Below are 57671 nucleotides of genomic sequence, written 5' to 3' on the forward strand. Positions count from 1 at the left end.
GGCCGGGTGGCGCCGCACCGTCTCCATCACCCGGTCGCCGGCCACCCCGGCCGGCTCCGGGCGGTCAGGCTTGATCCCTGCGCCGGCCGGGCTCCCCCGAAAACCCTGACGGCCCGAGGCCGTCCTGGACTTGGGGTCTTCAGGCGGTGGTGACGGTGACCTGGGTCTTCAGGCGGTGGTGGTGACGGTGGTCGGCGGTGGTGCCGGACGGTGCACCGTGTGGCGGGCGGCGAGCCAGGGGGCGTCGGGGGCGCCGTCGAGGAGGCCGCCGTCCGGATCGTCGGCGTAGGTGCGCCGCACCACGTCGCGTTCGGGGTGCAGGATGTCCCGGATCACCAGCACGCAGAGCAGCACGACCGTGCCCAGCCGGAGCGTCGAGGCCAGCACGAACACGCCCTCGGGGAAGACTGGCCGGCTGGTCGCCGCGCCGAGCAGCTCGCCGTAGAAGGCGGCGAAGTAGCAGACCTCGGCGAGCTGCCAGGCGAGGAAGGCGCCCCAGCGGGGGCGGGCCAGCACCGCCAGCGGCAGCAGCCAGAGCACGAACTGCTGCGACCAGACCTTGCTGAAGATCAGGAACGCGGCGACCACCAGGAAGGCGAGCTGGGCCAGTCGGGGCCGGCGGGGGGCCAGCAGCGCCAGCGCGGCCACGCCGAGGCAGGCCAGGATGAACAGGGCGTATGACAGGGTGTTGAGCGTCGGGATGTGCGTGTTCAACCACTGGAACGGCCCCTGGTCGCCGGCCACGCCGGTGTTCACCTTGCCGTCGAAGTACCGCCCGATGTACCAGAGCGTGCCCCAGTCGATAGGCCGGGTGTCGTTCAGCTCGAAGAAGCGGTACCAGTTCTTCTGGTACGGGATCGCCACCGGCAGGTTGACCGCCAACAGCACCACCACCGCGGTGCCGATGGCGGTCAGCGCGGCGCGTACCCGGGCGGCCCGCAGCGCGAGCAGCAGGATGGGCCAGAACAGGAACAGCGGCCACAGCTTGGCGGCGCCGCCGAGGCCGAGCAGCAGCCCGGCGAGCGCCGGTCGGCGTCGGGCCCACGCGGCCAGGCCGAAGGCGGCCAGCCCGATGGCGAGGAAGTCCCAGTTGACCGTGGCGGTGAGCAGCAGCGCCGGGGCCAGCGCGAAGAGCGCGGCGTCCCAGGGTCGTCGGCGGCGCAGGGCGAGGATCACCGCGACGGTGGCGACCGCCAGCGCGCCGAGCGTCAGCGCGTTGAGGTTGTAGAACCACTGACCCTGGTTGAGCTGCGGGTCGTCGGCGCCCAGGCTGTGCACCGGCAGGCCGAGCGCGCCCATGAAGTAGCCGGTGAGCACCGGGTACTCGACCGGGTGGTCCCGGTAGGGGACCTTGCCCTCGTTGAGCCCCTCCGCGTAGTAGAGGGCCAGCACGTCGGTGTAGCAGAGCCGGGTGTACTGCACGTTGTTCTGCCAGGCGCCGTCCTGGCAGGGCGACTTCTGCACCCAGTGCAGCGCCAGGGTGAGGCAGGCCAGTGCGAGGACGATCCGCGCGGCCGTCCAGAAGCGCCCTTCCCGGCCGGCGGGCCGGTCCAGCGCGACCGCGTGGTCGCCGAGGGGGCCGCCGATCAGCTCGGAGGCGCCTCGGACGAAACCGTCGGACCGGGACGGGTGGTCGCTGGTCCCGGCGTCGTCGAGGCCGGCCGTCGACTGGGTGCTCATGAAGAGGCATCCTGCCGTACGTCCGGGGTCGCCGTCCCGTCCCGCGGTGCCACAACCGGAAAATGAGCTCGTGGAAAGGCGACGGCGGCCGGACCCGAGGTCCGGCCGCCGTCGACGGTGTCAGGGGTGGTTACTCCCGGAGACGGGGTGACAGGGTCGGCAGGAGACCGCCACCGCCACCGCCGCCGTTGCCGTCGTTGCCGCCACCGGGTCCGCGGGGATCGGTCGGCGCGTCCGGGTCCTGGTTGCCGCCGCCGTTGGGGTTCTGCGGGCAGAACAGGCCGAGCGGTCCGCAGTCCTGCGGCTGGCCGGGGATGGGCGGCGGAGGAGGCGGCGGGGTGCCGTTGCCCGCTTCCTTGTCGCCGAAGTTCGCGGCCGGCGGGAAGTCCAGCTTCTCCTCGCCCTTGAGCGAGTCGTCCATCACCCGCTCCCAGATGTCACCGGGCATGAGGGAGCCGCTGATGTTGCGGCCGTCCTTCATCTTGATGGCTTCCCGCTTGCCCTTGTTGCCCACCCAGACGGCGGTGGCGAGCTGCGGGGTGTAGCCGACCATCCAGGCGTCACCGTTCTCTTTGGTGCCCTCCTTGAGCTCCCACGTACCGGTCTTGGCGGTCGCCTTCCGGCCACCGTCGAGCACGTGGTTGACCTTGGCCGGGTAGTCCTCCAGCACGTTGGTGACGTCGGCGACCACATCGGGGTTGATCCGCTTCTGCGGCTTGAGCTGCTCGCCGCCGAGCTTCTCCCACTTGCCGGTGTCCTTGTTCTGCTTCTCGGCGGAGAGCAGGAAGTGGGCCTTGTTGTAGACGCCCTTGTTGGCGAAGGTGGCGATGCCGTTGGCGTGGTCGAGCACGGTGATCGGGTACTGACCGTAGGCGACCACGTGGTAGAAGGGGTCGGGCGCCAGGTCCTTGGCGTCCGCCTTGGTGAGGTCGTGCCCCTTCGGCGGATTGGTGTTGGTCTGCCACATCATGCTGACGCCGGCCCGCTTGGCCATGTCGACGATCTTGTCCGGCCCGATGTCGAGGCTGACGTGGTAGAAGGGCACGTTCAGCGACTTCAAGGTCGATTCCCGCAGGGTGCAGGAGTCACCGCAGCTGGGGTTGTCGGTGCCGGCGTTGCTGACCCGGAACTGCACGCCGTCGGGCTTGAAGGCCTTGCCCTTCCAGCGCGAGTCGATGGCCTTGCCCGCGTCGATCGCCGCCGCCAAGGTGTAGATCTTGAAGCTCGATCCGGGCGAGTGGCCACCGGTGACGTTGCCGCTCGCGTCGGTGTTCTTGCCGGCATAGTCGGTGCCCGTGCCGTCGTCACCGCCGTAGTAGCCGAGCACCCGGCCGTTGCGCGGGTCGATCGACACCGCGGCCGCCATCAGGTTCTTCTTGGTACCTTCCAGCTCCGAGCCCTTGGTGCTGCGCTGGGCGGCGCCGGTGATCGCACTCTGGACCTTCATGTCGATCGTGGTCCGGATCCGGTACCCGCCCTGCTTGAGCATGGTCGAGCAGAGCGGCTTGCGATCCGTCGCCTCGGCCTCGTTGTCGGTGCAGAGCTTCTTCTCCCGCATCTCGGGCACGAGGTAGTTGATGACGTTGCCGATCGGGTTGTTGACCCCGAACTTGATGCCGGCGCTCGACTGCTTCGGGCTCTTCAACGTCTTGGTCGGGTAACCGGCAGGACGCGGCGGGTGGTTCGGCGAGTCGATCCAGCCCTCGCTGGCCATGTTGTTGATGACGTAGTCCCACCGGATCTTGGCGTCGGTCGGGTTGATCGCCGGGTCGTACCCCTTGTGGGTGGGGCTGGGCTCCGGCTGCTTGATCAACGCCGCCAGCACCGCGGCCTCCGCCACGTCGACCTTGGAGACCGGCTTGCCGAAGTAGGCGTACGAGGCTGCCTCGATGCCGTACGCGTTCCGGCCGAAGTAGATGGTGTTCAGGTAATGCTCCATGATCTGTTCCTTGGTGAACTGATCATTGAGCTTGGAGGCGACGATCGCCTCCTTCACCTTCCGGGCGTACGAGTCGTCCTGGAGGTTCTCGTAGGCGTTGCGGGCGTACTGCTGGGTGATCGTCGAGGCACCCTGCTTGTCACCGCCGCTGAGGTTGTTCCAGGCGGCCCGGGCGATGCCCTTGTAGTCCACACCCGAGTGGCGGTAGAAGTTCTTGTCCTCGGCGGCGGCCACCGCGTCCCGCATGTGCGGCGGGATCTGGTTGATCGACACGAAGGTCCGGTTCTGCTCACCCACCTTGGCGATGGGCGTCTTGTTGTCGGCGGCGTAGATCGTGGTGGCCAACGGCAGGTTGATCTGGTTGGGCAGCACCACGTTCGTGGAGTAGTAGGTGAACCCGATCACGCCGATGCCGGCGAGCATGATGAAGACCGCGAAGCCCGCGATCAGCATGTTGACCCGCCTGCGCTTCTTCGCCCGGGCCACCGCGTCCGGATCGCCGGGGCCGGGTCCGCCACCGCGGCCGCCGCGTCCCGGGCCGTTGGGGCCGCCCGGTCCGCCGGGGCCACCGCCGGAGACGGGCGCCACGCCCGCGCGGGCCACCGCCGCCCGACCGCCGACGGCGGCCGATCCGACGCTCGCCCGCCCGGCGGAGCCGACGCCCACCGGGGCGCGGCCAGCCTGGCCGGGGGCTGGGGACACCGGAACGGACGCCCGTCCCGCGCCGGCCCGGCCACCGGGGGCCGGGGAGACCGGCACGGAGGCCCGTCCCGCGCCCGCGCGGCCCACCGAGGCCGAACCGGCCGCTCCCGTCGCGCGTGGCGGCACCGACGCCGAGGCCCGGCCGGCGGGCGCGCCGCCGACCGAGGCCCGGCCGGCCGGAGCCGCGCCGGGGTCACCGTTCGAGCCCGGTACCTGGGCCCGCGCACGCGGGGAACTGGGATCGCCGTACGAGTTCATTCCTCACACCCTGCCGGTCGCGGTGGGACGCGGGGGCGCCACCACCGGGTTGCCGTGAGTTGACACACGTGACGCCGGCTCGCGGTGCGACCGGAGCGACGCCGTCAGATGCGTACTATTCGGACCAATCGGGCCGTTGAGCTGCCGGGCGGGGTGTCCGTCGTCGACGGCACCGGTAGCGACCGGTCCAGCCAGGTTCACCGTTGCGCCTCTCGCCTTCGCTCTCGTGCCGGACCGGCCCCGGAGGCGGTCACGCCGCCGACCGCGCCCTGCTCCGACCCGCCCTCGGCCAGCCCGTCCCGGCCGAGCAGGTACTGCTCGACGAGATGGTTCCAGTCACAGCCGAGGCACACCTCCACCACGAAGACCTGGAACTCACGCAGCGTCATCGCCAGCACGGGCAACTCGGCCAACGTGCGCGCCTGGCCGGCGGAGTGCTTGAGTTCGTCCCCGTAAATGTAGTGGACGTGGGTGAGGTTCTCGCTCCGACAGATCGGGCAGCGCTCCTCGGTCGGTTCGCCGTGGAACCGGGCGGCGTTCTTCAGGTACGGCGAGGCGTCGCAGACGTCGTACGTGCCGACCCGACCGGCGAGGAGCTCACGCAGCACCGCCCGCTTCTTCAGCGAGTAGTCCACCACCTGGCGCTGCGTACGCATGCGGTGAAGGGTACGCGGTCCAGCCGGGTGAGGCGACCGCCGTCACGATGAGTGACAAGAACATCCCGGAACGGGGGTTTGCCCTGATCGCTGGTGAGGTACTAACGTGCGATGTATCGGTCCGATACATCGAGGCGGTTAACGGCCCTGCGCCGGGGTAGGAAGGATGGCCCGTGCTCGAGCTCGCCATCCTCGGCCTTCTGCAGGAGGCTCCGATGCACGGCTACGAGCTCCGCAAGGAGCTCGCCGCCAAGCTGGGAGCCATCCGGGCAGCGATCAGCTACGGCTCGCTCTACCCGACCCTGCGCCGGCTACAGGCGGCGGGCTGGATCACCGAAGCCGCCGAGACACCCGCGACCGCCGAGGAGGTTCCCGCGCTGACCAGCCGACGAGGTCGGGTGGTCTACAAAATCACCGCGGAGGGCAAGGAACGGTTCGCCCAGCTGATCGCGCAGGCCGGGCCCGAGACGTACGACGACACGGGCTTCGGTGTGCACTTCGCGTTCTTCGCCCGGACCGACCAGGCGACCCGACTCCGGATTCTGGAGGGTCGCCGACGCACGATCGAGGAGCGTCGCGAAGGTCTTCGTGACGTGCTGGGCCGGGCGGCCGAGCGCCTCGACGCGTACACCCTGGAACTGCAACGCCATGGGCTCGACGCCTGTGAGCGCGAGGTCCGCTGGCTGGAGGAGCTCATCGCCAACGAGCGCTCCGGCCGTGCCCCGACGGTCCCGCAACCCGGGACGGCCGGCGGCCGACGAGACAACAACAGCCCGCCCCCGCCTGGAGAGTCCAGGAAAGAGCGGCCGTGATGAAGAAGAAGGAGGCAGACGCTATGGGCTCCGTCCGCGTCGCCATCGTCGGTGTGGGTAACTGCGCCTCGTCCCTCGTACAGGGCGTGGAGTACTACCGGAACGCCGACCCGAACGACCGCGTCCCGGGTCTCATGCACGTCACCTTCGGCGACTACCACGTCTCGGACGTGGAGTTTGTCGCGGCGTTCGACGTGGACGCCAAGAAGGTGGGCATGGACCTCGCGGAGGCGATCGTCGCCAGCGAGAACAACACCATCAAGCTGTGCGACGTGCCGCCGACCGGCGTCACCGTGCAGCGCGGCCCGACCTTCGACGGCCTGGGCCAGTACTACCGCGAGATCGTCGAGGAGTCCGACGCCGAGCCGGTCGACGTGGCCCAGGCGCTGCGGGACGCGCAGGTCGACGTGGTCGTCTCCTACCTGCCGGTGGGCTCGGAGCAGGCCGACAAGTTCTACGCCCAGGCCGCGATCGACGCCGGTTGCGCGTTCGTCAACGCCCTGCCGGTCTTCATCGCCTCCGACCCCGAGTGGGCCAAGAAGTTCGAGGACGCGGGCCTGCCGATCGTCGGTGACGACATCAAGAGCCAGGTCGGCGCGACCATCGTGCACCGGGCGCTGGCGAAGCTGTTCGAGGACCGCGGGGTGGAGCTGCTGCGCACGTACCAGCTCAACTTCGGCGGGAACATGGACTTCATGAACATGCTGGAGCGCAACCGCCTGGTGTCGAAGAAGATCTCCAAGACCCAGTCGGTCACCTCCCAGATCCCGCACGAGATGAGCAAGAGCGACGTGCACATCGGCCCGTCGGACCACGTGCCGTGGCTCGACGACCGCAAGTGGGCCTACATCCGCCTGGAGGGCCGATCCTTCGGTGACACCCCGCTCAACGCCGAGCTCAAGCTCGAGGTGTGGGACTCGCCGAACTCCGCCGGTGTGATCATCGACGCCGTCCGCGCCGCGAAGATCGCCCTGGACCGCAAGATCGGCGGCCCGATCCTGTCGGCCTCGTCGTACTTCATGAAGTCCCCGCCGGTGCAGTACGCCGACCACGACGCGCACGCCGCCGTCGAGTCCTTCATCAAGGGCGAGGTCGAGCGCTGACGCGCTGACGTGCAGCATGGCCGAGGGCCGGGTCCATTCGGACCCGGCCCTCGGTGTGTTCGGGACGCGCTACCCGCCGACTGTCACTACTCCCACGCGGCCTTGCCGCCGACGTCGATGCGATTCGCGCGGACCGGCATGGCGGAGCGGGGGTTGACCCGGCCGGCGCCGACGACAGCCGCGGTGATGTCGAGGATGACGTGCGTGGTCCGGTTGGTGTAGATGCTGATCACATCGCTGGCATAGCTGCCGGTCTCATGGTCGCGACCGACTCCGCAGACGAAGGCGTTGGAGATGATCTGGTTCGGCGCGAAGTTGATCGACGAGAAGTCGGTCGGCCGGGTCGTTCCGAACGGATAGACCTGAGCGAAGCCGCCGAGCGTCGGCTGCACCACGGTCAGCGTCCCGAAGACCGCGTCCGCGCAGTACAGGTGATCGGTCAACCGGAGGCTGATCGACCGACCGGCCAGCAGCCGGCCGCTGGAGTCGAGGTACCCGGTCTCGCGGACCAGCCCGCGGGAGCTGGCGTACCGGGTGTCGAGCACCCGCTGCGGCACGAGCGGCACGATCCGGTTGCTGTTGGCGGTGGTGTGGACGACGTGCCGATCGTTGCTGCCGTTACCGGAACTGGTGACGATCCAGATGTTGCCCTCGACGTCCATGCCGATCGAGCCGGCCTCGGCGAGGTTGGAGAGAGTGGTCCCGCTCGGCATGAGTTGCAGCGCCGGTTCGGCCCACACCTCACCGCCGGGGCCACTGTCGTAGGTCCGGACGTTCTGCAGCCGAAGGGTCGCCCTGGCGCCGGTGTTCCGCAGGGTGGTAGCGGCGTCGACCACGTTGGTCGCACCCTGGAGCACCGGGTCCCCGGCGGCGGCCTGGGCCGGGGTGGCGCCGGCGACACCCACCACGCCCGCGCCGGCCACCCCGGCGGAGCAGACCCCGACGGCCGATGCTGTCCTGCTCGTGCTGCGTTTCTGACATACCGAGATCCCCGTATCGGTAGGAAGAAATGGCCAGGCGATCCTTCCAAATCGGAACCCCGCTGACAACGACCGAGGGCCGGGTCCGCGTGGACCCGGCCCTCGTCGCGTACGGGGCGCCTACTTCGCCCAGGACGGCTTGGTCCGCGGGGCCAGCTGCGTCCGCCGGTCCTCCGCCGCCAGTTGGTCGTCGGTGGGCAGGATCGCCGGGTTGACCCGGCCGGCCGCGACGACGAACGCCACCACGTCGAGGATCACGTGGGTGGTCTGCTGCGCGTGCACGGAGATGTAATCGATCACCGGGCTGATCCCGGTCAGGAAGAAGTTCGACAGCGTCTGGCCGGCCTGAAAGTTGATCGTCGAGAACGCCGTCGGACGCTGAGCCGAGTGCGGGTAGACCTGCAGGAACCCGGCGGCGAGCGCGCCGGTGACGGTCACGTTGCCGTACACGGCCTGACCGGAGTAGACGAATTCATCCAGGTTGACCTGGATCGTGCGGCCGCGCAGCAGCCGGCCCGAGCTGTCCAGGTTGCCGGCCGGGTTCACGATGCGGGCCCGACCGGCGGCGGTCCGGGTGTCGATCACCCGCTGCGGCACGACCGGCACCAGCTGGTTGGTGTTCGTCTCCGTCCGGATGTACTCGACGAAGTTGCCCGTCTCGGACGGCATGGCCTCGCTGGTGACCGCCCAGATCGTCCCGGAACGATCCATCGCGATCGAGCCCATCTCGGACTTCTGGTTGATGCTCTCCCCGTTCGGGGTCAGCCGCAGGGCCGGGCTGGCGACCTCGACACCCTCCATGTTGGTGATGGTGGGGTTCTCCAGTCGGAGGGTGGCCGAGGTGGCCGAGCCGCCGCGCAGCGTGGTGGGCCTGCCCGCCTCGTTGACCTGCCCCTGGAGTACCGGCTGACCCGGTGCGGCCTGGGCCGGGCCGGCGGCGGCGGCGCCCACCGCGGCGGTGCCGGCGAGGCCGGCGGCGACAGTGCCCGCCCGACGCAGCAGGTGGCGACGGCCGATGGCGCTGTCCTGGTCCTTGCTCACGATGAATCCCCCATGAGGTGGTGGCGAGTGGCGCCTCGGTCGTACCGGTGATCGAGATGCCTTATGCCGGGGGAACGCCTGATCGGACGATCAGGTTGCAGTCGGGCGCAGCAATCTTTCGGACTCAGGACCAGGCGCGGCGCAGGGCGACCCCGGCCTCCAGCTCCAACAGCCGCACCTTGCGCGGCAGCCCACCACCGAAGCCGACCAGCTTGCCGCCCGCGCCGACGATCCGGTGGCACGGCACGAGCACGGGGACCGGGTTGCGGTTGCAGGCCACCCCGACCGCCCGGGCGGCGCCGGGGTCTCCCACCAGCCGGGCCACCTCGCCGTAGGTGAGCGTCTCCCCGTACGGGATGCGGGTCATCTCCCGCCACACCGCGCGCTCGAACTCGGTGCCGCGCCGCGCCGCCACCGGCACGCCGAAGTCGGTCAGCTCCCCGGCGAAGTACGCCCGCAGCTCCGCCACCGCCCGCCGGGCCAGCTCGTCACCGGGCTCGTCGACCGCCGACTCCACCCGGCCGAAGTGCGCGCCGCACACCGCCTCGTCGTCGGTGGCCACGGAGAACTCCCCGATCGGCGAGTCGAGCACGGTCCAGCGCATGCCGCCATTCTTCCCCGCCGGTACGACGGCCGAGCCTTCGGGCATGGCGACCTGGAGGGAGTCGACGAAGCCGCCCGACGGACCGACGCGTGACTGAGGCAAACTTTTCCGCCCCACCGGCGTCTGAGTTACGGAGGTGGGCGGTGACCGAGGGGACCGACGGGGAGTTCACCGCGTTCGTGAACGAGCGCGGTGACGCGTTGCTGCGCGTCGCGTACGCGCTCGCCGGCAACCAGCACGCCGCCGAGGACCTGCTGCAGAACGCGCTGGCCAAGGCGTACGCCCGCTGGCCCCGGATCCGCGGCAACGCCGAGCCGTACGTGCGGCGGATCCTGTACCACGACCAGGTCTCCGGCTGGCGGCGGTTGTCGCGCCGCCGGGAGGTGCCGGTGGCCGAGCTGCCGGAGCGGGCCGGCGGCCGGGACAGCGGTCACGACAGCGACCTGCGGCGGCTGCTGCGCGACGCGCTGCGGGAGCTGCCACCCCGGCAGCGTGCGGTGCTGACGCTGCGCTACCTGGAGGATCTGAGCGTCGAGCAGACCGCCGCGGTGCTCGGCTGCCGGACGGGCACCGTGGCCAGTCAGGCGTCCCGCGCGCTGGCCCGGCTCCGGGAACTGGTGCCGGCCTTCGACGACCTCGCCACCCGTTCGGAGGTGCACCGATGAGCAGGCCGGCGGAGGACGTGCTGCGGGCGGCCGTACAGGATCTCGTCGGCCAGGCGCGGCCGGCGCCCGACCTGGCAGCGGTGGCGATCGCCCGGGGTCGCCGGCTGCGGGCCCGGCGGCGGGCCACGGCCGGCGCCGCCGTGCTGGTCGCGGTGCTCGCGGTGACCGTGCCGTTCGTGCTGCTCCGGCCGGCGCCGCCGACCCGTCCCGCCGTGCCGGAACCGCAGCCCACGCCGTCCGTGCACCCGACACCGGGCACCGGCTGGAAGGACTCGCCACTGGCCCTGCCGGGCGGCTGGCGGGTCACCGGCGGCGTCCGTGGCGGCAGTGGCTACCTGCTCGACCGCAGCCGCGACCGCTACGTCCGGACCCAGGGGTACGACGAGGTGTGGCCGGCCCCGACCGGCACCGTCACCGCCGTCGCGGACGAGGACCGACCCGGGCAGATCGGCCTCGTCGACAGCCGGAAGGCGACCGTGCGCTGGTACCGCGCGCCGGGGGCGGACCCCCAGTGGTCGCCGGACGGGCGCCGACTCGTCCTGACCCGGTTCCGCCAGGGCGCCCACCACATCGGCATCCTCGCCCTGGACGGGACGTTCCGGGAGTACGCGGTGGACCGGACCCGGTACTTCTGCACCGACCGCTGCCTCTTCACCTGGGCGCGGAACGGGCGGGAGGTGGCGCTGCCGCTGACCGACGCGTTCAAGCCCCGGTCGGAGAGCGAACGGCATCCGCGCTGGGGGGTGCAGTTCTTCTCCGCCGACGACGGCAGGCCCACCCGGTTCGTGACGATTCCCGGAGACCCCGCCGGACCGTGGGCGTTCTCGCCGGACGGGCAGTGGGCGGTCGTGCAGGGCCAGCGGGATCCGTTGCTGGTCGACGCGGTGACCGGGAACGTCGTCCGGACCCTGCCGTCGGCCGAGGTCGCCTGGGTCTCGAACGACCGGCTGCTCTACCGCCGGCCGTCCGGCAGTGGCGACTTCGTGCTCGCCGACACCGAGGGCCGGGAGCTGGAACGGCAGCCGCTGCCCCGGGAACTGGTCGACCGGGACGTGACCGTGGCCCCGAAATGATCAGGCGGGAATGTTGCACGACGTCGATACCGTGCAGGTCGTGGCCACGGGGACCTTCATCTTTCTGATCATCGGTGGGGCGGGCGTCGCCGTGCTGGCGCTCTCCCTGCTCGGCGCCGAGTTGCTCCACTTCGGTCACGCCGATGTCGACGGTCCGGTCTCGGTCGAGGCGGTCGCCGGGTTCCTCGGCGCGTTCGGCTTCGGCGCCGCGATCGTCAACGAGCTGGTCGGCGGCCGTACCCCGGGGATGGTCGCGGCGGCGGCGGCCGGTGGCGCGCTCGCCGCCGTGCCCACCGCGTGGCTCGCGGCCCGGCTGAGCCGGGCGGCGCGGGACATGCGGACCGATCCCACCCCGACCCGGGACGACCTGGTCGGCGCGCTCGGCCTGGTGGTCACCCCGGTGCCCGCCGTCGGTTACGGCGAGGTCCGGGTACGCGTCGCCGGCCAGCCGGTGAAGCTCAACGCCCGTGCCGACCACCCGATCCCGGTCGGCGCGCAGATCTTCGTGGTGCAGGCGCTGAGCGAAACCAGCGTCCACGTCGAGACCTACTGACCACCCCCTCCTCACCCCCCTTTCGCAGAGACGGAACTGCCCATGCCCCTTGTCATCGCCGTCGGCGGCGCGGTCCTGCTGGCGCTCGTCCTGGTGCTCTTCGTGCTCTCCCGGATCAAGGTCGCCGGCCCCAACGAGGCGTTCATCGTCACCGGCCGCAAGGGCCGGACCACGCAGACCGCCGACGGTGGCCGCTCCACCGACATGTCCGGCCAGAAGGTGGTGCTCGGCGCCTCGGTCTTCGTGCTGCCGGTGGTGCAGAAGCTCCAGTCGCTCGACCTGTCCAGCCGCCGCATCGACGTGGGCATCCGGGGCGCGGTGAGCAAGCAGGGCATCCGCACCGACCTGCACGGTGTGGCGATCGTCAAGGTCGGCGGCACCGAGGACGCCATCCGCGCCGCCGCTCAGCGCTTCCTGCACCAGCAGGACGAGATCGACAACTTCACCCGCGAGGTGCTGGCCGGCGCGCTGCGCTCGATCGTCGGCCGGCTCACCGTCGAGGAGGTCATCCGGGACCGGGCGGCGTTCGCCAGCGCGGTGGCCGAGGAGGCCGAGCACTCGATGACCAACCAGGGTCTGGTGCTGGACACCTTCCAGCTCCAGGACATCCTCGCCGAGGGCTCCTACCTGCAGGACCTGGGCCGGCCGGAGGCCGCCCGGGTGCTCAAGGACGCGGCCATCGCCGAGGCGCGCGCCCGCCAGCAGGCCGAGCAGGAGCGGCTGCTGGCCGAGGAGGCGATCGCCGAGGCGAACCGGAACCTATCCCTCAAGCAGGCCGGGATCCAGGCCGAGATCGACGCGGCCAAGGCCCGGTCCGCGGCCGCCGGCCCGCTCGCCCAGGCGGAACGGGACCAGGCGATCCTCTCCGAGCAGCAGAAGGTGGCCGAGCGCAACGCCGAGCTGAAGCAGCGCCAGCTCGACACCGAGGTGCGCAAGCCCGCCGACGCGGCGCGCTACAAGGTGGAGCAGGAGGCGGAGGCGGCCCGCAACGCGGCGGTGCTCCACGCCGACGCGCAGCGGCAGGCGACCATCGCCGCCGCCCAGGCCGCTGCCGAGCAGTCCCGGCTGACCGGTGAGGGCGAGCGGGCCCGCCGGGCCGCGCTCGCCGAGGCCAACGCGATCGAGGGCGCCAAGGAGGGTGAGGCGGAGCAGCGCCGGCGCTCCGCGATCGCCGAGGCGGTCGAGCGGGAGGGCCAGGCCGAGGCCGCGGCCATCCTGGCCCGGGGTCAGGCCGAGGCCGACGCGATGGCCCGCAAGGCGGAGGCGTTCGCCGCGTACGGCGAGGCCGCCGTGCTGGACCTGTTGGTCAAGGTGCTGCCGCAGGTGGTCGAGGCGGCCAGCGCCCCGATCGGGGCGATCGACAAGATGACCGTCATCTCCACCGACGGGGCGTCGTCGCTGACGAAGTCGGTGGCCGGCAACGTGGCGCAGGGTCTCCAGCTCGGCTCCGACCTCACCGGCATCGACCTGCCCGGCCTGCTCGCCAGGCTGGGTTCGGCGTCCGCCGGCGGGTCCGGGTCGGCGGGCAACGGCAAGACCGCGGTCGACGGCAGCGCGGTCGAAACCCGCTGACCGGCCGACGAGGGCGCCGTCCACTCCGACGGCGCCCTCGTCGTCAGCTCTGGTCGATGACGCCCTGCTCGCGGGCCCAGCGCAGCAGCTCCGCCTCGGCCTCGTCGCGCTCCAGCGGACCGCGTTCCAGACGCAGCTCCTTGAGGTACTGCCAGGCCCGCCCGACGAGCGGCCCCGGCGGTACGCCGAGCAGCTCCATGATTGCGTTGCCGTCCAGGTCGGGGCGGACCCGGGCGAGGTCCTCCTCGGCGGCGATCCGGGCGATCCGCTCCTCCAACGCGTCGTAGTCGGCCGCGAGCTGGGCCGCCTTGCGCCGGTTGCGGGTGGTGCAGTCCGATCGGGTCAGCTTGTGCAGCCGGGGCAGCAGGTCCCCGGCGTCGGTGACGTACCGGCGCACCGCCGAGTCGGTCCACTCGCCCCGGCCGTACCCGTAGAACCGCAGGTGCAGGGCGACCAGGGCGACCACCTGCGCGGTCACGTCCTTGGGGTAGCGCAGCGCCTTCATCCGGGCCTTGGTCAGCCGGGCGCCGACCACCTCGTGGTGGTGGAAGCTGACCCGGCCGTCCGGCCCGACCGACTTGGTGGCCGGCTTGCCCACGTCGTGCATGAGCGCGGCCATCCGGAGCACGAAGTCGCAGCCGTCGGTCTCGTACGAGACCGCGTTGCTGACCACCGTCAGGGTGTGCTCGTAGACGTCCTTGTGCTGGGCGTGCTCGTCGATCTCCAGCTTGAGCCCGGTCAGCTCGGGCAGGAAGCGCTCGGCCAGCCCGGTGTCGACCAGCAGTCGTAGCCCGGTGATCGGGTCGGCGCCGCAGAGCAGCTTGCTGAACTCGTCCCGGATCCGCTCGGCGGTGATCCGGTCCAGGTCGGCGGCCATCCGGGTCATCGCCTCGTGCACGTGGGGGTGCACGGCGAAGCGCAGCTGGGCGGCGAAGCGGGCCGCCCGCAGCATCCGCAGCGGGTCGTCGCCGAAGGACTCCCGGGGCGTGCCGGGGGTACGGATCACCTTGGCCGCGAGGTCGTCCAGGCCGCCGTGCGGGTCGGTGAACCGGTGGTCGGGGAGGCTGACCGCCATCGCGTTGATGGTGAAGTCCCGCCGCCGCAGGTCCTCGGTGAGGCTGGTCCCGTACTCGACGATCGGGTTGCGGCTGACCTGGTCGTACGCCTCGGCGCGGAAGGTGGTGATCTCTATCCGGAGCCCGTCGCGCTGAAGCCCGATGGTGCCGAACTCGCGGCCGGTCTCCCAGATCGACTCGGCCCAGCCCTTGATGATCCGCACCGTCTGGTCCGGGTGGGCGTCGGTGCAGAAGTCCAGATCCTCGCCGAGCCGGCCGAGCAGGGCGTCGCGGACGGAACCACCCACCAGGTGCAACTCGTGCCCGGCGCGCGCGAAGCGGCGACCGAGCTCGTCGGCGACCGGGGACACGCGGAGCAGTTCGGCGACGGCGTTGCGCTGCGCGGCGGTGAGCTCGCGGCGGTCGGCGGCGTGGGGTGCGGAGGCAGCTTCGGACATGGGATCGCCAGCCTATCGGGCCGGGGCGGGATCTGATCCGCCGGGCGCGGGTATGAGGGCGGCGTTGACTAAGGTCTTGGGCGTGCGGGCCGGTCGTCCGGCTCCGACGTACCCCTTGGAGGCAGGAGATGAGCGGCGGGCTCTACCGCAGCGCGAACGCCACGCCGGACGGTGCGATCCCGCCGACCGACGAGGCGACCTTCATCTCCGCCGAGCCGCTGAACCAGCCGGCGGTGGAGGCCACCGCGCCGCCGCCGGAGCAGGTGGGGGAGGCCAGCGCCGCGGCGAACAGCGCGGTGATGGCGGTCGGCAGCCTGATCAGTCGGGGTACGGGCTTCATCCGCAACCTGATGATCGGCGCGGCGCTGGGCAACCTGGTCGGCAACGCGTACACCACCGCCCAGTTCCTGCCGAACCAGGTGTACGAGTTCCTGCTCGGCGGCGTGCTCACCAGCGTGCTGATCCCGGTGCTGGTCCGCCGCAGCAAGACCGACGCCGACCGGGGCGAGGCGTACGCGCAGCGGCTGCTCAGCCTGGCGGTGATCACGCTGGCCGCCGCCGCGCTGATCGCGGTGACGTCGGCGTCGGTGCTGACCGCCATCTACGCCAGCGGCAAGGACCAGGACTACACGGATCTCGTCACCAACCTGTCGTACCTGATGCTGCCGATGCTGTTCTTCACCGGCGTCAGCGCGCTGGTCGCCGCGGTGCTGAACACCCGGGGCCACTTCGCCGCCCCGATGTGGGCGCCGATCCTCAACAACCTGGTGGTCATCGGCGTCTTCGGCCTCTACATCCTGGTCTACGGGGCCGAGGCGCTGAAGCCCGGCGACCTGGGTGTGGGCCAGATCCTGCTGGTCGGCGGCGGCACCCTGCTCGGCGTGGCGGTGCAGGCCGCCGGGCTGCTGCCGGCGCTGCGCAAGGTCGGCTTCCGGTGGAAGTGGCGGTTCGACTTCCGCGAGCTGGGGCTGCGCGAGCTGGCCCAGCTCGGCGCCTGGATGTTCTGCTACGTCGCGGTCAACCAGCTCGGCCTCTTCGTGGTGGTCAACCTGCTCACCCGGGCGGCGGGCGAGGACAGCGCCGGCATCCTGATCTACAACAACGTCTTCCTGCTGCTGATGATGGCGCACGGCATCATCGCCGTCTCGATCATCACGGCGCTGATGCCGCGGATGAGCGCCGCCGCCGCGGACGGGCGCTTCCGCGACGTCACCGCCGACCTGTCCCGGGGCACCCGGATGGTGACGGCGGTGCTCGCTCCGATCGCGGTCTGTTACGCGGTCCTGGCCGACCCGATCTCCCGGGTGGTCTTCCAGTACGGCGCCTTCGACGCCGACAACGCCCGTGCCACGGCCACCGTGCTGCTGGTCGCGGCCGTGGGCCTGGTGCCCTTCGCGGTCAGCCAGCTCTTCACCTTCGCCTTCTACGCGCTGCCGGACACCCGCACCCCGGCGCTGGTCAACATCCCGGTGGTGGCGCTGCGGGTGCTGCTCCAGGTGGGCCTCTTCGTCGTCTTCTCGCCCGCCTTCGCGGCGGCCGGGATGATGCTCGGCAACGCGATCTCGTACGTCGCGGCGGCGGTCGTCTCGGCGATGCTGCTGCGGCCGCGGGTCGGCCGGATCGGGCTCGGCGGGATCATGCGCACCATGGGCAAGGTGATCGTCGCTTCGCTGGGTGCGGCGCTGGTCGGCCTGCTGGTGGTCAACCTGCTCCCCGGCGACCCGGCCGACCTGGGCTGGCTCGCGGCGGCGGTCCAGCTGGTGATCGGCGGCGCGGTGATCGGCGCGACCTACCTCGGGCTGGCCATGGTGCTGCGGATCGGCGAGATCACCGAGGTCGTCGGGATGGTCCGCCGGCGGCTCGGCCGCTGAGCCGGCCGCCCGGCACCGAGGGTGAACGAGGATCACCAGCCTGGGGACGTGGCTGTGGATAACTCCGTGTTTCCCCGGTCAGCTACCGGATCGACCTGTGGACAACCAACCGTACGGCTGAGTATGGAGGGCCGTTCGGAGGGAACCTGACAGGACGTCGGCGGACCGCCACACGAGGGCCGGCCCCTGCTGCGATCACTTGCGGTCAACCTCTAGATTGGCTAGTACATGTGCCAGCAACGTGGCTGACAACGGTCGTAACCGGGCGAGGTCGTCCACATCCGGCACCTCGCCGGGCACGGCGGGAAGATGACATGTCGGGATGACGGGCAGTCCAGGTAAGGTCGCTCTCGACGGATACGGCAGGTGGCCGACGTACGCGTCGAGACGCCGGCCGGTTCCTTCGAAGGCAGAGCGGGAAGCCACATGCCCAGCAGCGCGGGTCCATCGATCGACACGATCACCGAGGGAGGACGGGTGACCCAGGTCGGCGAGGGTCAGGAGGCGGAGGAGACTGCTCCGCCCGTCATGACCTTCGGTGCTCCCACGGCCGGTGAGATCCTCGCCGAGCGGTACGAGCTGGTCGAGCACATCAACAACGACAGCGCCGGGCGGCTGGTCTGGCGGGGGGTCGACGTGGTGCTGCGCCGGCCGGTCGCGGTCGTGCTGCGCTACCCCGGCGGCGACTCCGCCACCGAGATGCTCCAGGCGGCGGTGGCCGCGAGCCGCGTCATCCACCCCAACCTGGTCGGCGTCTACGACGCGATCGACGAGGACGTGCGGGCGTACGTCGTCCGCGAGTGGGTCGACGGCAACTCCCTGCGCGAGATGGTCGGCGACGGGCCGATGGACCCGGCCCGGGCCACGGCCATCGGCAACGCCGTCGCCAGCGCGCTGGCCGCCGTGCACGCCACCGGCATGGTGCACGGCAACGTGCACCCGGGCACCGTGATGATCAGCGACGACGGCCGGGTGGTCCTGGCCGACGCGCGCACCGACGGCGCGGACAGCCAGGAGAACGACATCCGGGCGGTCGGCGGCATCCTCTACTTCGCCCTCACCGGGCACTGGCCGCACGCCGAGGCCCCGCTGCGCGGCGCGACCGCCGGGCACGGTCGGGCCGCCATCCCGGACGCGGTCCGGGACGCCAGCGGCGCGATCGCCGCGCCCCGGCAGGTCCGGGCCGGCGTGCCGGCGTACCTCGACGACCTGACCATGGACCTGCTCGACGCCGAGATCGCCCCGCCCTCGTCGGACGTGCTCGCCGCTGAGCTGGCCCGGCTCGACGTCCCGGCCGAGGACCACTTCCTCGACCAGACCGGCACCATCCGGTTCACCGCGGACCCGGGCGACGACCCGTCCCCGCTGGCCGCCGCCGGTGGGCGGAAGGTCGCCGTGGGCATCGCCGGTCTGCTGGCGGTCGCCCTGGTCGGCCTGCTCATCGGGATCAGCGCGCTGGGCGGCGACGACAAGTCGCCCGACACCGAGCCGGTCGCCCGGCCGTCGAACAGCGCCCCGTCCAGCCAGGCCAGCGCACCCGCGCCCGTGCGCAAGCTCGCCGTCGAGGATGTCCGGATCATCGACCCGGACAGCAAGCTCCGCGACGAGCTCGACGACGCCGAGAAGGTCATCGACGGCAAGGAAGAAGAGGGCTGGGGCACCGACACCTACACCACCGCGAACTTCGGCAACCGCAAGAAGGGCATGGGGGTCTGGATCGACCTCGGCGCCCCGCACACGGTCAAGTCGGTGCAGGCGATCCTCTCCTCCACCGGCGCGTCCGCCGAGCTGTTCTGGGGCGAGGCCGACTTCCCGTCCACCTCCGCCGGCGACAAGCAGCTGGTGGCGAGCTACAAGAACCACGTCATTGGTCAGCCGTTCGAGGAGCACGACGGCACGACGATGACCTTCAACGGGTTCAACCCGGAGCAGAAGTACCAGTACCTGCTCTTCTGGATCACCAAGCTGCCGGCGAGCGACCTCAAGATCGACGTGCAGGAAATCAAGGTCCAGGGGTCGTGAGCCGCCCGCCGCGCGCCCGGCACCGCATCCGACGGACGTGGTGATGGCCGGTCGCGGCGGGCGTACGCCCGATCCGGCGACCGGCGAGGCGGTGCCGGTCGTACCGCCGCGCGCGGTCCCGCCCGCCGAGGCGAGCGACGTCGAACTGCTCCGCGCCCACGTGGCCGGTGACCGGGACGCGTTCACCGAACTGTTCCACCGGCACCGCGACCGCCTCTGGGCGGTGGCCCTGCGGACGCTCGGCGACCGCGAGGAGGCCGCCGACGCCCTCCAGGACGCGCTGCTCTCCGCCCACCGGGGCGCCGCCCGGTTCCGGGGCGACTCGGCCGTCACGACCTGGCTGCACCGGATCGTGGTGAACGCCTGCCTGGACCGGATCCGCCGCCGCCAGGCGCACCCGACCGTCCCGCTGCCCGACGGCACCCGGGTCGACGAGGGTGGCTCCGGCGGCGTCGAGCCGGCCGCCCCGGCCGCGGACCACGACACCGCGCTGGTCGTTCGACAGGCCCTGGCCACGCTGCCGCTCGAGCAGCGATCCGCCCTCGTGCTGGTCGACGTGCAGGGCTACCCGGTCGCCGAGGTGGCCCGGATCCTCGGCGTCGCCGAGGGCACGGTGAAGAGCCGCTGCGCCCGCGGCCGCGCCCGGCTGGCGGTCCAGCTCGGGCACCTGCGGACCGGCTCCGACGACGCCGGGCCGGATGCGGTCGCCGGCCGGGGCGTGCCCGGCGTCACCCTCGGGAACCCCCGGGCCTCCGAGGGCGTCGGATCGGGGTCGGGGCACTCCCGACGGGACGCCAACCAGGAGGACGCGTGACGGCCGGGAAGTTCAGCGGGGTCGACCACGACCTGCTCGCCGACTACCTCGGCGGGGCGCTGGATGGCACCTCGGAGGAGGCCTCCGTCGCGCGACTGGTCGAGCAGGACCCCGCCTGGGCCGAGGCGTACGCCGCGCTGGCGCCGGCCGTCGCCCGGGTCCGCGCCGACCTGGCCGGTTGGGCCGAACCGGCCCCACAGATGCCGCTCGCGGTCACCGAACGACTCACCGCCGCGCTGGCCGGCGCCGGGCCCGCCCCGGCCGACCCACCGGCGCTCACCACCCCGGTGGATGCCGGCACGCCGGCCGGCGAGCGGCAGCAGCCGGTGCCGGCGCAGTCTGCGCGGAGGCCGGGGCGTACCGCCGGGACCGGACGGGACGACGCGACCGGGCCGGGCCGTCGGCGCCGGCGCTGGGCGCGGCTCGCCGCCCCCGTCGCGCTGGCCGCGGCCTCGCTCGCGGCCGTCGGGCTCGGCGCCGATTACCTGCTCGACACCTCGGGGGGCGGTGGCACGGCCGACTCGACGGTCGCCGGGGGCGATGCCGCCTCGGCGACGGCGCCCTTCCGGGTCACCGGCGCACCGCAGACCAGCGGCACCGACTGGACGCCGCAGACCCTGGCCGGTGGCGCGACCTCGACCGTGCTGCCCCAGCTGGCCACCGACGGCCCCGGGCTGGCACCGGGCGGGTCGACCGAGAAGGCCCCCGAGGCTGACCGGCGCCCGTCCCCCGGCGGGCTCCTCCGGCTCGCCGCTCCGGACGCGCTGGACACCTGTCTCACCGAGGTCGCCGCCGAGCACGGACGCGGGGCGATCACCGTGGAACTGCTCGACTACGCCAGCTTCCAGGGGGAACCGGCGCTCGTTCTCCGGTTCGCCGATCCGTCGGGAGAGCGCTGGGCCTGGGCGAGCGGCGCGGAGTGTGGCGTGCCGGGATCCGGCGCGGACACCCGCTACCGGGCGCGGGTAGGGTGAGGTCAGGTCGCCGGCCGTCCGTCGCCGCGTGACGTGACCCACCGGATGACCGGTTCGGGAATCCCCGGTTCGTACGATGACGTTCTGCAAGTCAGCCGCCGGCGTCGCTGAGCCGTCGGCACTCGGATCGGCGTCGTCCCGGCGGTGGGTCAGCCGGGGGCGGATGTCGAACACACACATCGGGAGACGGCAGTGGACGAGGTCCGCAACCTGATCATCATCGGCTCCGGGCCGGCCGGTTACACGGCGGCGGTCTACGCCGCGCGCGCCAACCTCAAGCCGCTCGTCATCGAGGGTGTGCAGTCCGGCGGTGCCCTGATGACGACCACCGAGGTGGAGAACTTCCCCGGCTTCGCCGACGGCATCCTCGGCCCCGAGCTGATGGACAACATGCGCAAGCAGGCCGAGCGGTTCGGCGCGGAGTTCCTCACCGACGACGTCACCCGGGTCGAGCTGCAGGACACCGGGATGATCGGGTCGGACGCGGTCAGCACCGTGTGGGTCGGCGAGACCGCCCACCGGGCCAGGGCCGTCATCCTCTCCACCGGTTCGGCCTGGCGTCCGCTGGGCGTGCCGGGCGAGCAGGAGTACCTGGGCCACGGCGTGTCGTCCTGCGCCACCTGTGACGGTTTCTTCTTCCGCGGCCAGCACATCGTCGTCGTCGGCGGTGGCGATTCCGCGATGGAGGAGGCGAGCTTCCTCACCCGGTTCGCCGACTCGGTCACCATCATCCACCGGCGCGACTCGTTCCGCGCCAGCAAGATCATGGCCGACCGCGCCCTCGGCAACGACAAGATCAAGGTTGAGTGGAACAGCACCGTCGAGGAGATCCTCGGCGAGGACGGCAAGGTCAGCGGCGTACGAGTCCGCAACGTGCACACCGGCGACACCAAGGTGCTCGACGTGACCGGCGTGTTCGTGGCGATCGGCCACGACCCGCGCAGCGAGCTCTTCCGGGGGCAGGTGGAGCTGGACGACGAGGGGTACGTGAAGGTCGAGGCGCCGAGCACCCGGACCAGCGTGCCGGGTGTCTTCGCCGCCGGCGACGTGGTCGACCACACCTACCGGCAGGCCATCACGGCGGCCGGCACCGGCTGCGCCGCCGCCCTCGACGCCGAGCGCTTCATCGCCACGATCAGCGGCTGAACAACCGAAGAACGAAAGTCCCGGAGGAGGGTCATAGTGGGAGCAACAAAGGTCGTCACCGACGCGAACTTCGCCACTGACGTGCTGAAGTCCGACAAGCCGGTACTGGTGGACTTCTGGGCCGAGTGGTGCGGGCCGTGCCGCAAGGTCTCCCCGCTGCTGGAGGAGATCGCGGGCGAGATGGGCGACCAGGTCACCATCGTCAAGCTCAACATCGACGAGAACCCGGAGACCGCCCGCGCCTACCGGGTGATGTCCGTACCGACCCTCACCATCTTCAAGAACGGCGAGCCGGTGCAGTCGATCGCCGGCGCCAAGCCCAAGGGCGAGCTGGTCCGGCTCATCGAGTCGGCGCTCTGACGTTCGCAGCACCGGAACCCCCGTACCCTCCACGGGTGCGGGGGTTCCGTCGTTCCCGGCCCTGAGCTGGGCGAACGCCGGGTGGACGGCCACCGGGCACGGTACGCTCCGTAGGCATCCGCTACGCGCCAGAGCACTCCGGTCGCGCGACCGTGGCGCCCGCCCAGCCAGCATCCGTGCAGAGGGGGTCGTGCGTGCGTCCGATCCGACCCGGTGACCGTGGGCCTGCGGTGACGGAGATCCGCACGGTCCTGACCGGCCTCGAACTGCTTCCGCCCGCCATCGGCGACGAGTTCGACGTCGCCACGGAACGCGCCGTCCGCGCCTTCCAGCAGTCCCGGGGGCTCAGCGTCGACGGTCGGGTGGGTGCCGAGACCTGGCGCGCCCTGGACGCCGCCCGCTGGCGGCTCGGCGCCCGCACCCTCTACCACGCGGTGCCCGAACCCCTCACCGGCGAGGACGTCCGGTCGCTCCAGGAGCGGCTGCTGGAGATGGGGTACGACGTCGGCCGCGCCGACGCCATCTACGGCGTGCGCACCGCCCGCGCGGTGGCCCAGTTCCAACGCGAGGTGGGCCTGAAACCGGATGGCTCCTGCGGCCCGCACACCATGGGTGCGCTGCGCCGCCTCGGTCGCAAGGTGGTCGGCGGCCGCCCGCAGTGGCTGCGCGAGTCCGACGCGATCCGGCAGTCCGGGCCGACCCTGGTGGGGCGGACGGTGGTGATCGACCCCGGCCACGGCGGCACCGACCCGGGTGTGGTGGTGCCGGACGGCCCGCTGCGCTGGAGCGAGGCGGATCTGGTGCACGACCTGGCCAGCCGCCTGGAGGGGCGGCTGGCCGCGGCGGGCGTACGGGTGCAGCTGACCCGTGGCCCGACGCCGGCGACGTGCCTGCCGGACCCCGACCGGGCGCAGCTGGCCAACTCGCTCGGCGCGGACGTGTTCATCTCGCTGCACACCGACGGGCACGCCAATCCCGAGGCCGACGGGGTGGCCACCTACCACTACGGCACCGACAACGGCGTCACCTCGGCGACCGGGGAGCGGCTGGCCGGGCTGGTGCAGCGGGAGATCGTGGCGCGTACCGGACTGCGGGACTGCCGTACCCACGCCAAGGCGTGGGACCTGCTGCGGCTGACCCGGATGCCGGCGGTACGCGTCGAGGTCGGCTACCTCACCTCGCCGCAGGACCGGAACCGGCTGGTGGACCCCCGGTTCCGGGACAAGGTGGTCGAGGCGATCGTGGCCGCCGTGCAGCGGATGTTCTTCCCGATCGAGCGGGACGTGCCGACGGGCTCGATCGACGTCAGCGAGCTGCGCAAGGTGGTGGCCGCCGGCGCGGTGATGGACTGAGCCCCCATCGCAGGGGCGCTCCCCCTTCCGGCGGCCTTCCGGCGGCCTTCCGGCGTCAGCCGGTGGTGGCGCGGGTGGCCGGGGCGGGGCGTACCGGGCGGAGCAGGGTCTCCGGACTCATCGAGCCGAGCAGCTTCTCCAGCGCGTACTCGACGTCGGACTTCCAGCTCAGCGCCGTGCGCAACTCCAGGCGCAGCCGGGGGTAGCGCGGGTGCGGCCGGACGGTCTTGAAGCCCACCGAGAGGAAGAAGTCGGCGGGGGCGACGCAGGCCCGGGTCGCGTCGTCGCCGTCGCCGAACTTGGCGTCGCCGAACGCCTCGATCGCCTTGATGCCGCGCTTGGTGAGGTCCCGTGCGACGCCCTGGACGAGCATCCGGCCCAGCCCGCCGCCGGCGAACGAGGGCACCACGTTGGCGGTCATCAGCAGCGCCGCGTCGGCGGAGACCGGCGAGGTGGGGAAGGCCATCGACCGGGGGACGTAGGCGGGTGGGGCGTACATGACGAAGCCGGCGGGCATGCCGTCGACGTAGGCCAGCTTGCCGCAGGAGCCCCACTCCAGCAGGGTCTGGGAGACCCAGGCCTCCTTCTCCAGGCCGGGGTCACCGGCGGCGCAGGCCCGATCGGCGGAGACCGGGTCGAGCTCCCAGTAGACGCACTGCCGGCACGGGCGGGGCAGGTCTTCCAGGGTGTCGAGGGTCAGACTGACCAGACGTCGCGACATTGGCGCATCCCCACAATAGGCTCGGAGGTGAAACCGCGCGGAGGAGACGGCGCCGCCTTCCTGCCCCCCGACGAGCGATCGTACGCCGCCAGCCGACCGTACGGGAGGGGACGCGCGAACGACCACCCGAGCCGGGGACTGCGGTCCGGGATGTGGACGCGGCCCACGTCAGGGGTTCCGCGGTGGCGGCCGCGGACTAGGATCGACCAACCGGCGTCCCGCGCCGCCATTGTCGCCGGCTCCGCGGGTACCACACGGGGCGGGAGCCCGACCGACACCCGATCGAGGTGATGTCATGACCGGCACGACGCTCGACGACTACACCGACCGGTACGCCCGGCGCGTACGCGGGATGACCGCCTCGGAGATCCGGGCGCTCTTCGCGGTGGCCAGCCGTCCGGAGGTCGTCTCGCTCGCCGGTGGGGCACCCTACATCGCCGCGCTGCCGCTCGACGCGGTCGGCGAGATGCTGGGCCGGCTCGGCTCCGAGCACGGGGTGACCACCCTCCAGTACGGCATCGGCCAGGGCACCCTGGAGCTGCGCGAGCGGATCTGCGAGGTGATGACCCTCTCCGGCATCGACGCGTCCTGCGGCGCCTCCCCCGAGGACGTGGTGGTGACCGTCGGCGGCCAGCAGGCCCTCGACCTGGTGGCCCGGCTCTTCCTCGACCCGGGGGACGTGGTGCTCGCCGAGGGCCCGACGTACGTCGGCGCGCTCGGGGTGTTCCAGGCCGCCCAGGCCCAGGTGGCGCACGTGCCGATGGACGACGAGGGGCTGATCCCCGAGGCGCTGGAGGTGGCCATCGCCGACCTGGCCCGCGCCGGTCGCCGGGTGAAGTTCCTCTACACCATCCCGACCTACCAGAACCCCACCGGCGTGACGCTGAGCGAGGAGCGCCGCGAGCGGGTCCTGGACATCTGCGAGCGCGCCGGCCTGCTGGTGGTGGAGGACGACCCCTACGGTCAGCTCGGTTTCGAGGGCGAGGCGCCCCTGCCGCTGCGGGCCCGCCGCCGCGACGGGGTCTTCTACCTGAGCACCTTCTCCAAGACCTTCGCCCCCGGCCTGCGGGTCGGCTGGATCCTCGCCCCGCACGCGGTCCGCGACAAGCTGGTGATCGCCAGCGAGGCGCAGATCCTCTGCCCCAGCGGCTACGCCCAGGCGGCCGTGGCGACGTACCTGTCGACGATGCCGTGGCGGCAGCAGCTGAAGGTCTACCGGGAGGTCTACCGGGAGCGGCGGGACGCGATGCTCACCGCGCTGGAGGACCTGATGCCGGACGGCACCACCTGGACCACCCCGGCCGGTGGCCTCTTCGTCTGGACGAACCTGCCGGACGGGCTGGACGCCAAGGCGATGATGCCCCGCGCCATCGCCGCCCGGGTCGCCTACGTGCCGGGCACCGGCTTCTACGCGGACGGCTCCGGCACCGGCAACATGCGGCTCAACTTCTCCTTTCCGTCGCCGGAGCGGATCCGGGAGGGCGTCCGCCGCCTCGCCGGCGTGATGGAGCAGGACATCGCCATGCGCCGGGTCTTCGGCACGGTGACCCCGGCCGGGCGCCGGCGGCAGGGCGGCGCGGACGCGCCCGGACCCGACTTGGCATGATTCCGGCATGGCCGTGACCTCTGCCGGGGCATCCCCCGTGACCGATCCCGCCGTCACCGCCGACCTGCACGTGCTGGTGCTCGCCGGTGGCCTCTCCTACGAGCGGGACGTCTCGCTGCGTTCCGGCCGCCGGGTGCTCGACGCGCTGCGCACGGTCGGCCTGGAGGCGGAGCTGCGGGACGCCGACGTGGCGCTGCTGCCCGCCCTGGCCGCCGACCCGCCGGACGCGGTGGTGATCGCGCTGCACGGCGCGACCGGCGAGGACGGTTCGCTGCGCGGCGTGCTGGACCTCTGCGGCGTGCCGTACGTCGGCTGCGACGCCCGCGCCTCCCGGCTCGCCTGGGACAAGCCGTCGGCGAAGGCCGTGCTGCGGGAGAACGGCATCCCCACCCCCGACTGGGTGGCGCTGCCCCACGACCGCTTCTCCGAGCTGGGCGCGGTGGCGGTGCTCGACCGGATCGTGGAGCGGTTGGGGCTGCCGCTGATGGTGAAGCCGACCCAGGGCGGTTCCGGCCTGGGCGCCGCCGTGGTCCGGGACGCCGCGGCGCTGCCCGCTGCGATGGTGGGTTGTTTCGCGTACGACTCGACGGCGCTGGTCGAGCGGTACGTGCCCGGCATGGACGTGGCCGTCTCCGTGGTGGACCTCGGTGACGGCCCGCGCGCCCTCCCGCCGGTGGAGATCGTGCCCCGCAACGGCGTGTACGACTACGCGGCCCGCTACACCGCCGGCCGGACCACCTGGCACGCCCCGGCCCGGCTGGACAGCGCCGTCGCCGACACGGTCACCGAGGTGGCGCTGGCCGCGCACACCGCCCTGGGCCTGCGCGACCTGTCCCGGGTCGACCTGATCGTCGATGCCGACGGCCGACCGCACGTGCTGGAGGTGAACGTCTCGCCGGGCATGACCGAGACGTCGCTGCTGCCGCTGGCGATCCAGGCGGCCGGGCTGGACTTCGGGCGGGTGCTGGGATCGCTGGTGAGCCGCGCCGCCGCCCGGCGCGGCTGACCGCTTCCCGCGCATGCCGCGCTGCCGATGCGGCGGCCGCTTCGCACCACCCGCCGGCTGTGTTGAACCAGCGCGTCGGTGAACGACCGCCGAGCCGGCCCGGGCAGCGGCGACTCGCTCTTCTCGGGAGCAGGACGACGACCGCGGCCAGTGGGTCGACGTTCCCCGGCTACTACTCCACGACGGGTGTTCGCCCGCCGTGCGCTCCCGGTAGCTCCCTCACCTCGCGCTCGTTTCCGCGGCGTGGGCTACGCAGCGGACTGGCCGCCGCCGTTCCAGTCCCGTTGACTGCCTGGCGTCACCAGAGCGATCAGCGTCGCGGGATCTGTCAGCGTCGCGGGATCTTTCACCGTCCCGGAGGCGTCGCCGTTCCCGGGCTCGTCGCTGTCCCCGGGCTCGTCGCTGTTCCAGAGGTCGTCGCCGGGGCGGAGGTCGTCGCCGGGGCGGGAGCGTCATCGTGCTGGGGGCGTCCGCCCTGCCGGGGAGCGTTGTCCTCCTGGCCGCCGTTGCTGTCCTCCGCGTCGGCGCTGTCCGCGTCGGCCGTCACCTCGGTGTCGGCGGCTACCGTGGGGCCGGCGGTCACCTCGGTGTCGTCGCCCGCGGTGCCATCGTCGCCCGCTCTGACATCGCCCGTGTCAGCTTCTGCGGCGACGGCGGCGTCGTCCGGGTCGTCCGCCGGTACGGGCGTCTCCTCGTCCGACTCGATCACCGACACCGGCTCCTCCTGCTGCTCTGCGGCCTCCTGCTTCCGGGAGGCCTGCGCGGACAGGCTGGACGGCGCCTGCCACTGGATGCGCGGTGGCTCGGCCAGTGGGCGTCCGCCGAACTCGGCCAGCCAGGCGGCCACCATGGCGAGGTTCTCCCGCCACTGGGACTCGGGGATGGGCGGCAGGATCGAGTCCCACAGCGACAGGAAGGTGCCCCGGAGCTGGAGCCGCCCGTACGGCCGGGCCAGGAACCACATGTGCAGGTGCGCCGACCCGTCGCCCCAGCGGTTGACGTGCACGCGGGCGACGCCGTCCAGCGACCGGATGGCGCGTTCCAGTCGTACCGTCATGACCCCCAGCTCGGCGGCGAGCAGGTTGGGCAGGTCGCCGAGGTCGAGGTGGGAGCGGGACTCCAGGATCAGCACCATCGGCAGGCCGGTGGGCCGGTCCATGGCGCGTACCCGCCAGCGCTCGCCCACCCAGATGTAGGCGTCGTCGGGGGCGTTGCAGGCCGTGCATTCCCGGTGCCCTTCGCCCTTGCGGGGCGGCTCGACCGGGACCGGATCCTCGAGTTGCTTGACGCGGAGGTCCCCCTCGAAGGGGAAGGAGGGCCACTGGGTGAAATCCGGGGCTGCGGGAGGGGTGTCGTGCACGACGCTGACCCTAACCGAGTCGGAGACCGCTGTCCCTACCCGAACGACGGCGATCGTGAGTCCGTCTCGTGGGTGGCAGGGTGCCGACCGGGGGCGTGCGGAGGCCGCCGGAGAGCAGTTGTCCACAGGCTGGTGAGATCACCACCACAGCACGTCATCCACAGGCCAGGACGCCATCTGACACCGTGTTTCACGTGAAACGAGGGGTGCCTGTGGAAAACCGCTGTGGATAACCGAGGAGTCCAATCCACAGCCCTGACCACAGGCAGGGCGGGCCCGTGTCTCCCAACGAGCGAAGCGCCGGTTGGCTGCTGCCGGAAGCGGCGTTTCTGCCGAGCAACGCGCGCCGAGAGGGCACCGGGATAGTCGACGACGGCACCTCATCTTCGATCTGCCGCAGTTGGTGCTCCGGCGTCAGCGGGCCTGCGCCGCAGGGGGCATCCTCGGTCCGGATCACTTCCACGTCGGTCGCGGGCGTCGGAGACTGGAGCGGAGCGATCCGTGGGTGGGCCCGAACGACCCGCTCGCTCGTTTCACGTGGAACCTCCCCGGTTTCACGTGGAACGCCGGGAGGCGGCCTCCCCCTGTGGCGATCGGACGCGGCGATTGCGGACCCGGCCGGGCGGCGTCCCGCAGATGCGCACCGGCCACCGTGGGCCGTCCAGCCGGTTCCGGTGGCAATCGGCCGGCTTGCTGGAGCGAAGCGCTGACGCGGGCCGCTTGGCGTCCATCGGGTTCGACCGGGGATGGCTCAGCCGGGCTGGCGTGGCTCACCCTCGGCGTGATCCATGAGCCCACGATCGCTACGCAGGCGGGGTGGATCGGCCCCCCGTCATTGGGTGCATCTGACGAACTGCCAGCAAGCTCCGCCGGCATTGGTGACTGCCGCCAGGAGGTGTGGGCGGCGTACCTGCGCATCAAGAAGGCCGCCGAGAACGGCCTGACCCCGCCGAGGCCTCCGCCACCGTGGCGGGGGGGCCACACCAGGGCTCGGCTACAGGTTCCTTCGATGACGATCCGAATCTGCCCGGCGAGCGGGGACGAGGCAGCCAACGTCACGAGCTGACATCGGTGAACTCGGCAGCTCGGGCAGCGCGCCAATCGCCTATGGCGCGTTCCAGCCGCGCCCAACCGAAGGCGGCACCCAGGCAGTGAGATCGATCCCGCGGGGCGCGCCTGAGTCATGGGCATGTCACGAGAGTGCTTTCCCAGCACCTCGTTTCACGTGAAACGGGGTGCTGCGGTACCGGTCCGGCCGGGCATGTGTCACCTCCGCCCCGACACAAGCAACCGCCGAAGCCCCCTCAGGCGCCCCAGGCGGGACGAGGCCCGTCACTGCGACCCCGTTTGCCTCAGGGGCGCCTCGAAGGCTCAGGCGGCGCTACAGGGCCTCCCATGGCCGACCTGAAAGAGCCAGCGTCGGAGCCTCGCCCACGTCGGCCGCCACTGAGCCGGCGACGGGGCGACAGGGTGACGGGGCGACGGGCGACGGGCGACGGGCGATGGCGAGATACGGCTACCGACGAGCAGCCGGTCCGCCGAGTACGGGTTCACTCCCGAGAACGATGGCGGCGACGTTCCTCGCGCTGTGTTCGGCGCCCGCGTTGGTAGCGGAGCCACCCTCCCGCGCGTCTGTCCCGTGAGCCAGGCCGGTGATGGAAGCTGCCGATCCCTGGCGAGTCCGGTGGGAACCCGAGCCCCGCCACCCCAGCACGAACCGATCGGTCTGTCGGTTCGCGACGCATCGGCTGCCCGCCATCGGTCCCTCCCGCCGGACACCGCATCGCCGCACTACCGACAAGCACGGTGTCCCGGGTCGAGCCGGTCTCGGTGAAGTGCTCAGCGACGCAGCCCTCCGAGGAAGCCGCCGCGAAGGCCCCGGCGCCGCTCGCCGTCCTCCAGCCGCCGCCCAGCCCAGCGCCGGGCACCGGTTTCACGTGAAACACGTCGCGGCCGCCATCTCGCACCCAAGCCACCGACGCCGGCAGCGACAGCAGGAAACAAACCGGCCGCACACCCTCAGGGGCGACGCGGCCGGTGATAGAACCAGGGCAGGGTCAGTCCTCCGGCTCCTGCTCGCCGACGCCGATGATGCCCACGATCCGCTCCAGGTCGTCCACCGTCGCGAACTCGATGGTGATCTTGCCCTTGCTCCGGCCGATGTCGACCTTCACCCGGGTGTCGAAGCGGTCGGAGAGCCGATCGGCCAGATCGGTGAGCGCCGGGGCGTGCGGCTTGGTGCGCCGCTTCGCCGCCGGCGTCTTCGCCGGCCCGTCGTTGAGCGCGAGCGCCACGATCTCCTCGGTCGCGCGTACGGACAGGCCCTCGGCGACGATCCGGAGGGCGAGCTGTTCCTGCGCCTCCGCCTCGTCGAGGCTCAGCAGCGCCCGGGCGTGGCCCGCCGAGAGCACGCCCGCGGCGACCCGGCGCTGCACCTGCGCCGGGAGGTTCAGCAGGCGGATGGTGTTGGAGATCTGTGGCCGGCTGCGGCCGATCCGCCGCGCCAACTCCTCGTGGGTGGCGCCGAACTCCTCCAGCAACTGCTGGTACGCCGCGGCCTCTTCCAGCGGGTTGAGGTTCGCCCGGTGGATGTTCTCCAGGAGGGCGTCCCGGAGCATCGCGTCGTCCTTGGTGTCCCGGACGATCGCCGGAATGCTTTCCCGGCCCACCGCCTGGGCGGCCCGCCATCGGCGCTCGCCCATGACGAGTTCGTACTTCTCGGCGTCGAGCTGGCGGACGACGATCGGCTGGAGGAAGCCGACCTCCTGGATGGAGGTCTTCAGCTCCTCCAGCGCCTCCTCGTCGAAGACGTGCCGGGGCTGCTTCGGGTTCGGCACGATCGCGTCGACCGGGATTTCGGCGAAGCGGGCACCCGGCACCGGGCTCAGCTGCGGCTCAGGCGGCGCGGACGGGGTGGCGACCGGCGCGGTCACCGCCTCGACGGGAGGGGCGCTCGCCGTACCCCCGGTGTCGGCTTCGACCGGCGCGATGAGGGTGGTGCCCGGCGCCTCCGGTGCCGGCCCGGTCGGGATCAGCGCCCCGAGCCCTCGACCCAGACCGCCACGGGGACGGTTCTTCATGCGACGCCTCCCAGCGACTCGTGCGCACTACGCATTCCGGCTCACCGGCTCCTTGACACCGCGCTCGGCGATCTCCTGGGCGGCCTCGAAGTAGCTCGTCGCCCCCCGCGAACCGGGATCGTAGGTCATCACGGACTGCCCGTAGCTGGGTGCCTCGGACACCCGCACGTTGCGCGGGATGACCGCCTGGAGGACCTTGTCGCCGAAGTGGTTCCGGACGTCCTGCTCGACCGCGTCGGCCAGTCGGGTACGCCGGTCGTACATGGTGAGCAGGATCGTGGAGACCTCGAGCTTGGGGTTGAGGTGCTGCCGTACCAGGTTGATGTTGTTGATCAGCTGGTTGAGGCCCTCCAGCGCGTAGTACTCGCACTGGATGGGGATCAGCACCTCCTGCGCGGCGACCAGCGCGTTGACCGTCAGCAGGCCGAGCGAGGGCGGGCAGTCGATGAAGACGTAGTCGAAATGCCCCGGGTACGCGTCGATGGCCCGGGACAACCGGGACTCTCGGGCGACCACGGACACCAGCTCGATCTCCGCGCCCGCCAGGTCGATGGTGGCCGGCACGCACCACAGGTTGGGGATGCCCTCGACCTCCTGGGCGACCTCCTCCAGCGGCACGCTGTTGATCAGGCAGTCGTAGACGTCCGGCACGCCGGTGTGGTGCGGCACGTTGAGCCCGGTCGAGGCGTTGCCCTGCGGGTCGAGGTCGACCACCAGGACCCGGTTGCCGTGCAGGGCGAGCGCCACCGCCAGGTTCACCGTGGTCGTGGTCTTACCCACGCCACCCTTCTGGTTCGCGACGCACATGACCCGGGTCCGGTCGGGCCGAGGCATGGTCACCTCGCCACTCGGATTCAGGATCTGCACGGCGCGCATCGCCTCCATAGCCAACGGTGGGTCATCCTCTTCGCGCGTCGGGGTTTCACGTGAAACGTACGCGGCGGCGGCCGGGTCGACGGTCACGCCCCCGGCCGCCGGCCCCGGCGTGTTCGCGGCGACGGACTCGGAGTCCGCCACCCCGCCCGGGTGCGGCTGCTGGGGTACGGCGGGCGGCACGTTGCCACCGACCGGTGTCTCAAAGCGGGACGGCGCGCCGGAGTTGCGTTGGACCGGGGCGGTGCGGTCGCTGGGCGCGTTGACCGGCCGACCCGCGTCGTCCGCGATGGGCGGCGGCGGAATGTACGACTCGGGAGAGGGGGGCGCGGCGCCGACCGCGGGTACGTCCCGACGGACCACCGGATCGCAGTCCGGCGGGCCGGCGGAACCCGGCTGGCCGTCGGCGGGCCGGAGGTCGTGGTCGGTTTCACGTGAAACAGGGTCCACTCCGGAGGGAAGGCCCTCCGGGCGTCTCACCCGTGGATCGTCGTACCTGTCGTCGTCATGCACCTGTCATCCCTGCCCGCTCCGGATGGTCGGTCCGCACCCCGTCAATCAGGCCACACGCGCACTCGCACCGCAGCGCGTACGGTCCCGGCGGGAGCGGTCGGGACCCGGTGCGCCCGACGCCCGCCCGCCCCACACTATCGACGCGCGGCCAGCCTACGGGGGACGGGCGCGGCGGGTCCATCTCGGTTGTCCGCCGGCCGGTGCGACACGCCGGAACCCGAGCGGGGATCACCGAGCCCGCTTGCGTCCGCCCCGTGAGCGCTTGGGTGCCTTCTTGGCGGACGGCGGTCGGACCACCCGCTCGCGCACGATCTCCACCACGGTGGTCGGCGGGTCGATGACGCCGACCCCGCACAGGTGCACGCTCGGCTCGCCGCCACCGAGCCGGTCGACGGTCTCGGCGTGCTCCGCGACCTCGTCCGCGGCGGAGGAGCCCTTCAGGGCGATCAGCCGGCCGCCGGGTACGGCGAGTGGCAGGCACCAGCCGGAGAGCCGGTCGAGCGGCGCGACCGCTCGCGAGGTCACCACGTCGGCGCTGAACGGACCGGTGCCCGTCGCGTCGGTGGCCGCCTCGTCGGCCCGGCCCCGGAACACCCGGACCGTCTTGGCCAGCCCGAGCTGCTGCACCGCCTCGATCAGGAAGGAGGTACGCCGGGCCAGCGGCTCGACCAGGATCACCTGGAGGTCGGGGCGGGCGATCGCCAGCACCAGCCCGGGCAGCCCGGCGCCGGAGCCGACGTCGATGACGCTGGCCCCTTCCGGGATGCGTTCGGCTACGGCGGCACAGTTGAGCAGGTGCCGGTCCCAGATCCGGGGCGCCTCCCGCGGGCCGATCAGGCCGCGTACCACCCCGTCGGTGGCGAGCAGCTCGGCGTACGCGGCCGCCAGGTCCAGCCGGTCACCGAAGAGCGTCCGGGCCGCCGGGGCCAGCTCGGCCGGCAGCGCGGCGTCCTCCGGCGAGGGAACGGGGCGGACAGGCGGCGGCCCGGGCGGCGTACCACCCGGGCCGGTCACGGCGTCGGCCGTGGCGTCGTCGTGGGTCACCCGGTCAGTCCGCCGGCCGGACGATGATGCGGCGGCTCGGCTCGACGCCCTCGGACTCACTCTCCACACCGCTCATGGCGTTGACCACGTCGTGCACGCACTTGCGCTCGAAGGCGGACATCGGCTCCAGCCGGACCGGCTCGCCGTGCTCCTTGACCTTCTCCACCGCATTCTTGGCCACGGCGGCGAGCTCCTTGCGGCGGGTGGCGCGGTAGCCGCCGACGTCGAGCAGCAGGCGGCTGGGCGTACCGGTCTGGCGGAACACCGCGAGCCGGGCCAGCTCCTGGAGCGCCTCCAGGGTGGCGCCGCGCTGGCCGACCAGGTTCTGCAACCGGGCGCCGACCACCTCGACGACCGGGCGCCCGCCGGAGACCAGCTCGTCGATGTCGCCGTCGTAGTCGAGGATGTCGAGCAGGCCCTCGATGTAGTCGGCAGCGATCTCGCTCTGCGCGAAGAGCTCGCCCTCGCCGGCGGCCTTCTTCGGGGCGGCACCCGCCTCGGCCGCCGCCTCCCCGGCCTCCTCGGGCTCGCCGTCACCGGTCGCGGCGGTCGGCACGATCTCCTCGTCCACGGACTGCTCCGCACTGGGGGTGCTGGTGTCGGTCACGGTGTCATCTCCGTACTCGCTCGGCCGGACCGTCGGGTCCGCTGGTTTCCCGGGGCGCCCGGCGGGAGAAGGCCGGTGCCCACGGGCACGTCTTGTACGGGCAGTCTCGCCCGTGGTCGCGCCAGGCGCGGCGGTTCCGGCCCGGCGCCGGCCCTACGGCGGCTGCGCGATGCCGGAAGGCCGCCGCCGGTGGTCCCGACGGCGGCCCTGGGGTCAGCCCTGCCGCTTGGCCGGCCGACCCTTCTTCGGGTTGGTGGGCTTCGCACCCGGCTTCGGCCCGGCGACCTTCGGGGCGGCGGGCTTGGCCGGCACCTGCGCGGCCGGCTTGGCGCGGTTCAGGAAGCCGCCGATCTTGGCCGGCTGCACCGGATTGCGGGGCGCCGTGCTGCCGGGCTTCTGGTTGGTCACCAGCGGCGGGAACTTGCGCAGCACCCACTGCTGCTGGCCGAGGGTGAAGAGGTTGTTGGTGACCCAGTAGATGATCACACCGATCGGGAAGATCGCGCCGGAGATCAGCAGCGACAGGGGGATGCCGTAGAGCATCAGTCGCTGCACCATCCGCTGCTGCGGGTCCTCCGCCCAACCGGTCTTGAGGATCATCTGGCGGCTGGTCAGGTAGGTGGTGCCCATCATGACCAGGACCAGGATGCCGGCGATGACCTTCACGGTGGTGCCGTTGGCGCCGAGGCGGGCCAGCTCGTCGGCGGTCGAGCCGAACTTGCCGGCGATCGGGGCGGTGAAGATCTTCGCGCTGGAGGCGCTGTTGAACTGGTCGACCGTCCAGCCGTAGAGGGTCTTGTTCGACTTGGCCGGGTCGAGGCGACGCAGCACGTGGAAGAGACCGAGGAAGACCGGGATCTGGAGGAACATCGGAAGGCAGCCCATCAGCGGGTTGGCCTTTTCCTTCCGGTAGAGCTCCATCATCTCCTTCTGGAGCGTCTCCCGGTCACCCTTGTGCTTCTCCTGCAGCTCCTTGACCTTGGGCTGGAGCGCCTGCATCGCCCGCTGCGACTTGATCTGCTTGACGAAGACCGGGAAGAGGATCACCCGGACGGTGACCACCAGGAAGATGATCGCGAGGATCCAGGCCCAGTTCGTGCCGAGCACCGAGCCGACCGGCACCTTGATGGCGTCCCAGGCCGAGTGCCAGGTCAGCAGGATCCACGAGATCGCGTAGTAGATCCAGTCGAGACTCAATTCTCAGGCTCCAGTCACGTCGGCACGGCGGCGGCCGCCCGGCTCGGGCACCGGGTCGTGTCCACCTGGGTGGAAGGGGTGGCAGCGCGACAAGCGCAGGACCGTCAGCCCGACTCCCCGGAGCGCGCCGTGCCGGGCCACCGCCTCCAGGGCGTAAGCACTGCACGACGGGTAGAACCGACAGCGGGCCGGCAGCGCCGGGCTTATCCAACGACGGTACGCGATGATGGGGCCACTCAGCACTCGGGCACCCAGGCTGGTAGGCCGCGAACCGGCAGATCCGGTGCTCATCGGGACCGCCGCCCCCGGGGTGCCCGCGCGGCGGCGATCGCCGCGTCCAGGTCGGCCCCCAGCCGGAGGTAGTTCGCCTCGGCGGCGGCGGGCAGTGCGCGTACCACCAGGGTGCTTCCCTCGGGCAGCGCGGCCAGGCGCTCGCGGACCAGGTGCCGCAGCCGGCGCCGAACCTTGTTGCGGACCACGGCGGGGCCGACGGCCTTGGACACGACGAAGCCGGCGCGGGTCGGCGCGGAGATCGTCTCCGTGCCGCTGACCCGCGCCGGCTCCGGCGAGGTTGTCGCGGTGGGTTCGGGGGTCGCCGGCAGCGTCAGGTGGACGACGACGGCACCTCGTCCGGCGCGTCGGCCACCCCTGACCGCTGCGGCGAAGTCATTGCTGCGCCGCAGTCGCTGTGCGGCCGTCAGCACGACTGCCCACGTCCCCCGGACCGAACCCGGTCGGCTCAGGCCGACAGGCGGGTGCGGCCCTTGGAGCGGCGGGTCGAGATGATGGCGCGACCGGCCCGGGTGCGCATGCGCAGCCGGAAGCCGTGGGTCTTCGCGCGCCGGCGGTTGTTCGGCTGGTAGGTGCGCTTGCTCACGTCAGGCTCTCCGTTTTCGTACGTCCACGGCGCGGGATCGCCGGGGTCGTGTGGTGGTCCAGGCCACCTCGGCGGTGACCTCCGATCCATGCTGCCCGGCGACCCGGGACCTCGGCGATGCGGGGAAGCGATCGCGGACAGCAAGCACCCATCACCCTAGCAGAGGGCGACAGAGCAGCCCCTCCAGCCTACGCAGGGGGGCAATGACCGTCAAACAGGTCACCGGAGGCACGAGCAGGGCGGTCGTACGACCGAACCGGCGGTTTTCACTGATGCCGCCAAGCGCCCGGAGCGTCGGCGGTTGATGGTGCCCGGCCGTCGCTGTTACCGTGCCCGATTGCGGTCAGCGTCGGGGGTCCGGGTTGTCGCTGGCAGGCAAGACCGGACACGGCAGTGAATCGTTCGGCACGGTGAACCCGCGCAACGTCCCGCCCGACCAGGGGGGCAGGTCCGAGCCGCGCACGGCGGGCGGCACAATCGGTCGGTACACACAGGCTGTGGATAACTTGTGGATGCCGGTCGGTCAGCCGCCCGGTGGGGTGAGGTACCACCCGCTCGAACGCGGTGGCGGGCCCGGAACGGCCGACTGGACGACAGCGGCGACCGGGAGCAGAGGCGAGGGGGTGGCACGACGGTGGCCGGTACGACCGACCTTGCCGCGGTGTGGACCGCGGCGACCGACGAACTCGCCGACGAGATCATCTCCGCGCAGCAACGCGCGTACCTGCGGCTGACCCGGCTGCGGGCGATCGTCGAGGACACCGCCCTGCTCTCCGTGCCGGACGCCTTCACCCGGGACGTGATCGAGTCCCGGCTCCGCCCGGCCATCACCGAGGCGCTCACCCGCCGGCTGGGCCGGCCGATCCAGGTCGCGGTCACCGTCCGGGTCGCCGAGGACACCGCCGGCCGACCCGCCGGCACCGTCTACCGCAGCGGCCCGGAGCCGGCGCAGCTCGGCCTCGACGTGCCCGCGGACGACTTCGCCCCGGAACCGCCCGCCTTCGCGGACCTGGCGCCGGGCTACCCGGAGCTGCCCGCCGAGCCGGAGTCGCCGGTCGCGCCGCCGGCATCCGACGGCCATCGCCCGGGCCGCATCCCGGCCAGCCGGGACGGCGGCCAGGACACCCTCTTCGGCGCCGCGTTCGCCGAGCCGCTGCGGGGCGCCGGTCCCGGCCCGGACCGGCGCGGCTTCGAGGAGCGCGCCCTTCCCGACGGGCCAGGGGTCGACGGCCGCGGCTTCGAGCCCGCGTACCGGGGCGAGGCCAGGCCGCCGCGCGACCAGCACGGTCCGCGCGGCCTGCCGCGCGACGGGGGTACGGACAGCGGCCCCGGCCGGTCCGCCGCCGACCACCGACCCGGCGGGCGGGACGACCGTCGCCCCGGGGGCGCGGAGGGCGGCGGCAACCGGCTCAACCCGAAGTACATGTTCGAGACGTTCGTCATCGGCTCGTCGAACCGGTTCGCCCACGCGGCGAGCGTCGCGGTGGCCGAGTCGCCGGCGAAGGCGTACAACCCGCTGTTCATCTACGGCAGCTCCGGGTTGGGCAAGACCCACCTGTTGCACGCCATCGGGCACTACGCCACCACGTTGGGCAACGCCCGCTCGGTCCGGTACGTCTCGACCGAGGAGTTCACCAACGACTTCATCAACTCCCTGCGCGACGACAAGACCAGCGCGTTCCAGCGCCGCTACCGCGACGTCGACATCCTGCTGATCGACGACATCCAGTTCCTGGAGAACCGCGAGCGGACCCAGGAGGAGTTCTTCCACACCTTCAACACGCTGCACAACGCCAACAAGCAGATCGTGATCACCTCCGACCGTTCGCCGAAGCAGCTGGCGACGCTGGAGGACCGGTTGCGGACCCGGTTCGAGTGGGGCCTGCTCGCCGACATCCAGCCGCCGGACCTGGAGACCCGGATCGCGATCCTGCAGAAGAAGGCGGCCCAGGAGCGCCTGTACGCCCCGCCGGACGTGCTGGAGTTCATCGCCTCCCGGGTGTCGAACTCGATCCGGGAGCTGGAGGGCGCGCTGATCCGGGTCACGGCGTTCGCCAGCCTCACCCGGTCGAACGTCGAGCTGTCGCTGGCCGAGGAGGTGCTGCGGGACTTCATCCCGGACGGCACCGGGCCGGAGATCACGGCCGACCAGATCATGGTCTCCACCGCCGACTACTTCGGGGTGAGCCTGGAGGACCTGCGCGGGCACTCCCGGTCCCGGGTGCTGGTCAACGCCCGCCAGGTCGCGATGTACCTGTGCCGGGAGCTGACCGACCTGTCGCTGCCCCGGATCGGGCAGGCCTTCGGTGGCAGGGACCACACCACGGTGATGCACGCCGACCGGAAGATCCGTCAGCAGATGGCGGAGCGCCGCTCGCTCTACAACCAGATCGCCGAGCTGACCAACCGGATAAAGCAGAACACCTGAGCGACGGCCTCAGGTCGCGGCGCGGCGTCAGACGCGCCGAACTGAAGTCGTCGTTACGTACGCCACGCCGGCGCCCGCCGGTGAGGGAGCGCGGAGACGCGCCCGGCCAGTTCGGCCGGGCGCTTTTTCGTGCCTGTGCAGAGCCGACGGTTGACCCTGTACCGGGTCGAGGGCCCAGGATCGGTGTCGTGTTCGTCCACAGCACGCCCCGGTTGTCCACACCCCCTGTTCCACAGGCGGTGGAAAACCACGTAGCGTTCCGGGCCGGTTACCCACAGACTGTGGACAAACCCTGGGGACGGAGCTGTGGACGCCTGGGGACGACGGTCCGGTTGTCCACCGACGACGGTCGACCTGTGGGCGGCCTGTTGAAGGTTCTGGGGACGACGGCTCCGGGGGCCCTCGCCGGTGTCCACAGCACTGGGGAGAAACCCGGTGGATTACCCGTGGACAACCGGTGGACAACCGTGGACAACCTGGGGGTCCGGCCGGCCTGTGGACCACGACACCGGTTTACCCCCCGGTTCTCCACAGCCAAACCACCGGTGGATAACCTGTCTGAGCTGGGTGGACGCGGGTTCTCCACAGTTTGCACAGGTGCGATGAAGACGATGAGTTATCTCTTCTAAAAGAATCAAAAACCAATCATCACCGTTGGACTTCCTGTGGATCGGTTCGGACGCCGCCGTCGGCGGTCGCCCCGGCATCTGGATCAACGGGGTCGGGCGCACAGCCGATGCCCATGCGCCCTAAGGTGCGATGGGTACCCGCACGGTCGGGCGGGACGGTGGGCAGCGGTCGGCATGAGAGAGTTGTCGCTGACGTCGACGCGGAGGCATTGATGAAGTTCCGAGTAGAGCGCGACGCGCTCGCCGAAGCGGTGGCGTGGACCGCGAAGAGCCTGCCCAACCGGCCGTCCGTACCGGTGCTCGCCGGCGTGATGCTCCGGGTCACCGACGGCAACCTGCAGGTTTCCGGCTTCGACTACGAGGTCTCCAGCCAGGTGACCGTCGAGGTGCAGGGGGACGCCGACGGCGCCGCCCTGGTCTCCGGCCGCCTGCTCGCCGAGATCACCAAGGCGCTGCCGGCCAAGCCGGTGGACATCGCCGCGGTCGGCGCTCACCTGGAGCTGGTCTGCGGCAGCGCCCGGTTCACCCTGCCGACCATGCCGGTGGAGGACTACCCGGCCCTGCCCGAGATGCCCGAGAGCGCCGGCACCGTCGACGCGGCCGCTTTCGCCGCCGCCGTCGCCCAGGTGGCCGTGGCCGCCGGCCGGGACGAGACGCTGCCGATGATGACCGGCGTCCGGCTGGAGCTCTCCGGCGGCACGCTGGCGATGCTCGCCACCGACCGCTACCGCCTCGCGCTGCGCGAGATGGAGTGGAACCCGGACGACCCGGAGATCAGCATCAACGCGCTGGTGCCGGCACGCACCCTGCACGACACGGCCAAGGCCCTCGGCCCGATCGGCGGCCAGGTCATCATGGCGCTCTCCCAGGGCGCGGCCGGCGAGGGCATGATCGGCTTCTCCGGCGGCACCCGGCGCACCACCAGTCGGCTGCTCGACGGGGCGAACTACCCGCCGGTGCGCTCGCTCTTCCCGGCCACCCACAACGCCGAGGCGCGGGTGCCGGTCAGCACGCTGATCGAGGTGGTCAAGCGGGTCGCCCTGGTGGCCGAGAGGACCACCCCGGTGCTGCTGAGCTTCTCCTCCGACGGCCTGGTGGTCGAGGCGGGCGGCACCGAGGAGGCGCGGGCCAGCGAGGCGATGGAGGCCACCTTCACCGGCGAGCCGCTGACCATCGGCTTCAACCCGCAGTACCTGATCGACGGTCTGGCCAACCTGGGCGCCCAGTTCGCCCAGCTCGCGTTCGTCGACGCCTTCAAGCCGGCGGTGATTTCCCCCGCCGGGGAGGATGGCGAGGTCATCCCGGGGTACCGGTACCTCATCATGCCGATCCGCGTGTCCCGCTGATCGCAACCCCAGCAGACCCAGACGCACGGAGGTAGGAGCAGATGCAGCTCGGCCTGGTAGGACTCGGCCGGATGGGCGGCAACATGCGCGAACGGTTGCGCGCCGCCGGGCACGAGGTGGTCGGCTTCGACCACAACGCGGAGCTGAGCGACGTGCCGAGCTTGGCGGCGCTGGCCGAGAAGCTGGAGTCGCCGCGCGCGGTCTGGGTGATGGTCCCGGCCGGCGTCACCGACGCGACCATCGACGAGCTCGCCGGCGTGCTGGGCGAGGGCGACATCATCATCGACGGCGGCAACTCGCGCTTCAGCGACGACGGCCCCCGCGCCGAGCGCCTCGCCGAGCAGGGCATCGGCTACCTGGACGTCGGCGTCTCCGGCGGCGTCTGGGGCCGGCAGAACGGGTACGCCCTGATGGTCGGCGGCGCCCAGGAGCACGTCGAGCGGCTGATGCCGATCTTCGAGGGGCTCAAGCCGGCGGGCGAGTACGGCTTCGTGCACGCCGGCCCGGTCGGCGCCGGCCACTACGCCAAGATGGTGCACAACGGCATCGAGTACGGCCTGATGCACGCCTACGCCGAGGGCTACGAGCTGCTGGCCGCCTCGGAGCTGGTGACCAACGTGCCGGGCGTCTTCAAGTCCTGGCGTGAGGGGACCGTGGTCCGCTCCTGGCTGCTCGACCTGCTCGACCGGGCCCTCGACGAGGACCCGGAGCTGGCCGAGCTGAGCAGCTACACCGAGGACACCGGCGAGGGCCGCTGGACGGTGGACGAGGCGGTCCGGCTCGCCGTGCCGCTGAACGTCATCACCGCCTCGCTCTTCGCCCGGTTCGCCTCCCGGCAGGACGAGTCGCCCGCGATGAAGGCGGTCGCCGCGCTGCGCCAGCAGTTCGGCGGGCATGCCGTCCGCAAGCGCTGACCGGTATCCACAGCCTGTGTACGTCCGCCGGCTCGAACTGGTCGACTTCCGCTCGTACGAGCGGGTCGGCGTCGACCTGGAGCCGGGGCCGAACGTCCTGATCGGCGCCAACGGCGTCGGCAAGACCAACCTGGTCGAGGCGCTGGGCTACGTCGCGACCCTGGACTCGCACCGGGTCGCCACGGACGCCCCCCTGGTCCGGATGGGCGCCGCCTCGGCGGTGATCCGCTGCGCGGTGGTGCACAAGGGGCGGGAACTCCTGGTCGAGCTGGAGATCGTCCCGGGCAAGGCCAACCGGGCCCGGCTGGGCCGCTCACCCGCCCGGCGGGCCCGGGACGTGCTCGGCGCGCTGCGGCTGGTGCTCTTCGCCCCAGAGGACCTGGAACTCGTCCGGGGCGACCCGGCCGAGCGCCGCCGCTACCTGGACGACCTGCTGGTGCTCCGGCAGCCCCGGTACGCCGGGGTGCGCGCCGACTACGAGCGGGTGGTCAAGCAGCGCAACGCCCTGCTGCGCACCGCGTACCTGGCCCGCAAGACGGGTGGGTCGCGCGGCGGGGACCTGTCCACCCTGGCGGTCTGGGACACCCACCTGGCCCGGCACGGCGCCGAGCTGCTGGCCGGCCGGCTGGAACTGGTGGCCGCGCTGGCCCCGCACGTGACGAAGGCGTACGACGCGGTGGCGGCGGGCCGGGGCGCGGCGGGGATCGCGTACCGGCCGTCGCTGGATTTGGCCGAGCCGACCACCGACCGGGCGGTGCTGGCCGAGGCGCTGACCGCCGCGCTGGTCGAGGCCCGGTCGAACGAGATCGACCGTGGCACGACGCTGGTCGGCCCGCACCGTGACGAGCTCAGCCTCACCCTCGGCCCGCTGCCCGCCAAGGGGTACGCCAGCCACGGCGAGTCCTGGTCGTACGCGCTGGCCCTGCGGCTGGCCGGGTACGACCTGCTGCGCGCCGACGGCATCGAGCCGGTGCTGGTGCTGGACGACGTCTTCGCCGAGCTGGACGCGGGCCGCCGGGAGCGGCTGGCGGAGCTGGTCGGCGGGGCCGGTCAGCTCCTGGTGACCTGTGCGGTCGACGACGACGTGCCGGCGGCGCTGCGCGGCACCCGGTACGCGGTGGGCGAGGGGACGGTGCGACGTGTCGACTGAGCCGGAGCACGCCGCGGAGGGGGGTGGGCCGACCCGCCGGACCGGCGGCCCGAGTCGCGCCGCCTCGGGCGGCCAGCGCGGTGCGCGTACCCCTCGGGGAGCTGGAACCGACGCGGGCGGTGCCGCCGTCCACGCGGCCGGTGGTGGCGCGGACGCCGCGCCTGGTGGTCGGGGCGCCGGAGCCGGCGGGTCGGCGCGACCGGCCGGCGCGCCCGGTGCGCCCGGTGCCGGGAACGCCGACGGGGCGCGACCGGCCGGTGCCGGTGCGGACGCCGCAGCCGGGGCGGGCGCGGCCGGGCCGGAGCTGGCGCGGGCGGTGCTGGACGCGGCCAAGGCGCGCCGGGCGGAGACGGCGAAGACCCGGCGGAAGAGCGCGGTCTCCGGCGACGGCGGCGAGCGGCGGCTGCGCGGCTACTCCGGGTCGGGCCCGGACCCGCGTGACCCGCAGCCGCTCGGCGTGGTGCTGGAACGGCTGATGAAGGCGCGCGGCTGGCAGCAGCCGGCCGCGGAGGCGACCGTCTTCGGCGCCTGGGAGAAGGTCGTCGGGCCGGAGATCGCCCAGCACAGCCGCCCGGTCAAGCTGGAGGACGGCGAGTTGACCGTGGAGGCGCGCTCGACGGCCTGGGCCACCCAGCTGCGGCTGCTCGCCGGCTCGCTGCTCAAGCGGATCGCCGGCGAGGTGGGCCACAACGTGGTGCGCAAGCTGCACATCCACGGCCCGGCGGCGCCGTCCTGGTCGAAGGGCCCGCGGCGGGTCCGGGGCCGCGGCCCGCGCGACACCTACGGCTGAGCCGGGCTCACCGCTCGGCGCGGCGGGCCTCGCGCTCGGCGCGCTTGCGTTCCCGCTGCTCACGGCTCCACCGCTTGCGGTTCTCCAGGTCCCGCTTCCACGCCTCGCGGGCCTGCGTGGAACCGCCCTGCACGGCGCCCGGCACCCCCTCGGCCGGGCCGGCCAGGTACTTGTAGGCCCAGGCCCACAGCCTGCCGCCCTCCCCGGGAGCCCGCTGCTGCCGCTTCTCCTCGCCCATCGCCGACCTCTCCTCGATGTTTGGTGCCCCAACGATTGGTACGCCAATGGTTGGTATCATAGCAACGACCACGAGGAGGCCGATCGGTGCGTGACCAGTTGGACGGGGATCCGCTGGCGCTGGAGCAGCAGGTGTGTTTCGCCCTCTCCGTCGCCGCGCGCGGGGTCGTCGCCGTCTACCGGCCGCTGCTGGAGCCGATGGGGCTGACCCACCCGCAGTACCTGGTCATGCTCGCGCTCTGGCAGCACGCGCCGCTGTCGGTCCGGGAGTTGAGTCGCCTGCTCCAGCTCGATCCCGGCACGCTGTCGCCCCTGCTCAAGCGCCTGGAGGCGGCGGGCTACCTGCGGCGCGAGCGGGACGCCGCAGACGAGCGGAGCCTCGCCGTCACGCTCACCGCCAGCGGTCAGGCCCTGCGCGCCCGCGCCGAGCAGATCCCGCCGACGATCGTGGAGCGGCTCGGCATGCCGATCGAGGAGCTGCGGCGCCTGCACACGATGCTGACCGAGGTGATCGGCGCGGCCAACCGCGCCGTGACCGGCACCCCCGCCGCGCCGGGCCCGACGACTTCCTGACGACGCCGGCGACCCGCCCGGTCAGGTCGACGGGGCGGGTCGGGCCGGCGCGCGATCAGGCGTCGGCGTAGACGGCGAAGCCGCGGTCGGCGCAGCGGCGGTAGAAGGCGGCCAGCACGCCCAGCTCGGCGCAGGTGAAGTCCCACTGCGGCGGGTTGCCGTTCTCGTCGCGCAACGCGTCGAGCCGGGTGCCCAGCCAGCGCAGCTGCTGCTCGGCGAGCCGCCCGTCGGCCAGCAGCGAGCGGAGCACCTCGCTGACCGACTCGAAGGTGACCGGCTCGCCGAACGGCCGGTGCTGGGCGACGAACTTCTCCACGCCGCCGGCGATCCAGGAGCACCCGTCCGGGTCGATCACCGGGTCCTCGTCCTCGGCGGCGGCGTCAGTGGCGTAGAGCACATTTTCCAGGCCGAGGATCAGGTCGACCAGTTCGGTGTAGGCGGTCGCCCGGACCGTCCCCGTCTTGGCGATGTGTTCGGCCAGCGCCGCAGTCGGTGCGGAGATCTGCGGGATGTCCACGATCTCCCCGAAGTCGACGAACTCGGCCGGCGCGACCGGATCGTAGAAGCGGCCGGTCCGCGGCCAATGCACCGCGACGTTGTCCAGCCCCATCTGGCGTCACCCCTTGTGAGCACGTGTCGGATCGATCGAGTCGATCGTCCCGGTTACGGATGGTAAAGATCAAGACGAGCACCGGTGGCGCCGCAAAGGTACGGTACGGCCGCTCTGCGCGCGACCCCCGACCGGCCGTCGGCACGGCCCGATTCCGTGGCGGCCCGGCCCTCGATCCCCCCTTGGCGTGTAGGGGGAGTCGCGGCCAGCGCGATTCGGGCCGCTACGGAGGTCTCAGACGCCGCGCAGGGGGTGCCGAGTGGCGTCTCTGTCGTCCGCGCACAGTAGGATTGACAACGAGACGAAGACCCGACGCGGAGCGACGGACACGGGCCTGGGAGGCCCTTGGTCAACGTACCGCGGCGGGTGGAGCCGATCGCGATCCGCGGGCAACCGCGGCGACCGGCGTACGCGATCCGTGACCTGGAGTTCCCGGGGGCGATCCGTGCGCCGACGTCGCGTCCTGTCCGCCGAACCCGCGCCTCCGCGCCCTGGCGCGGCCGGCGCGAGAAAGTGGCCGAGGGTGGCAGCGCAGGACAAGCAGGAGTACGGCGCCGAGTCGATCACCGTCCTCGAGGGGCTCGAGGCGGTGCGTAAGCGGCCCGGTATGTACATCGGGTCGACCGGCGAGCGCGGTCTGCACCACCTCGTGTGGGAGGTCGTGGACAACGCCGTGGACGAGGCGCTGGCCGGCTACTGCGACACCATCGACGTGGTGCTGCTGGAGGACGGCGGCGTCCGGGTCACCGACAACGGCCGAGGCTTCCCGGTCGACCTGCACCCCAAGCTGAAGAAGCCGGGTGTCGAGGTCGCGCTCACCGTGCTGCACGCGGGCGGCAAGTTCGACGGCAAGGCGTACGCGGTCTCCGGCGGTCTGCACGGCGTCGGCGTCTCCGTGGTCAACGCGCTCTCCACGAGGATGGCGGTGGAGATCCACAAGTCCGGCTTCGTCTGGCGGCAGCAGTACGCCAACTCCAAGCCGTCGCCGCTGGAGAAGGGCGAGACCACCGACCGCACCGGTTCGGCCGTGACCTTCTGGCCGGATCCGGACGTCTTCGAGACCGTCGACTTCGACTTCCAGACCATCTACCGGCGCCTGCAGGAGATGGCCTTCCTCAACCGTGCCCTCCGCATCCATCTGCTCGATGAGCGGGTCCCGGAGGGCGAGGAGGGCAAGCCGCGCGAGGTCACCTTCCTCTACGAGGGCGGCATCGCCGACTTCGTCCGGCACCTCAACGCCTCGAAGAACCCGATCCACAAGACGGTGGTCGAGTTCGGCGCCGAGGAGGAGGGCATGTCGGTCGAGATCGCCATGCAGTGGAACGAGTCGTACGGCGAGTCGGTCTACACCTTCGCCAACACGATCAACACGCACGAGGGCGGCACCCACGAGGAGGGCTTCCGGGCCGCGCTGACCAGCGTCGTCAACCGCTACGGCGCGGAGAAGAAGCTGCTCAAGGGCGACGAGAAGCTCTCCGGCGAGGACATCCGGGAGGGCCTGGCGGCGATCATCTCGGTCAAGCTGGCCAACCCGCAGTTCGAGGGCCAGACCAAGACCAAGCTGGGCAACACGCCGGTGAAGAGCTTCGTGCAGCGGGTCTGCAACGAGTGGCTGGTCGACTGGTTCGACCGGAACCCGGCCGAGGCCAAGACCATCATCCAGAAGGCATCCCAGGCGGCCCGGGCCCGGATCGCCGCGCAGCAGGCGCGCAAGCTGGCCCGGCGCAAGTCGCTGCTGGAGTCCGGCTCGATGCCGGGCAAGCTGGCCGACTGCCAGTCCACCGACCCGCGTGAGTCCGAGGTGTTCATCGTCGAGGGCGACTCGGCCGGCGGCTCGGCCAAGCAGGGGCGCGACCCGCGGACCCAGGCGATCCTGCCGATCCGCGGCAAGATCCTCAACGTGGAGAAGGCCCGGATCGACCGGGTGCTGAAGAACAACGAGGTCCAGGCGCTGATCACCGCGCTGGGCACCGGCATCCACGACGACTTCGACATGGAGAAGCTGCGGTACCACAAGGTGGTGCTGATGGCCGACGCCGACGTCGACGGCCAGCACATCCAGACGCTGCTGCTCACCCTGCTCTTCCGCTTCATGCGGCCGCTGGTCGAGCTGGGGCACGTCTACCTGGCCGCCCCGCCGCTCTACAAGATCAAGTGGAACAAGAAGGGCGACGACGCGCAGTACGCGTACTCGGACCGCGAGCGCGACGGCCTGATCGCGCTGCGCCAGCAGAAGAAGCCCAACGCCCGGCCGGACGACATCCAGCGGTTCAAGGGTCTCGGTGAGATGAACTATCCCGAGCTGTGGGAGACCACGATGAACCCGGCCACCCGCACCCTGCGCCAGGTCACGCTCGACGACGCCGCAACCGCCGACGAGCTGTTCAGCGTGCTGATGGGTGAGGACGTCGAGGCGCGCCGCTCGTTCATCCAGCGCAACGCCAAGGACGTGCGGTTCCTCGACATCTGACGGTGGTGGGCGGGTCGGCCGGGCCTCCCCGGCCGACCCGCCGGTCCACAGAGTTATCCACAGCTTGGCCGGTTTCCACAGCCGTTATCCACAGCACGAAAACGACTCTGAGTCTGATAAGGGTTAACAGTGACCGATACTCCCGAGTCCACCCCGAACGAGCCGGAGATCCCGGAGACAACCGCGGCCGTCGTGGCGCACGACCGGATCGAGCCGGTCGGCCTCGAGGTCGAGATGCAGCGCTCGTACCTCGACTACGCGATGAGCGTCATCGTCGGCCGGGCCCTGCCGGACGTCCGGGACGGGCTCAAGCCGGTCCACCGCAAGATCCTTTACGCCATGTTCGACTCCGGCTACCGGCCGGATCGCGGCTACGTGAAGTGCTCCCGGGTCGTCGGTGACGTGATGGGCCAGTTCCACCCGCACGGCGACTCGGCGATCTACGACGCGCTGGTCCGGATGGCGCAGCCCTGGTCGCTGCGGTACCCGCTGGTGGACGGCAACGGCAACTTCGGCTCCCCGGGCAACGACCCGGCCGCCGCCATGCGGTACACCGAGTGCAAGCTCGACCCGCTGGCCATGGAGATGCTGCGGGACATCGACGAGGACACCGTCGACCTGCAGGACAACTACGACGGCCGGGCCAAGGAGCCCACCATCCTGCCGTCGCGGATCCCCAACCTGCTGGTCAACGGCTCCGAGGGCATCGCGGTCGGCATGGCCACCAAGATCCCGCCGCACAACCTGCGCGAGATCGGCGCGGCGGTGCAGTGGTGCCTGGAGAACCCGGACGTGGACGAGGCGACCACCCTCGAAGCGCTGCTGGAGATCGTCAAGGGCCCGGACTTCCCCACCTACGGCCTGATCGTCGGCCAGGCCGCGATCCAGGACGCGTACCGGACCGGGCGCGGCTCGATCCGGATGCGCGCCGTGGTGGAGGTCGAGGAGGACAAGCGCGGCCGCCCCTGCCTGGTGGTCAGTGAGCTGCCCTACCAGGTGAACCCGGACAACCTGGCCGAGCGGATCGCCGAGCTGATCAAGGAAGGCAAGCTCGCCGGCATCGCCGACATCCGCGACGAGTCCTCCGGGCGTACCGGCATGCGGATCGTGCTCGTGCTCAAGCGCGACGCGGTCGCCAAGGTGGTGCTGAACAACCTCTACAAGCACACCCAGCTCCAGGAGACCTTCGGCGCCAACATGCTGGCCCTGGTCGACGGGGTGCCGCGCACCCTCAACCTGGCCCAGTTCCTCCGCTACTACGTCGAGCACCAGATCGACGTGATCCGCCGGCGGACCGCGTTCCGGTTGCGCAAGGCCGAGGAGCGGGCGCACATCCTGCGTGGTCTGGCCAAGGCGCTGGACGCCCTCGACGAGGTGATCGCCCTGATTCGGCGCTCGCCCACGGTGGACGACGCCCGGCAGGGCCTGATCCGGCTGCTGGAGATCGACGAGATCCAGGCGACCGCGATCCTGGACATGCAGCTGCGCCGCCTGGCCGCCCTGGAGCGGCAGCGGATCATCGACGACCTCACCAAGCTCGAGATCGAGATCGCCGACCTCAAGGACATCCTCGCCAAGCCGGAGCGGCAGCGGAAGATCGTCTCGGAGGAGCTCGGCGAGATCGTCGCGAAGTGGGGCGACGAGCGGCGTACGAAGATCGTGCCGTTCGAGGGCGAGGTCTCCATGGAGGACCTGATCGCCCGCGAGGACGTGGTCGTCACGATCACCCGCACCGGGTACGCCAAGCGGACCAAGGTCGACCTGTACCGCTCCCAGCGGCGCGGCGGCAAGGGCGTCAGCGGCGCCACCCTGCGGCAGGACGACATCGTCAGCCACTTTTTCGTATGCTCCACCCACGACTGGATCCTGTTCTTCACGAACAAGGGCCGCGTCTACCGGGCCAAGGCGTACGAGCTGCCGGAAGCCAGTAGGGTGGCCAAGGGCCAGCACGTGGCCAACCTGCTCGCCTTCCAACCGGACGAGCAGATCGCGCAGATCATTGAAATTCCGAACTACCAGGTGGCTCCCTACCTGGTACTGGCCACGAAGAACGGCCTGGTGAAGAAGACGCGGCTCGAGGAGTTCGACTCCCCCCGTTCCGGCGGCATCATCGCGATCAACCTGCGCGATGAGGACGAGCTGGTCGGTGCTGCCCTCGTCGCGCCCTCCGACGACCTGCTGATGGTGTCGAAGAAGGCGCAGGCGATCCGGTTCAACGCCTCCGACGAGGCGCTGCGGCCGATGGGGCGGGCGACCACGGGCGTGATCGGCATGCGCTTCACCGACGACGACGTGCTCCTGGCCATGGAGGTGGTTCGGGAGGGTCTGGACGTTCTGGTGGCCACGAACGGGGGATACGCGAAACGTACCCCGATCGAGGAATACCCGGTCCAGGGCCGGGGAGGTAAGGGCGTGCTGACTGCGAAGATCACCGAGCGACGCGGTGGTCTGGTCGGCGCGGTCGTGATCGACCCGGAGGACGAGTTGTTCGCGATCACGAGCAACGGCGGTGTCATCCGGACTCCGGTGAAGCCTGTACGCCGTACGCGTGACCGGAACACAATGGGGGTCAAGCTGATGGACCTCCCGGACGGCGTGACTATCGTGGCGATTGCTCGCAATGCCGACGAGCCTGACGAACAGGACTAGTTGAATGACGGAGACACAGGCGAAGTCGGGGAACAAGGGGACCTCGGCCAACCCGGTCGACGAAGAGGCCGCCAAGAGCGGCACATCGGCGGCCGGCCGCGCCGCCGTGGGCCGGGCGACCGTCCCCGCCGACGCGCCTGCCCCGAAGTTCACCCGGGCTCCCGGCATGGCACCGCCGCCGGACAAGCCCGGGGAGGACTCGGGGGCGAGCGAGAACGCCGAGACACCGGTACCCGACGCGCCGACCTCCGCGGCCGCGCCGGTCAGCGCCCCGGTCGCGCCGGCGACCACCACGCAGCCGATCAAGGCGGGCACCGCCACGTCCCCGTCCAGCACCGGCACCCAGCCGAAGGTGGGCGGCCCGACCAGGCCGTCGCCCGACGGCGGCCGTCCGGCCGGCACCGCCCGCCCCGCCAACGGTGGCGGCCTGCCGCCGGGTATCAGCGGAGCGGCGGCCGTCGGGGCCGCGCGCGTGGGTGACGCGGTACGCGCGGCGCGTAGCTCGGTCAGCTCGGCCGCGTCCCGCGGGCCGCGCCGGGCCCGGCTGAACCTCAAGCGGATCGACCCGTGGTCCGTGATGAAGTTCGCCTTCGCCGTCTCGGTGGTGCTCTTCATCGTGGTGGTCGTCGCCACCTCGGTGCTCTACCTGGCCCTAGACGCGATGGGCGTCTTCCAGAGCGTCAACGAGAGCCTGACCGACCTGGTCAACGCCGGCGGGCAGGGCACCGGGGGCTTCCAGATCACCGCCCGGGGCGTGATCCTCAGCTCGGCGCTGATCGGCCTGGTCAACGTCGTCCTGTTCACGGCGCTCGCCACCCTCGGCGCGTTCGTCTACAACGTCTGCGCCGACCTGGTCGGCGGGATCGAGCTGACGCTCGCCGAGCGCGACTGACACCCGACGACGCCGGGGCACCGCGGTCGCCCCGGCGTCGCCGTGTCCGGCCCCCTCACCGGCCCCGCCCGTCGTCCGGGCTCGCCGCACGGTTTGGGGCGTGTCGCGGTGTCCCGGCGAGCTGACACCGCGACACGCCGCAAGCCGAGTTGATCTCGGCGCGGGACCGCCCGGGGAAAGCAGTCGCCGCCTCGTCGCCGGTACGGGTACGGTCGGGTGGGACGGGCGCCACGACCACCCCGATTTGGGACCGGACGTGGCGATGGGTTAACCTTGCTCGTCGCCACGCGGGGCTATAGCTCAGTCGGTTAGAGCGCAGAGCTGATAACTCTGAGGTCGCTGGTTCGATTCCAGCTAGCCCCACCGCACACCGTTCCGACGGCTAGTCGAGCGCGAGGGGTCGCCCCATGTTCAAGAAGCTTCTGTTCCTGGTCGGCGTCGTCGGCGTGGCCGCCCTGGTCGCCAAGAAGGTCAAGGCTTCCAACGACGAGCGCGCCCTCTGGCACGAGGCCACCACCGCGCCCGACCTGCGCTGATCCCGCCGGCACCGGCCAGCACCAGGCGGCTCCGACCGCCCTCGGGGCCCTAGCTCAACTGGCAGAGCACTGCCTTTGCAAGGCAGGGGTTAGGGGTTCAAGTCCCCTGGGCTCCACCATTTACGCTCCTCACCTGCGGTTTCCCAGTTTGCTTGATCGACTAGTACAACGTCAGTACAGATCAGGCTTGATCTAGGCCCGTGAGGGCCGAACGCAACACATTGCCGACGATGCCCCGGGGCCGGTCCCGCTTCGGCCACCAGTGCACGTACGTCTCCAGCGTGATCCGCAGCGTCTTGTGCCGGAGCATGCGCTGCACCTCCTGTGGCTCGGCGTGATTCGTGATCAGCGTCGTGGCGAAGAAATGTCGCAGGGCGTGGACGGTCCCGGACGACCCCGCTTTGGGCTCGCTCAGGTAGAAACCGCCGTGCTCCTGCGGCGCGTACCGCAGCTGCTGGACGATGTGCAGCCCTCCCCGCTCCTGGTCGATGCAGCGCGCACCAACCTCTACCCCGAGCGCTTCACCCAGGCGGCAACCTTGCCCCGCGCCTAACCAGATCGCCGCCCGATATCGAGCAGGCACGGCATCAAGGCGGCCCGCAAGCGGGCCGCGCCGGCCCGGCCCCGGCCTGCTGGCGACCTCCGGCCGGCATCGGCCGGGCCGTCCGGCCACGCTGACGGACGACAAGACCTTGAAGACCTCAGGGCTCCGCCCCGAACCCCGGCCCTCCTCAGAGATGCCGCCGCGGATCACCTCGCCGGGCACCACAAGGGCTACCAGCCTCCCCGGGCGGGGCCAAGGTGGAGCGCCCGGCCAGCTTCGACCGGTACGTCTCCCAGAGCTTCGGGTTCGCCGACACCTGCCGGCCCATCGACCTTGGCCCCGTCCGGGGAGGCTGGACGGTCTGCGACTGCCCGACGAGGAGATCCGCTAACCAGCCGAGACCAATGTGGTACTAATGACGAGTTCAGCCCAGCGCGACGGTAAGTGCAATGGCAATGAGGCACGCGGTGACTACTACGGTCCCGATGGTCTTGAAGATCAGCATGATGACGCCCTCGGACATGACTGCCACCTCGGGGTTTCCTGGAAGGTAACGCACCAGGAAGTCCTGCCCGACTTCGACGTCCGGGGCAACGTGGCCGGTGATCGTGTGCTTGCCACGCGGGGATGAGTACGTGACGCTGCCCCTCCACACCGGGCCATAACGACCGGCCGACCGCCTAAGGCTGGTAACCCTGCCGTTAACGGTCTGACCGAAGAGCCGCAGCCGCCACTCCCGCACGGTGGTTCTGCCCTCGGTCAAATAGAAGAGGGCAAAGATCGCCGCCCACAGGATCGGAAATACCCACTCCACGGCCGCACCCCAATCCGACAACACAGGAGGGCCGCGATCGTATCCGCAACGCGCCAGACCACCACAGACCATCCGGGGCGCTGCTTGCCGAGCTGACAGCAGCCGCAGCCGCGATGACAGCAACGACTGACAGCAACGGCGCTGGGCGGGCCGACACAGCAGCGGACCCGTGAAGCGGTGGGACCAGGAGTCGCCGACAGTGCCGCACCAAGCCGGACAACCTCGCCGAGGCTACGGATCAGAGGACCGGCCGGGCCATCCGCGGGCCACAAGGTGGTGTCATCCGGGGCCAAACCAGGCCACGCGAGAGCGCACCGAGCAGTCGTAACGCCACCCTCCAAGCCGATCTTGTGAGATTCCCAAGCTGACAGTGCGGGTTCGATTCCCGTCACCCGCTCCACACGAAAGGCCCTGGTCGGGACGCGAGTCCCAACCAGGGCCTTCGGTTTTGGGAGGTCAGCTCACTCGGGCGGGCCATACACGGGCCATAGGCTGCCCATCCAGTCGCCCAGTCAGTCCGACGACGGATCGCCCAGCGCCTCCAGGAACACCTTGGCGATCCGCTCGTCCACCCGATACCGGCGATGGCGGTAGTCGGTGGGCGTGCCGCTGCTCGCCGCCGGACCGAGCGGTGTCGGCGTCGGTGGTGACGTCCAGGAGCGCCTTGACCCACTCCCGCCGGTCGGCCCGGTGGTCGGCCAGTGTCTTCCGGATCCTCCGCGACGTGGCCCAATCGGGGGGTAACGTCCGGCGGTAGGAACAGCGGCGGCAGTAGCCGCTCCCGATCCTCGATCACAGAGGCGTTGATCCGGTCTTGGTGACTGATGGCCGGCGGGAGCCCGGGTGGCCCGGGGCCAGGACCAAAGGGTTCCCGCCGTCGGGACAGAACACCGAAGACAGGACAGACAAGGAGTGGGTACGATGGACGTCAATCTTGAGGTGGTCACGATCCCGGTGTCGGATGTCGACAGGGCGCTGGAGTTCTACCGGGATCGCCTGGGCTGGCGACTGGACGCAGACATCAAGGTCAGCGACGACGTCCGCATCGTGCAAGTGACCCCGACTGGTGACGGCCATACGTCCATCGCGTTCGGCACAGGCCTGCCGATAGCCGCTGCACCGGGGTCGATGCGGCACCTAGAGCTAGTGACCTCCGACGTCGTGGCCACACGGGAGGAGCTGGCCCAGCGGGGCGTCGACGTCACCGAGGTCTACCACGGCCCCGGCGGTGCTTTCTGGCCCGAGGCGCGCCAACCCGGCCCCGACCCCGAACGTACGAGCTACAACTCGTTCGCCTCATTCCAGGACCCGGACGGAAACGGCTGGACGCTGCAGGAAATCACTACCCGCATGCCGGGTCGCGAGGCCCGTTCGTGACATTACAAGCCGCGTCGTTGCTACACCACCTACTGCCTGCCTCCTGAGACGGGCCATCCACGGGCCACAAGCCGATGTCATCGGGGGCTACGTGAGGCCGCCTACGGCCGAGGCGAGCAGGAGAAGCGGCGCACGTCGAAGCGATCTTGTGCGATTCCCAAGCTGACAGTCGGCCCGTGCCCGCGTGCCCCTTGCGTGCCCGTTGCTATGGGAGACGACGGTCAACGGCGGTCAGCTCCTGGACGTGGCGGCCAGCGTGGCGAGGCAGGTCAAGCCAGGGCGCTGCCCTGCGAGTTCCGGCCGTGTCCACACTTCCTAAACCGTGTGGCTGTACAGCCATCCGTACAGCCAAGCCGGCTGACGAACACCAGTGACAGGCGACGGCAGCCGACAAGTCGAGCAGGTCAACGGTTGTCACCGACGTCGGCCGACAGGAGTCTTGATCTTTGCAAGGCAGGGGCAACCCGTCGATGCCAAGCGAAGATCGACTAGTACAACGCCAGTACAGATGAGCGCCGCAAGAGGTGTCAAACGTCGAGAGGGGCTGACTGGTCCGGCCCGAGGTCGGAGCGTCGATGAGTCCGCTTCCGAACGGTGCGAGGCACGCTCGCGGCTTAGGGGTTCAAGTCCCCTGGGCTCCACCAGCACTTTCCTTGGTTGATCTCGGTTCCGAGTACAGCCATTCGTACAGCCAAGCGGTTACGCCGTCCCCTCCTGGCCGAGCAGGCAATCGATGGCCGAGGCCAGTAGCGGGACGTGGATCTCAACAACTATCTTCGGCACGGCGGTGATTCTCGCCCCGGGCTGAGGTGACTGCGGCGGCGGGCCATTTATGGGCCAGTACCCAACGGGCCGAGAGGGCACGGGCGGGCACGAGACGTAACCGTGCCCGTTTTTCCGAGCAGGCACCTCGGGCGATCACGACCTCTTGAGCACGCTCTTCCAAACCAAAGCTCGCGTCGGCATGCTGGTGGGGTGGACAACCCGCCCGCTTCCGCGCCGTTCACTTTGCACCTGTACTGCAGGGTCGACGTGCTGGTTACCGATGCTCAAGCTCTCACGGATCGGCTGTTGACGAGCTGCGGGACGCGGATATCGACTGGTCGAAGGAAGGCGACGATCTCGAATCGGCGACCGCAGAGCTGCGCGGCAGCGCCGCTGTGTCGCTCGGGGCAGTAGCGGACATCAGCCGCATGGTCGAAGACGTGCCTGGAGTCGAGTTTCGAGGCGGTTTGTGTTGGGCGGAGCCGGGGCCGCCTCGGGAGATTTTCAGCCCAGCGAGCCAGCAGTAGGAGCGGATCCGGCGTCGGCTGTATAGCCATTCGTACAGCCAAGCCGGCTTACGAGTCGCGCCACCAGTGCACGTACGTCTCCAACGTGATCCGCAGCGTCTTGTGCCGGAGCATGCGCTGCACCTCCGGTGGCTCGGCGTGATTCGTGATCAACGTCGTGGCGAAGAAATGTCGCAGGGCGTGAAGGTCCTGTGCTACTTCGGCCAGCCGGCGGCGTCGCGCCAGTCCGCCCACTCCCGAGACCAGGTCGCCAGTTCGAAGCAATCCACCTCGCCCATCAACGAGTGGCTGTGGTGGACTTCGCCCCAGACCCTGGTTGCCTGGTGTCGAATTCCTGGGTTGCTGCCCAGCTTGCGAGCAGTGCGAACTTGTCGGCGGACTCAGAGCCCTCATCGACGCTGTAGGTGGCGATGGACAGGCCCGTTTCGCCGGGCATCTCGAACACGTCGAAGGTGATCTCGATTTCACCGACCTCGGGGTGGCGGTAGACCTTCTGGCCGGTGCGGTGCTCGTGCACGTCCTGGCCGGCCCAGTCTTCCCGGAACTGCGGGCTGCGGGTTGATAGTTCCCCGACGAGTGCGGTGAGGTCGCTGTTGAGGGGGTCTCGTCCGGCCTCGAGTCGCAGCATCGCGGCGGTCATGCGGCGGGCCAGTGGCCAGTCCTCGTAGTAGTCCTTGGCGCGGGGGTCGAGGAAGACGAACCTGGCCATGTTCGGCTTCTCGGCCTCGAAGTGTGGAGAGAACAACGCGCGCCCCATGAGGTTCGAGGCGATGAGGTCTTGTTGCGCGTTGTACACGACGGCCGGGACCGCCAAATTGTGCAGGACGCGCTGCACCGATGCGCGCACCGACCGCTTTGTCGGCTTCCTGCTGCGCGCTGCCGACGCCGCCAGGGCGGTGCGGGCCAGGTCGAACAGGTGCTCACGCTCGACGTCGTTGAGCTGCAACGCCCGCGCGATGGCATTCAGCACGCTCTCGGAAGCGCCACGGATATTGCCACGCTCGAGACGGGTGTAGTAGTCGAGGCTGACCCCGGCGAGCATGGCGACCTCTTCGCGCCGCAAGCCCGGCACGCGTCGCTCTCCGCCGTAGTCGGGAAGGCCCGCTTGCTCGGGGGTCACGTGCGCGCGACGGGAGATCAGAAATTCTCTGACCTCGTCCTTGGTGCTCAACTTCCACGGTAGCCACGCTTCGTAGTCGCTTGAGGGGGCCCGTCAGTACCCCCGACGCCTCAAGCGGCTGGTTCCTGCCGGATTCGTGAGAACGCGTCCGCCCGCCCCGCTGTGACGACGCGGGGCGGGCGGGGAGTGCGTGCGGGTGGCGTCAGGCGGTGAGGAGCACCTTGATGGCGCGCCGCTCGTCCATCGCCTTGTAGCCCTCCACGGCCTCCTCCAGCGGCAGCGTCAGATCGAAGACCTTGCCGGGGTCGATCTTGCGGTCCCAGATCAGCTGGATCAGGTCGGGCAGGAACCGGCGCACCGGGGCAGGGCCGCCGTGCAGATGGATGTCGGCGAAGAACAGCTCCAGGCCGGGCAGCTCGACATCGTGGGCGACGCCTACGAAGCCGACGTGCCCGCCGGGCCGGGTGGACCGGATGGCCTGCATCATCGACTCCTGGGTGCCGACCGCCTCGATCACGCTGTGCGCACCCAGTCCGTTCGTGAGCTCCTTGATCTTCGCCACGCCCTCGTCGCCGCGCTCCTGCACGATGTCGGTCGCGCCGTAGAACCGGGCCAGCTCCTGCCGCTGAGGGTTGCGGGACATCGCGATGATCCGCCCTGCGCCCAGCTGCTTGGCGGCGAGGACGCCCATCAGGCCAACAGCGCCGTCACCGACGACCGCGACCG

Annotated in this window: 48 protein-coding genes, 2 tRNA genes and 2 pseudogenes (1 of these 52 running past the window's edge); 28 read left to right on the forward strand and 24 right to left on the reverse strand. The window is 71.2% G+C overall.

Features of this window, described 5'->3' with window-relative positions; translation table 11 throughout:
- Nucleotides 1-168: 168 nt before the first annotated feature.
- From M2302_RS16925 to M2302_RS16935, 3 genes are all read right to left on the reverse strand, one after another.
- Entirely contained in the window at nucleotides 169-1680 is a 1512-nt protein-coding gene (locus M2302_RS16925; protein WP_280838849.1) for a glycosyltransferase 87 family protein, read from the reverse strand.
- Between the two features lie 130 nt (nucleotides 1681-1810).
- A complete protein-coding gene (locus M2302_RS16930) occupies nucleotides 1811-4579 on the reverse strand; it encodes a transglycosylase domain-containing protein (RefSeq protein ID WP_280838850.1) in 2769 nt (922 codons plus the stop codon).
- Between the two features lie 197 nt (nucleotides 4580-4776).
- Entirely contained in the window at nucleotides 4777-5235 is a 459-nt protein-coding gene (locus M2302_RS16935) for a DUF5318 domain-containing protein (RefSeq protein WP_280838851.1), read from the reverse strand.
- Nucleotides 5236-5408: 173 nt separating this feature from the next.
- Here M2302_RS16935 and M2302_RS16940 point away from each other — a divergent pair, with 173 nt between their 5' ends.
- Together M2302_RS16940 and M2302_RS16945 are read left to right on the forward strand one after the other, a co-directional pair.
- A complete protein-coding gene (locus tag M2302_RS16940; RefSeq protein ID WP_238451789.1) occupies nucleotides 5409-6047 on the forward strand; it encodes a PadR family transcriptional regulator in 639 nt (212 codons plus the stop codon).
- 23 nt (nucleotides 6048-6070) lie between these two features.
- A complete protein-coding gene (locus M2302_RS16945; protein WP_280838852.1) occupies nucleotides 6071-7150 on the forward strand; it encodes an inositol-3-phosphate synthase in 1080 nt (359 codons plus the stop codon).
- Between the two features lie 86 nt (nucleotides 7151-7236).
- Here M2302_RS16945 and M2302_RS16950 read toward each other — a convergent pair whose 3' ends face one another.
- The 3 genes from M2302_RS16950 to M2302_RS16960 all read right to left on the reverse strand — a co-directional run bounded on the left by M2302_RS16950 (nucleotide 7237) and on the right by M2302_RS16960 (nucleotide 9775).
- On the reverse strand, nucleotides 7237-8073 hold the full coding sequence (locus M2302_RS16950) for a hypothetical protein (protein ID WP_280838853.1): 837 nt from the start codon (nucleotides 8071-8073) through the stop codon (nucleotides 7237-7239).
- 177 nt (nucleotides 8074-8250) lie between these two features.
- Complete coding sequence (locus M2302_RS16955) at nucleotides 8251-9171, reverse strand: hypothetical protein (RefSeq protein WP_280838854.1); 921 nt, start codon at nucleotides 9169-9171, stop codon at nucleotides 8251-8253.
- A 124-nt stretch (nucleotides 9172-9295) separates the two neighbouring features.
- Entirely contained in the window at nucleotides 9296-9775 is a 480-nt protein-coding gene (locus M2302_RS16960) for a methylated-DNA--[protein]-cysteine S-methyltransferase (protein WP_280838855.1), read from the reverse strand.
- 143 nt (nucleotides 9776-9918) lie between these two features.
- On the opposite strand from M2302_RS16960, the gene M2302_RS16965 reads away from it, so the two are divergent.
- The 4 genes from M2302_RS16965 to M2302_RS16980 are packed head-to-tail and all read left to right on the forward strand — an operon-like array spanning nucleotide 9919 to nucleotide 13638.
- Complete coding sequence (locus tag M2302_RS16965) at nucleotides 9919-10440, forward strand: SigE family RNA polymerase sigma factor (RefSeq protein WP_280838856.1); 522 nt, start codon at nucleotides 9919-9921, stop codon at nucleotides 10438-10440.
- Complete coding sequence (locus tag M2302_RS16970; RefSeq protein WP_280838857.1) at nucleotides 10437-11513, forward strand: hypothetical protein; 1077 nt, start codon at nucleotides 10437-10439, stop codon at nucleotides 11511-11513. The genes M2302_RS16965 and M2302_RS16970 overlap by 4 nt, the downstream gene beginning before the upstream one ends.
- Nucleotides 11514-11523: 10 nt before the next feature.
- On the forward strand, nucleotides 11524-12066 hold the full coding sequence (locus M2302_RS16975) for a hypothetical protein (protein ID WP_280838858.1): 543 nt from the start codon (nucleotides 11524-11526) through the stop codon (nucleotides 12064-12066).
- A 42-nt stretch (nucleotides 12067-12108) separates the two neighbouring features.
- On the forward strand, nucleotides 12109-13638 hold the full coding sequence (locus M2302_RS16980; RefSeq protein ID WP_280838859.1) for a flotillin family protein: 1530 nt from the start codon (nucleotides 12109-12111) through the stop codon (nucleotides 13636-13638).
- Between the two features lie 43 nt (nucleotides 13639-13681).
- On the opposite strand, the gene M2302_RS16985 is transcribed toward M2302_RS16980, so the two are convergent.
- Nucleotides 13682-15151, reverse strand: a complete 1470-nt coding sequence (locus M2302_RS16985) for a CCA tRNA nucleotidyltransferase (RefSeq protein ID WP_280838860.1) — start codon at nucleotides 15149-15151, stop codon at nucleotides 13682-13684.
- A 128-nt stretch (nucleotides 15152-15279) separates the two neighbouring features.
- Between M2302_RS16985 and murJ the strand changes: the two genes are divergently transcribed.
- The 7 genes from murJ to M2302_RS17020 all read left to right on the forward strand — a co-directional run bounded on the left by murJ (nucleotide 15280) and on the right by M2302_RS17020 (nucleotide 23690).
- Entirely contained in the window at nucleotides 15280-17022 is a 1743-nt protein-coding gene (gene murJ, locus M2302_RS16990; RefSeq protein ID WP_280838861.1) for a murein biosynthesis integral membrane protein MurJ, read from the forward strand.
- Between the two features lie 426 nt (nucleotides 17023-17448).
- On the forward strand, nucleotides 17449-19044 hold the full coding sequence (locus tag M2302_RS16995) for a protein kinase family protein (protein ID WP_280838862.1): 1596 nt from the start codon (nucleotides 17449-17451) through the stop codon (nucleotides 19042-19044).
- A 43-nt stretch (nucleotides 19045-19087) separates the two neighbouring features.
- Nucleotides 19088-19858, forward strand: coding sequence for an RNA polymerase sigma factor SigM (gene sigM / locus M2302_RS17000; protein WP_280838863.1), 771 nt, complete (start codon nucleotides 19088-19090; stop codon nucleotides 19856-19858).
- Nucleotides 19855-20832 carry a hypothetical protein gene (locus M2302_RS17005; protein ID WP_280838864.1) on the forward strand — a complete coding sequence of 326 codons (978 nt, stop codon included), beginning with the start codon at nucleotides 19855-19857 and terminating at the stop codon, nucleotides 20830-20832. Before sigM ends, M2302_RS17005 begins: the two co-directional genes overlap by 4 nt.
- 192 nt (nucleotides 20833-21024) lie before the next feature.
- Nucleotides 21025-21978, forward strand: coding sequence for a thioredoxin-disulfide reductase (gene trxB / locus M2302_RS17010; protein ID WP_280838865.1), 954 nt, complete (start codon nucleotides 21025-21027; stop codon nucleotides 21976-21978).
- A gap of 36 nt (nucleotides 21979-22014) precedes the next feature.
- A complete protein-coding gene (trxA, locus tag M2302_RS17015) occupies nucleotides 22015-22338 on the forward strand; it encodes a thioredoxin (protein ID WP_088959679.1) in 324 nt (107 codons plus the stop codon).
- A 194-nt stretch (nucleotides 22339-22532) separates the two neighbouring features.
- The gene (locus M2302_RS17020) at nucleotides 22533-23690 is read left to right on the forward strand and encodes an N-acetylmuramoyl-L-alanine amidase (protein ID WP_280838866.1); all 1158 of its coding nucleotides are present in this window, start codon (nucleotides 22533-22535) and stop codon (nucleotides 23688-23690) included.
- Nucleotides 23691-23745: 55 nt separating this feature from the next.
- Here the strand turns inward: M2302_RS17020 and M2302_RS17025 are convergent, their stop codons facing one another.
- Nucleotides 23746-24411, reverse strand: a complete 666-nt coding sequence (locus M2302_RS17025; protein WP_179802428.1) for a GNAT family N-acetyltransferase — start codon at nucleotides 24409-24411, stop codon at nucleotides 23746-23748.
- Between the two features lie 295 nt (nucleotides 24412-24706).
- Here M2302_RS17025 and M2302_RS17030 point away from each other — a divergent pair, with 295 nt between their 5' ends.
- Complete coding sequence (locus M2302_RS17030; RefSeq protein ID WP_280838867.1) at nucleotides 24707-26017, forward strand: PLP-dependent aminotransferase family protein; 1311 nt, start codon at nucleotides 24707-24709, stop codon at nucleotides 26015-26017.
- Nucleotides 26018-26024: 7 nt separating this feature from the next.
- Nucleotides 26025-27023: a D-alanine--D-alanine ligase gene (locus M2302_RS17035; RefSeq protein WP_280838868.1), complete on the forward strand. Its 999-nt coding sequence runs from the start codon at nucleotides 26025-26027 to the stop codon at nucleotides 27021-27023.
- Nucleotides 27024-27369: 346 nt separating this feature from the next.
- Here the strand turns inward: M2302_RS17035 and M2302_RS17040 are convergent, their stop codons facing one another.
- From M2302_RS17040 to rpmH, 9 genes are all read right to left on the reverse strand, one after another.
- Nucleotides 27370-28158, reverse strand: coding sequence for a hypothetical protein (locus tag M2302_RS17040; protein ID WP_280838972.1), 789 nt, complete (start codon nucleotides 28156-28158; stop codon nucleotides 27370-27372).
- Between the two features lie 2282 nt (nucleotides 28159-30440).
- Nucleotides 30441-31463, reverse strand: coding sequence for a ParB/RepB/Spo0J family partition protein (locus M2302_RS17045; RefSeq protein ID WP_280838869.1), 1023 nt, complete (start codon nucleotides 31461-31463; stop codon nucleotides 30441-30443).
- A gap of 27 nt (nucleotides 31464-31490) precedes the next feature.
- The gene (locus tag M2302_RS17050) at nucleotides 31491-32849 is read right to left on the reverse strand and encodes a ParA family protein (RefSeq protein ID WP_280838870.1); all 1359 of its coding nucleotides are present in this window, start codon (nucleotides 32847-32849) and stop codon (nucleotides 31491-31493) included.
- A gap of 228 nt (nucleotides 32850-33077) precedes the next feature.
- Complete coding sequence (rsmG, locus tag M2302_RS17055) at nucleotides 33078-33779, reverse strand: 16S rRNA (guanine(527)-N(7))-methyltransferase RsmG (RefSeq protein ID WP_280838973.1); 702 nt, start codon at nucleotides 33777-33779, stop codon at nucleotides 33078-33080.
- A 118-nt stretch (nucleotides 33780-33897) separates the two neighbouring features.
- Nucleotides 33898-34500, reverse strand: coding sequence for a R3H domain-containing nucleic acid-binding protein (locus M2302_RS17060; protein WP_280838871.1), 603 nt, complete (start codon nucleotides 34498-34500; stop codon nucleotides 33898-33900).
- Between the two features lie 213 nt (nucleotides 34501-34713).
- Nucleotides 34714-35697 carry a membrane protein insertase YidC gene (gene yidC / locus M2302_RS17065; protein WP_280838873.1) on the reverse strand — a complete coding sequence of 328 codons (984 nt, stop codon included), beginning with the start codon at nucleotides 35695-35697 and terminating at the stop codon, nucleotides 34714-34716.
- Between the two features lie 3 nt (nucleotides 35698-35700).
- Nucleotides 35701-35988, reverse strand: a complete 288-nt coding sequence (gene yidD / locus M2302_RS17070; protein WP_280838874.1) for a membrane protein insertion efficiency factor YidD — start codon at nucleotides 35986-35988, stop codon at nucleotides 35701-35703.
- The gene (rnpA, locus tag M2302_RS17075; protein ID WP_179802436.1) at nucleotides 35985-36401 is read right to left on the reverse strand and encodes a ribonuclease P protein component; all 417 of its coding nucleotides are present in this window, start codon (nucleotides 36399-36401) and stop codon (nucleotides 35985-35987) included. Before rnpA ends, yidD begins: the two co-directional genes overlap by 4 nt.
- Nucleotides 36402-36436: 35 nt before the next feature.
- A complete protein-coding gene (gene rpmH, locus M2302_RS17080) occupies nucleotides 36437-36574 on the reverse strand; it encodes a 50S ribosomal protein L34 (protein WP_117668129.1) in 138 nt (45 codons plus the stop codon).
- 634 nt (nucleotides 36575-37208) lie between these two features.
- Here rpmH and dnaA point away from each other — a divergent pair.
- The 5 genes and pseudogenes from dnaA to M2302_RS17105 all read left to right on the forward strand — a co-directional run.
- Nucleotides 37209-39002, forward strand: coding sequence for a chromosomal replication initiator protein DnaA (dnaA, locus tag M2302_RS17085; protein ID WP_154941020.1), 1794 nt, complete (start codon nucleotides 37209-37211; stop codon nucleotides 39000-39002).
- An 841-nt stretch (nucleotides 39003-39843) separates the two neighbouring features.
- A complete protein-coding gene (dnaN, locus tag M2302_RS17090; RefSeq protein WP_280838875.1) occupies nucleotides 39844-40977 on the forward strand; it encodes a DNA polymerase III subunit beta in 1134 nt (377 codons plus the stop codon).
- A 41-nt stretch (nucleotides 40978-41018) separates the two neighbouring features.
- Nucleotides 41019-41891 (forward strand): phosphogluconate dehydrogenase (NAD(+)-dependent, decarboxylating), encoded by an 873-nt coding sequence (gnd, locus tag M2302_RS17095; protein ID WP_280838876.1) that lies wholly within the window; start codon nucleotides 41019-41021, stop codon nucleotides 41889-41891.
- 16 nt (nucleotides 41892-41907) lie between these two features.
- A complete protein-coding gene (recF, locus tag M2302_RS17100; protein ID WP_280838877.1) occupies nucleotides 41908-43041 on the forward strand; it encodes a DNA replication/repair protein RecF in 1134 nt (377 codons plus the stop codon).
- A gap of 283 nt (nucleotides 43042-43324) precedes the next feature.
- Nucleotides 43325-43831 (forward strand): annotated as a pseudogene (locus tag M2302_RS17105) (DciA family protein); the annotation flags it as partial.
- 7 nt (nucleotides 43832-43838) lie between these two features.
- Here M2302_RS17105 and M2302_RS17110 read toward each other — a convergent pair.
- Nucleotides 43839-44069 (reverse strand): hypothetical protein, encoded by a 231-nt coding sequence (locus M2302_RS17110; RefSeq protein WP_210774051.1) that lies wholly within the window; start codon nucleotides 44067-44069, stop codon nucleotides 43839-43841.
- A gap of 86 nt (nucleotides 44070-44155) precedes the next feature.
- On the opposite strand from M2302_RS17110, the gene M2302_RS17115 reads away from it, so the two are divergent.
- Entirely contained in the window at nucleotides 44156-44641 is a 486-nt protein-coding gene (locus tag M2302_RS17115; protein WP_210774053.1) for a MarR family transcriptional regulator, read from the forward strand.
- Between the two features lie 55 nt (nucleotides 44642-44696).
- Here M2302_RS17115 and M2302_RS17120 read toward each other — a convergent pair whose 3' ends face one another.
- Nucleotides 44697-45251: a hypothetical protein gene (locus M2302_RS17120; protein ID WP_210774055.1), complete on the reverse strand. Its 555-nt coding sequence runs from the start codon at nucleotides 45249-45251 to the stop codon at nucleotides 44697-44699.
- Between the two features lie 523 nt (nucleotides 45252-45774).
- On the opposite strand from M2302_RS17120, the gene gyrB reads away from it, so the two are divergent.
- From gyrB to M2302_RS17150, 6 genes are all read left to right on the forward strand, one after another.
- On the forward strand, nucleotides 45775-47721 hold the full coding sequence (gene gyrB / locus M2302_RS17125) for a DNA topoisomerase (ATP-hydrolyzing) subunit B (RefSeq protein WP_280838878.1): 1947 nt from the start codon (nucleotides 45775-45777) through the stop codon (nucleotides 47719-47721).
- 129 nt (nucleotides 47722-47850) lie between these two features.
- Nucleotides 47851-50370, forward strand: coding sequence for a DNA gyrase subunit A (gene gyrA, locus M2302_RS17130; protein ID WP_280838879.1), 2520 nt, complete (start codon nucleotides 47851-47853; stop codon nucleotides 50368-50370).
- A gap of 4 nt (nucleotides 50371-50374) precedes the next feature.
- A complete protein-coding gene (locus M2302_RS17135) occupies nucleotides 50375-51262 on the forward strand; it encodes a DUF3566 domain-containing protein (protein WP_280838880.1) in 888 nt (295 codons plus the stop codon).
- 289 nt (nucleotides 51263-51551) lie between these two features.
- A tRNA-Ile gene (locus M2302_RS17140) sits at nucleotides 51552-51625 on the forward strand.
- Nucleotides 51626-51669: 44 nt separating this feature from the next.
- Nucleotides 51670-51798, forward strand: coding sequence for a DLW-39 family protein (locus M2302_RS17145; protein ID WP_210774060.1), 129 nt, complete (start codon nucleotides 51670-51672; stop codon nucleotides 51796-51798).
- Nucleotides 51799-51841: 43 nt separating this feature from the next.
- Nucleotides 51842-51917 (forward strand) — tRNA-Ala (locus tag M2302_RS17150).
- A gap of 62 nt (nucleotides 51918-51979) precedes the next feature.
- On the opposite strand, the gene M2302_RS17155 is transcribed toward M2302_RS17150, so the two are convergent.
- Nucleotides 51980-52564 (reverse strand): tyrosine-type recombinase/integrase, encoded by a 585-nt coding sequence (locus M2302_RS17155; protein ID WP_280838881.1) that lies wholly within the window; start codon nucleotides 52562-52564, stop codon nucleotides 51980-51982.
- A 202-nt stretch (nucleotides 52565-52766) separates the two neighbouring features.
- Nucleotides 52767-53156, reverse strand: coding sequence for a DUF3592 domain-containing protein (locus M2302_RS17160; RefSeq protein WP_280838882.1), 390 nt, complete (start codon nucleotides 53154-53156; stop codon nucleotides 52767-52769).
- 921 nt (nucleotides 53157-54077) lie between these two features.
- On the opposite strand from M2302_RS17160, the gene M2302_RS17165 reads away from it, so the two are divergent.
- The gene (locus M2302_RS17165; RefSeq protein ID WP_280838883.1) at nucleotides 54078-54533 is read left to right on the forward strand and encodes a VOC family protein; all 456 of its coding nucleotides are present in this window, start codon (nucleotides 54078-54080) and stop codon (nucleotides 54531-54533) included.
- A gap of 1340 nt (nucleotides 54534-55873) precedes the next feature.
- On the opposite strand, the pseudogene M2302_RS33140 reads toward M2302_RS17165, so the two are convergent.
- The 3 genes and pseudogenes from M2302_RS33140 to M2302_RS17180 form a co-directional block, all read right to left on the reverse strand.
- Nucleotides 55874-56073: pseudogene (locus tag M2302_RS33140) on the reverse strand (tyrosine-type recombinase/integrase); the annotation flags it as partial.
- Nucleotides 56074-56102: 29 nt separating this feature from the next.
- On the reverse strand, nucleotides 56103-56996 hold the full coding sequence (locus tag M2302_RS17175; RefSeq protein ID WP_280838885.1) for a helix-turn-helix transcriptional regulator: 894 nt from the start codon (nucleotides 56994-56996) through the stop codon (nucleotides 56103-56105).
- Nucleotides 56997-57147: 151 nt separating this feature from the next.
- Nucleotides 57148-57671, reverse strand: the 3' portion of a protein-coding gene (locus M2302_RS17180) for a zinc-dependent alcohol dehydrogenase family protein (protein ID WP_280838886.1). It continues 499 nt past the right edge of the window; the window shows 524 of its 1023 coding nt (coding positions 500-1023); its start codon lies off the right edge, out of view; the stop codon is at nucleotides 57148-57150.

This window comes from Micromonospora sp. A200 (assembly GCF_029893845.1).
In the GTDB taxonomy this organism is placed as follows: Bacteria; Actinomycetota; Actinomycetes; order Mycobacteriales; family Micromonosporaceae; genus Micromonospora; species Micromonospora purpureochromogenes.

What these genes read in the sequence shown, in the direction of transcription:
- M2302_RS16925 (WP_280838849.1), bottom strand. Translation starts at nt 1,680, where the DNA reads ATGAGCACCCAGTCGACGGCCGGCCTCGACGACGCCGGGACCAGCGAC.
- M2302_RS16930 (WP_280838850.1), bottom strand. Translation starts at nt 4,579, where the DNA reads ATGAACTCGTACGGCGATCCCAGTTCCCCGCGTGCGCGGGCCCAGGTA.
- M2302_RS16935 (WP_280838851.1), bottom strand. Translation starts at nt 5,235, where the DNA reads ATGCGTACGCAGCGCCAGGTGGTGGACTACTCGCTGAAGAAGCGGGCG.
- M2302_RS16945 (WP_280838852.1), top strand. Translation starts at nt 6,071, where the DNA reads ATGGGCTCCGTCCGCGTCGCCATCGTCGGTGTGGGTAACTGCGCCTCG.
- M2302_RS16960 (WP_280838855.1), bottom strand. Translation starts at nt 9,775, where the DNA reads ATGCGCTGGACCGTGCTCGACTCGCCGATCGGGGAGTTCTCCGTGGCC.
- M2302_RS16970 (WP_280838857.1), top strand. Translation starts at nt 10,437, where the DNA reads ATGAGCAGGCCGGCGGAGGACGTGCTGCGGGCGGCCGTACAGGATCTC.
- M2302_RS16975 (WP_280838858.1), top strand. Translation starts at nt 11,524, where the DNA reads ATGTTGCACGACGTCGATACCGTGCAGGTCGTGGCCACGGGGACCTTC.
- M2302_RS16980 (WP_280838859.1), top strand. Translation starts at nt 12,109, where the DNA reads ATGCCCCTTGTCATCGCCGTCGGCGGCGCGGTCCTGCTGGCGCTCGTC.
- M2302_RS16985 (WP_280838860.1), bottom strand. Translation starts at nt 15,151, where the DNA reads ATGTCCGAAGCTGCCTCCGCACCCCACGCCGCCGACCGCCGCGAGCTC.
- murJ (WP_280838861.1), top strand. Translation starts at nt 15,280, where the DNA reads ATGAGCGGCGGGCTCTACCGCAGCGCGAACGCCACGCCGGACGGTGCG.
- M2302_RS16995 (WP_280838862.1), top strand. Translation starts at nt 17,449, where the DNA reads ATGCCCAGCAGCGCGGGTCCATCGATCGACACGATCACCGAGGGAGGA.
- sigM (WP_280838863.1), top strand. Translation starts at nt 19,088, where the DNA reads ATGGCCGGTCGCGGCGGGCGTACGCCCGATCCGGCGACCGGCGAGGCG.
- M2302_RS17025 (WP_179802428.1), bottom strand. Translation starts at nt 24,411, where the DNA reads ATGTCGCGACGTCTGGTCAGTCTGACCCTCGACACCCTGGAAGACCTG.
- M2302_RS17030 (WP_280838867.1), top strand. Translation starts at nt 24,707, where the DNA reads ATGACCGGCACGACGCTCGACGACTACACCGACCGGTACGCCCGGCGC.
- M2302_RS17035 (WP_280838868.1), top strand. Translation starts at nt 26,025, where the DNA reads ATGGCCGTGACCTCTGCCGGGGCATCCCCCGTGACCGATCCCGCCGTC.
- M2302_RS17040 (WP_280838972.1), bottom strand. Translation starts at nt 28,158, where the DNA reads ATGGTGCTGATCCTGGAGTCCCGCTCCCACCTCGACCTCGGCGACCTG.
- M2302_RS17045 (WP_280838869.1), bottom strand. Translation starts at nt 31,463, where the DNA reads ATGAAGAACCGTCCCCGTGGCGGTCTGGGTCGAGGGCTCGGGGCGCTG.
- yidD (WP_280838874.1), bottom strand. Translation starts at nt 35,988, where the DNA reads ATGAGCACCGGATCTGCCGGTTCGCGGCCTACCAGCCTGGGTGCCCGA.
- dnaN (WP_280838875.1), top strand. Translation starts at nt 39,844, where the DNA reads ATGAAGTTCCGAGTAGAGCGCGACGCGCTCGCCGAAGCGGTGGCGTGG.
- gnd (WP_280838876.1), top strand. Translation starts at nt 41,019, where the DNA reads ATGCAGCTCGGCCTGGTAGGACTCGGCCGGATGGGCGGCAACATGCGC.
- M2302_RS17110 (WP_210774051.1), bottom strand. Translation starts at nt 44,069, where the DNA reads ATGGGCGAGGAGAAGCGGCAGCAGCGGGCTCCCGGGGAGGGCGGCAGG.
- M2302_RS17120 (WP_210774055.1), bottom strand. Translation starts at nt 45,251, where the DNA reads ATGGGGCTGGACAACGTCGCGGTGCATTGGCCGCGGACCGGCCGCTTC.
- M2302_RS17135 (WP_280838880.1), top strand. Translation starts at nt 50,375, where the DNA reads ATGACGGAGACACAGGCGAAGTCGGGGAACAAGGGGACCTCGGCCAAC.
- M2302_RS17145 (WP_210774060.1), top strand. Translation starts at nt 51,670, where the DNA reads ATGTTCAAGAAGCTTCTGTTCCTGGTCGGCGTCGTCGGCGTGGCCGCC.
- M2302_RS17165 (WP_280838883.1), top strand. Translation starts at nt 54,078, where the DNA reads ATGGACGTCAATCTTGAGGTGGTCACGATCCCGGTGTCGGATGTCGAC.